The organism is Bradyrhizobium sp. AUGA SZCCT0169 (genome assembly GCF_018130085.1).
Taxonomy (GTDB): Bacteria; Pseudomonadota; Alphaproteobacteria; order Rhizobiales; family Xanthobacteraceae; genus Bradyrhizobium.
Window position 1 is genome coordinate 1 of the sequence record NZ_JAFCMC010000002.1, and the last position, 57671, is coordinate 57671.

51 protein-coding genes and 1 tRNA gene (1 of these 52 running past the window's edge) are annotated in these 57671 nt (G+C 61.9%); 19 read left to right on the forward strand and 33 right to left on the reverse strand.

Features of this window, described 5'->3' with window-relative positions:
- Positions 1-125: 125 nt before the first annotated feature.
- Both JQ609_RS01980 and JQ609_RS01985 read right to left on the reverse strand, forming a co-directional pair.
- On the reverse strand, positions 126-866 hold the full coding sequence (locus JQ609_RS01980) for a bifunctional 2-polyprenyl-6-hydroxyphenol methylase/3-demethylubiquinol 3-O-methyltransferase UbiG (protein WP_212271833.1): 741 nt from the start codon (positions 864-866) through the stop codon (positions 126-128).
- Between the two features lie 95 nt (positions 867-961).
- On the reverse strand, positions 962-1813 hold the full coding sequence (locus JQ609_RS01985) for a class I SAM-dependent methyltransferase (protein ID WP_249127563.1): 852 nt from the start codon (positions 1811-1813) through the stop codon (positions 962-964).
- Positions 1814-2588: 775 nt separating this feature from the next.
- Here JQ609_RS01985 and JQ609_RS01990 point away from each other — a divergent pair.
- The 3 genes from JQ609_RS01990 to JQ609_RS02000 all read left to right on the forward strand — a co-directional run bounded on the left by JQ609_RS01990 (position 2589) and on the right by JQ609_RS02000 (position 8832).
- Complete coding sequence (locus tag JQ609_RS01990; protein ID WP_212271834.1) at positions 2589-4571, forward strand: hypothetical protein; 1983 nt, start codon at positions 2589-2591, stop codon at positions 4569-4571.
- 183 nt (positions 4572-4754) lie between these two features.
- The gene (locus JQ609_RS01995; protein ID WP_409411160.1) at positions 4755-7418 is read left to right on the forward strand and encodes a type I secretion system permease/ATPase; all 2664 of its coding nucleotides are present in this window, start codon (positions 4755-4757) and stop codon (positions 7416-7418) included.
- A complete protein-coding gene (locus JQ609_RS02000; protein ID WP_212271835.1) occupies positions 7405-8832 on the forward strand; it encodes an HlyD family type I secretion periplasmic adaptor subunit in 1428 nt (475 codons plus the stop codon). The genes JQ609_RS01995 and JQ609_RS02000 overlap by 14 nt, the downstream gene beginning before the upstream one ends.
- A gap of 134 nt (positions 8833-8966) precedes the next feature.
- On the opposite strand, the gene JQ609_RS02005 is transcribed toward JQ609_RS02000, so the two are convergent.
- From JQ609_RS02005 to JQ609_RS02050, 10 genes are all read right to left on the reverse strand, one after another.
- Complete coding sequence (locus JQ609_RS02005; protein WP_212271836.1) at positions 8967-11714, reverse strand: hypothetical protein; 2748 nt, start codon at positions 11712-11714, stop codon at positions 8967-8969.
- A 109-nt stretch (positions 11715-11823) separates the two neighbouring features.
- Positions 11824-12441 carry a DsrE family protein gene (locus tag JQ609_RS02010; RefSeq protein WP_212271837.1) on the reverse strand — a complete coding sequence of 206 codons (618 nt, stop codon included), beginning with the start codon at positions 12439-12441 and terminating at the stop codon, positions 11824-11826.
- Between the two features lie 661 nt (positions 12442-13102).
- Positions 13103-14161 (reverse strand): TAXI family TRAP transporter solute-binding subunit, encoded by a 1059-nt coding sequence (locus tag JQ609_RS02015; RefSeq protein ID WP_409411156.1) that lies wholly within the window; start codon positions 14159-14161, stop codon positions 13103-13105.
- Positions 14162-14424: 263 nt separating this feature from the next.
- Complete coding sequence (locus JQ609_RS02020) at positions 14425-16089, reverse strand: thiamine pyrophosphate-dependent enzyme (RefSeq protein ID WP_212271838.1); 1665 nt, start codon at positions 16087-16089, stop codon at positions 14425-14427.
- 29 nt (positions 16090-16118) lie between these two features.
- Entirely contained in the window at positions 16119-17006 is an 888-nt protein-coding gene (locus JQ609_RS02025) for a branched-chain amino acid aminotransferase (RefSeq protein ID WP_212271839.1), read from the reverse strand.
- 24 nt (positions 17007-17030) lie between these two features.
- Positions 17031-17909: an acyl-CoA acyltransferase gene (locus JQ609_RS02030; protein ID WP_212271840.1), complete on the reverse strand. Its 879-nt coding sequence runs from the start codon at positions 17907-17909 to the stop codon at positions 17031-17033.
- 101 nt (positions 17910-18010) lie between these two features.
- Positions 18011-19099, reverse strand: a complete 1089-nt coding sequence (locus tag JQ609_RS02035) for a homoserine O-succinyltransferase (protein ID WP_312014788.1) — start codon at positions 19097-19099, stop codon at positions 18011-18013.
- Entirely contained in the window at positions 19100-20374 is a 1275-nt protein-coding gene (locus JQ609_RS02040; protein ID WP_212271841.1) for an O-acetylhomoserine aminocarboxypropyltransferase/cysteine synthase family protein, read from the reverse strand.
- A gap of 83 nt (positions 20375-20457) precedes the next feature.
- Positions 20458-21411 carry an amino acid--[acyl-carrier-protein] ligase gene (locus JQ609_RS02045; protein ID WP_212271842.1) on the reverse strand — a complete coding sequence of 318 codons (954 nt, stop codon included), beginning with the start codon at positions 21409-21411 and terminating at the stop codon, positions 20458-20460.
- Positions 21412-21438: 27 nt separating this feature from the next.
- Positions 21439-22665: an acyl-CoA dehydrogenase family protein gene (locus JQ609_RS02050; RefSeq protein ID WP_212271843.1), complete on the reverse strand. Its 1227-nt coding sequence runs from the start codon at positions 22663-22665 to the stop codon at positions 21439-21441.
- A gap of 243 nt (positions 22666-22908) precedes the next feature.
- Between JQ609_RS02050 and JQ609_RS02055 the strand changes: the two genes are divergently transcribed.
- From JQ609_RS02055 to JQ609_RS02075, 5 genes are all read left to right on the forward strand, one after another.
- Positions 22909-23178 (forward strand): acyl carrier protein, encoded by a 270-nt coding sequence (locus JQ609_RS02055; RefSeq protein WP_192738752.1) that lies wholly within the window; start codon positions 22909-22911, stop codon positions 23176-23178.
- A 164-nt stretch (positions 23179-23342) separates the two neighbouring features.
- A complete protein-coding gene (locus JQ609_RS02060; RefSeq protein WP_212271844.1) occupies positions 23343-25160 on the forward strand; it encodes a long-chain-acyl-CoA synthetase in 1818 nt (605 codons plus the stop codon).
- Between the two features lie 41 nt (positions 25161-25201).
- Entirely contained in the window at positions 25202-25447 is a 246-nt protein-coding gene (locus tag JQ609_RS02065) for an acyl carrier protein (protein ID WP_212263824.1), read from the forward strand.
- Complete coding sequence (locus JQ609_RS02070) at positions 25434-26819, forward strand: class I adenylate-forming enzyme family protein (protein ID WP_212271845.1); 1386 nt, start codon at positions 25434-25436, stop codon at positions 26817-26819. Before JQ609_RS02065 ends, JQ609_RS02070 begins: the two co-directional genes overlap by 14 nt.
- On the forward strand, positions 26812-27540 hold the full coding sequence (locus JQ609_RS02075; protein WP_212271846.1) for an SDR family NAD(P)-dependent oxidoreductase: 729 nt from the start codon (positions 26812-26814) through the stop codon (positions 27538-27540). Before JQ609_RS02070 ends, JQ609_RS02075 begins: the two co-directional genes overlap by 8 nt.
- A gap of 126 nt (positions 27541-27666) precedes the next feature.
- On the opposite strand, the gene JQ609_RS02080 is transcribed toward JQ609_RS02075, so the two are convergent.
- Positions 27667-28014: a hypothetical protein gene (locus tag JQ609_RS02080; RefSeq protein ID WP_212215073.1), complete on the reverse strand. Its 348-nt coding sequence runs from the start codon at positions 28012-28014 to the stop codon at positions 27667-27669.
- A 257-nt stretch (positions 28015-28271) separates the two neighbouring features.
- Between JQ609_RS02080 and JQ609_RS02085 the strand changes: the two genes are divergently transcribed.
- The gene (locus JQ609_RS02085) at positions 28272-28694 is read left to right on the forward strand and encodes a cupin domain-containing protein (protein WP_212215072.1); all 423 of its coding nucleotides are present in this window, start codon (positions 28272-28274) and stop codon (positions 28692-28694) included.
- A 105-nt stretch (positions 28695-28799) separates the two neighbouring features.
- Here JQ609_RS02085 and JQ609_RS02090 read toward each other — a convergent pair.
- The 5 genes from JQ609_RS02090 to JQ609_RS02110 all read right to left on the reverse strand — a co-directional run bounded on the left by JQ609_RS02090 (position 28800) and on the right by JQ609_RS02110 (position 32924).
- Positions 28800-28875 (reverse strand) — tRNA-Lys (locus JQ609_RS02090).
- 276 nt (positions 28876-29151) lie between these two features.
- Positions 29152-29745, reverse strand: coding sequence for a Spy/CpxP family protein refolding chaperone (locus JQ609_RS02095; protein ID WP_212215071.1), 594 nt, complete (start codon positions 29743-29745; stop codon positions 29152-29154).
- Between the two features lie 121 nt (positions 29746-29866).
- Entirely contained in the window at positions 29867-31192 is a 1326-nt protein-coding gene (locus JQ609_RS02100; protein ID WP_212271847.1) for a TRAP transporter large permease, read from the reverse strand.
- Positions 31189-31764, reverse strand: a complete 576-nt coding sequence (locus tag JQ609_RS02105) for a TRAP transporter small permease (protein WP_212271848.1) — start codon at positions 31762-31764, stop codon at positions 31189-31191. Before JQ609_RS02105 ends, JQ609_RS02100 begins: the two co-directional genes overlap by 4 nt.
- A gap of 158 nt (positions 31765-31922) precedes the next feature.
- Positions 31923-32924 (reverse strand): TRAP transporter substrate-binding protein, encoded by a 1002-nt coding sequence (locus JQ609_RS02110; RefSeq protein ID WP_212215058.1) that lies wholly within the window; start codon positions 32922-32924, stop codon positions 31923-31925.
- A gap of 977 nt (positions 32925-33901) precedes the next feature.
- Here JQ609_RS02110 and JQ609_RS02115 point away from each other — a divergent pair.
- Positions 33902-34843, forward strand: coding sequence for a hypothetical protein (locus JQ609_RS02115; protein ID WP_212271849.1), 942 nt, complete (start codon positions 33902-33904; stop codon positions 34841-34843).
- A gap of 35 nt (positions 34844-34878) precedes the next feature.
- Here JQ609_RS02115 and JQ609_RS02120 read toward each other — a convergent pair whose 3' ends face one another.
- Together JQ609_RS02120 and JQ609_RS02125 are read right to left on the reverse strand one after the other, a co-directional pair.
- Entirely contained in the window at positions 34879-35349 is a 471-nt protein-coding gene (locus tag JQ609_RS02120) for a hypothetical protein (RefSeq protein WP_212271850.1), read from the reverse strand.
- Between the two features lie 419 nt (positions 35350-35768).
- Complete coding sequence (locus tag JQ609_RS02125) at positions 35769-36362, reverse strand: hypothetical protein (RefSeq protein ID WP_212271851.1); 594 nt, start codon at positions 36360-36362, stop codon at positions 35769-35771.
- Between the two features lie 106 nt (positions 36363-36468).
- On the opposite strand from JQ609_RS02125, the gene JQ609_RS02130 reads away from it, so the two are divergent.
- Together JQ609_RS02130 and JQ609_RS02135 are read left to right on the forward strand one after the other, a co-directional pair.
- Positions 36469-36660 (forward strand): hypothetical protein, encoded by a 192-nt coding sequence (locus JQ609_RS02130; RefSeq protein ID WP_192738773.1) that lies wholly within the window; start codon positions 36469-36471, stop codon positions 36658-36660.
- Positions 36661-36938: 278 nt separating this feature from the next.
- Entirely contained in the window at positions 36939-37322 is a 384-nt protein-coding gene (locus JQ609_RS02135) for a hypothetical protein (RefSeq protein ID WP_212271852.1), read from the forward strand.
- A gap of 182 nt (positions 37323-37504) precedes the next feature.
- Here the strand turns inward: JQ609_RS02135 and JQ609_RS02140 are convergent, their stop codons facing one another.
- From JQ609_RS02140 to JQ609_RS02155, 4 genes are all read right to left on the reverse strand, one after another.
- Entirely contained in the window at positions 37505-38593 is a 1089-nt protein-coding gene (locus JQ609_RS02140; protein WP_212271853.1) for a mandelate racemase/muconate lactonizing enzyme family protein, read from the reverse strand.
- Positions 38594-38704: 111 nt separating this feature from the next.
- The gene (locus JQ609_RS02145; protein WP_212271854.1) at positions 38705-39250 is read right to left on the reverse strand and encodes a phasin family protein; all 546 of its coding nucleotides are present in this window, start codon (positions 39248-39250) and stop codon (positions 38705-38707) included.
- 261 nt (positions 39251-39511) lie between these two features.
- A complete protein-coding gene (locus JQ609_RS02150; RefSeq protein ID WP_212271855.1) occupies positions 39512-39901 on the reverse strand; it encodes a hypothetical protein in 390 nt (129 codons plus the stop codon).
- Between the two features lie 3 nt (positions 39902-39904).
- Positions 39905-40615 carry a hypothetical protein gene (locus JQ609_RS02155; protein WP_212271856.1) on the reverse strand — a complete coding sequence of 237 codons (711 nt, stop codon included), beginning with the start codon at positions 40613-40615 and terminating at the stop codon, positions 39905-39907.
- Positions 40616-40931: 316 nt separating this feature from the next.
- Here JQ609_RS02155 and JQ609_RS02160 point away from each other — a divergent pair, with 316 nt between their 5' ends.
- Positions 40932-41195 (forward strand): cyclase, encoded by a 264-nt coding sequence (locus JQ609_RS02160; RefSeq protein WP_212207054.1) that lies wholly within the window; start codon positions 40932-40934, stop codon positions 41193-41195.
- A gap of 160 nt (positions 41196-41355) precedes the next feature.
- Positions 41356-41859 carry a hypothetical protein gene (locus JQ609_RS02165; protein ID WP_212271857.1) on the forward strand — a complete coding sequence of 168 codons (504 nt, stop codon included), beginning with the start codon at positions 41356-41358 and terminating at the stop codon, positions 41857-41859.
- A gap of 1 nt (position 41860) precedes the next feature.
- Here the strand turns inward: JQ609_RS02165 and JQ609_RS02170 are convergent, their stop codons facing one another.
- Positions 41861-42853 (reverse strand): LLM class flavin-dependent oxidoreductase, encoded by a 993-nt coding sequence (locus tag JQ609_RS02170; RefSeq protein WP_212271858.1) that lies wholly within the window; start codon positions 42851-42853, stop codon positions 41861-41863.
- 375 nt (positions 42854-43228) lie between these two features.
- Here JQ609_RS02170 and JQ609_RS02175 point away from each other — a divergent pair, with 375 nt between their 5' ends.
- Positions 43229-43678, forward strand: a complete 450-nt coding sequence (locus JQ609_RS02175; protein WP_212207051.1) for an ester cyclase — start codon at positions 43229-43231, stop codon at positions 43676-43678.
- 126 nt (positions 43679-43804) lie between these two features.
- Positions 43805-44782: an alpha/beta hydrolase gene (locus JQ609_RS02180; protein ID WP_212271859.1), complete on the forward strand. Its 978-nt coding sequence runs from the start codon at positions 43805-43807 to the stop codon at positions 44780-44782.
- A gap of 121 nt (positions 44783-44903) precedes the next feature.
- Here JQ609_RS02180 and glgA read toward each other — a convergent pair whose 3' ends face one another.
- The 5 genes from glgA to JQ609_RS02200 all read right to left on the reverse strand — a co-directional run bounded on the left by glgA (position 44904) and on the right by JQ609_RS02200 (position 50277).
- A complete protein-coding gene (gene glgA, locus JQ609_RS02185; RefSeq protein WP_212271860.1) occupies positions 44904-46355 on the reverse strand; it encodes a glycogen synthase GlgA in 1452 nt (483 codons plus the stop codon).
- Positions 46352-47611 (reverse strand): glucose-1-phosphate adenylyltransferase, encoded by a 1260-nt coding sequence (glgC, locus tag JQ609_RS02190; protein ID WP_212271861.1) that lies wholly within the window; start codon positions 47609-47611, stop codon positions 46352-46354. Before glgC ends, glgA begins: the two co-directional genes overlap by 4 nt.
- 265 nt (positions 47612-47876) lie before the next feature.
- Positions 47877-48854 (reverse strand): ABC transporter substrate-binding protein, encoded by a 978-nt coding sequence (locus tag JQ609_RS02195; protein ID WP_212207047.1) that lies wholly within the window; start codon positions 48852-48854, stop codon positions 47877-47879.
- 110 nt (positions 48855-48964) lie between these two features.
- Positions 48965-49099, reverse strand: coding sequence for a hypothetical protein (locus tag JQ609_RS35450; protein ID WP_283813818.1), 135 nt, complete (start codon positions 49097-49099; stop codon positions 48965-48967).
- A 269-nt stretch (positions 49100-49368) separates the two neighbouring features.
- A complete protein-coding gene (locus JQ609_RS02200) occupies positions 49369-50277 on the reverse strand; it encodes an NAD(P)-dependent oxidoreductase (RefSeq protein ID WP_283813819.1) in 909 nt (302 codons plus the stop codon).
- 203 nt (positions 50278-50480) lie between these two features.
- Between JQ609_RS02200 and JQ609_RS02205 the strand changes: the two genes are divergently transcribed.
- The gene (locus tag JQ609_RS02205) at positions 50481-53834 is read left to right on the forward strand and encodes an AAA family ATPase (RefSeq protein WP_212271863.1); all 3354 of its coding nucleotides are present in this window, start codon (positions 50481-50483) and stop codon (positions 53832-53834) included.
- A 134-nt stretch (positions 53835-53968) separates the two neighbouring features.
- Complete coding sequence (locus JQ609_RS02210; RefSeq protein WP_212271864.1) at positions 53969-54247, forward strand: hypothetical protein; 279 nt, start codon at positions 53969-53971, stop codon at positions 54245-54247.
- Positions 54248-54474: 227 nt separating this feature from the next.
- Here the strand turns inward: JQ609_RS02210 and JQ609_RS02215 are convergent, their stop codons facing one another.
- Positions 54475-54708: a hypothetical protein gene (locus JQ609_RS02215; RefSeq protein ID WP_212207043.1), complete on the reverse strand. Its 234-nt coding sequence runs from the start codon at positions 54706-54708 to the stop codon at positions 54475-54477.
- Positions 54678-55832, reverse strand: coding sequence for a hypothetical protein (locus tag JQ609_RS02220; RefSeq protein ID WP_212271865.1), 1155 nt, complete (start codon positions 55830-55832; stop codon positions 54678-54680). The genes JQ609_RS02215 and JQ609_RS02220 overlap by 31 nt, the downstream gene beginning before the upstream one ends.
- A 257-nt stretch (positions 55833-56089) precedes the next feature.
- Here JQ609_RS02220 and JQ609_RS02225 point away from each other — a divergent pair, with 257 nt between their 5' ends.
- Positions 56090-56356, forward strand: coding sequence for a hypothetical protein (locus tag JQ609_RS02225; RefSeq protein WP_212271866.1), 267 nt, complete (start codon positions 56090-56092; stop codon positions 56354-56356).
- Between the two features lie 49 nt (positions 56357-56405).
- Here the strand turns inward: JQ609_RS02225 and JQ609_RS02230 are convergent, their stop codons facing one another.
- Positions 56406-57671 carry the 3' portion of a sulfatase-like hydrolase/transferase gene (locus JQ609_RS02230; RefSeq protein WP_212271867.1) on the reverse strand. Its footprint extends 402 nt past the window's final position, so only the last 1266 of its 1668 coding nucleotides appear in the window; the start codon falls outside the window, past its right edge; its stop codon occupies positions 56406-56408.

The window sequence follows — 57671 nt, forward strand, 5'->3', positions numbered from 1 at the left end:
GTCTGCAAAGCTGCCGCGCGAACTGTCGACGCGGTCTGCGCCGCAATCGGCTGCGCACTCGATGCCTTCACCTCAGAAGAATGTGCCAACTACCTCAAAAACTCAGGCTATCGAACCTAATGCCATCACGCTTTAGTGAGGACCATCAGTGAGGCCCCGCCGAGCACGTGCACAGACAGGTCCTCTCCGGCAACCGTCCGTACAATGCGTCGCGCGGCGTTAGCGAGGATGGATTTCGTGGTTCGCCATTCGGGATGGATATCGAGGAAATCTTCCATCCTGGTGTACTGGCTGTCGATGATCTCAAAACCGGTATCCCGCAGCGTCGCCAGGGCCGTTGCCTGATCAAAGTAATGCAGGTGACCAGCTTGTTTTCGTCGCTGAAGGGGGATGCCGCGCAAGAGGCCGAGGACACTAATATCGAGGGGAATATGAAACACATAGTATTTCGAACGCCCTCTGAGCTTTCGCAGAAAGCCCATATAGTCATCGATGTGCTCGAAGACATCGATGCACAGGAGACAATCGTAGCTTTCCTTGGTTTGCAGGAAGTCGCCGCAGTGAAAGCTTAGGTTGTCTCTCTCGCGCTGTTTGGCGGCGCTTATGGCATAGGGCGCGATATCGTAGCCAACGGCGGTTGAGTCGCGGAAGATATTGTGCCGAAGAAGGGCATTTAGAACGCCTCCCGTGCCGCAGCCGATGTCGACGATTTCCCGGCAAGTGACGTTGTTGGCGCCCACGATCTTGGCGATCTTCGCGGCCTTGCCAGCGGCATCTTCGTCATGCCAACCCGGATAGGCCTCGGCATAGCCTTTTCCGGTGTAGAGGTCGCTTGACATGAGCTCGCCCCCCCTGACATTCGCCATTGTTCCCTCCTTTGATTAGCGGAAAAGGTGCGGGTCAGGTCGAAGGACAAGGCCCCGGACGTCGCGGCCGCGCCCCGCGCCCGTAGTCCGGCCCACTACTTGGTAGCGACTGCAGTGATGCCCATCAGGAAGCGGGCCAGGTAACTGTGCCGCAACCGACCCGGACCCTGCTGCAGAGTCCGTTCGATGCCGCGCAGCAGTTGGTAGGGGGGCGTGGCGAGCCGATATCCGGAGACCACCAGGGGGAATTCGACCGAGCGGAAGCCGGATTTGAGCATCAGGCCACGCAGTGAGCCGTAGTCATATTCCCGCATATGCATGCCCCTCGCCACCTCGTCGAAGAACACTGAAATGTCGTGCGGCCCGGTGACGCTGCTCGGGGTCTTGCACACATAGTGCCCGCCAGGCTTGAGCACCCGGTGGATCTCCCGGAGCTGGGCCTCGGCGTCCTCGACATGCAGATGCTCCATGAGCTGGTCCGAGTGCGCCAAACCGACGGAGTTGTCAGCGAGCGGGATTTCGACCCCATCCGTCTTCAGGAAGCGAAAGTTGGCCGGCGCGGCGGCGAAATCCACCAGGGCGTCCGTGACATCGAGGCCCAGCACCTCGCGGGCGAATCCGGACAGCGCGAAAGGCAGCAGGGCGTCGCCGCAGCCGATCTCCAGGTACACGTCGTCCCGCCGGACCCGGGGCTTGAGGAGTCTGACCTGTTTCACGATCCGGTCCGCGCGCGAGTCCACGGCGGTTTTTTGCGGATGGTCCGGCAGGCTGTCGAACAGCTCCGAATAGACTTCGGTATAGAGCCGGGAGCGCTCGTCGCGGCCGGCGAACCGTAGCCGATCCGCGAGCCTGCGTTCGAGTTCGTAGTGCACGCTCAGGCGTTCGGGCGACCGTGTGTCCTTCCGGCGCCGCTGGATCGCCGCATAGTCAGGCTTCAGGTTCGTCAACACACGCGCCCCATTCGATGCGGCCGCTTCTTTTGCCTAGTGTGAGACCGTGGCGACCGATTCGCGCGGACCCTCCGCAGCACGGGCGCGGGACTCGCCCACGATCATCTCCACGAGCAAGTGTGTCGTGGATCCGAGGTTATCTCAATAACCCTTACGAGCTACCCCCGGACGAGGAATTTGATCAGTCCGGGAATGGCTGCGTCATCCAGCTCAGTTGAGCTTGCAAGACTGCTCGCTCCAAAACGAGCGGCAAGCGATGGCGCATTGTCTTGTCGATGTTGACCGACACGGCCAGCCGGAGCGCGTGCTTAACCGTGACTGCGCAGACGGGTGGATGCTAGGCGGCAGATCTGGCGAGAGGTATCGCGCAGTCCGGATCTCGCGTTACCGACTTCAGCGTGAACGACCACGCGTCAAATTGATACCACGAGCGTTCCTCTCGGCTTATTCCGTCGCTTCCGATTCGCGTAATGCTGACAACCAAGCAATTCGCCGGAAAAATCGCGCGTATGCCTTGAACCAGCCCGATATGCCCACGTATTGGGCCGACATACATGGGTATAAATCATATTTTGAAAGTTTTTTCGCCATTTTTGCTTATTAACCAACCAGCCAGCAGTCGGGGGGGCAAAATCCCACTGCTTTGAAATATCCTCGCGGTTCGAGGCTGAAATGCTTTGAAATCTGTTCGTGGCGCCACGCTGCGAGCAGGCGGTATGTCGCGCGCCCCACCTTGCGCGGCAGTGGAATATCCTCGCGGTTCGAGGCTGCAATGCTTTCAAATCTGTTCGCGGCGCGCTGCTGCGAGCATGCGGTATGTCGCGCGCCCACCATGCGCGGCAGTGGAATTCCCGACTTCAACTTTCGCCAGCAATGGAGAATCATAGTGACTGCGCTGACCGATACCATCTATCAAAACACACGCGGCAATAGCGAAGCATACCCGGAAGGCGTCCCCACATACTATTCGTGGTATGGTGGCAAGGTTGGTGGGGAGAGCTCCGCTCCCGCCGGTTTCTCTGCTGTCACGGGATGGGGACAAATTTATCCCGAGGCCGGTGCGTCGACCGCTGCCAATGCGAGCGCAGATGTTCAGATAGCGCATTTCGAGACGTGGGTGCATCTCACAACTGGTGGCTGGGTCAAGGTGCAGGATCAGGCGACGGACTCCATCGATGGAGCCCAGTATCTCGCTGACTTCTCCGGAAACTCCAACATTCCCTGGACCGAGACAACCTTGCCGGACGGCAGCGTAAGCGTGAATGCGCCGGGAACTGGCTACAACGACCATTTCTGGCCGGGCGGAGAACGCGGAACTTATACGCCCGGAACGGTCGATGGTGTTTATGTTCAAGCGTACATGAAGACCGACAATCCAAACGCGAATCTCGTGGCCAACATCGGCGCTGATTGGTGGAGAGACGCCTCGGCTCCGTTCATCCTGCAGGATGGCGTGTTCGTAAATAATCCCGGAGTCGGGATGAACAATTGGGTCAACCTGACAACTGAGTGGCAGCCTCTCTATTTCACTTCGCTCAGCCCGACGCGCTTGCAGGCTGATCCGCCGCCCCCGCTGGTCACCTCAGCGCCGATTCCGACGCAGCCGAACACGCCCACGTCGCCAGTCACCCCGCCAAACATCGCTCCGACAGTGCTGCAGGCGTCCGCTTTACCGGGGACGGGAATCGAGCATGTCGGCGATACCATCACATTGACGCTCCGTTTCAGCGAGACCGTGAACGTCACCGGTACGCCTACGCTGTCGCTCAATGATGGCGCCAAGGCCGCCTATGTGGGCGGATCGGGCACGAATACGCTCACCTTCAAAACGACGGTCGCGACGACCCACACCGACACCTCGGCGCTTGCCATCACCGGCGTCAATATTCCGACCGGCTCGAGCATCAAGGATGCTGGTGGCTTGGCGGCGAACCTTTCGGGCGCGGTGAAGACATTCACCGGTCTCCAGGTCGATGTCGATCCGATTTCACCGACATCGCCGACTTCACCGACGAACCCGACATCACCGACGTCTCCATCCTCGGTCGCGCCGGTGCTCACCGTCGCGGATCCCACGCTCACGGTGGCCGGCAGGGGCGGCACGGTCGGCCTGGGGGTGAAGGTTTCAACGACCGATCCCAACGACAGCGTGACCGTGAACATCAGGGGATTGGCATCGTACGAGACGATCACCGACGGCCTCGGTCATACGTTCAGTGGCAGAAACATCACCTTGACCAAGGAGCAGGTGGACAGCGGACTGACGCTGCACAACTACTACCGAGGCTCGCGCGATCCGGTCGACACAATCACGCTGACCGCAACCGCCAAGGACCCGGTCACCGGCGCCGTTACGACATCCTCGACGAAGTGGATGACCCTGTCGGATGCTCCGTCTGCAACCACCACGACTGCGACCACGCCGACGACTGCGACCACGCCGACCACCACGACGCCGCAGACCCCCAGCATAATGGCGCCTGCGACTGCTACCACGAGCCCGGTCACCAGCACGCCGACGGCCTCCGCACCGCAGTCGATCACCGTGACCGCTGCCCCACCTGCGACCACCACGGCCACGGCGCCTGCGACCAGCACTGCCACGGCGTCCCAGGCAAACCAGAGCTTTGCGCTGCTGAACCAGTATATGGCCGCCAGCCCAGGCCGGGTCGATTCCGGTCAGATTGTGTCGGCCATATCGAATGGCACGACCCGGGGTCAGGAAACGTTCCTCACCAGACCACCAGCTTCATGATCGGCTTCCGCACCCGGGCGCTCGTCGCCCGGGTGCGCCACCATCGAAATTTGGGAATGCATGAGAAGGAACATCGGAAGCGGTCGGTAGCCGCGAAGGATTGAGTAGAACAACATGGCGATCCAGAATGGAAATGCCCACGCCGCAGATCTGGGGTTTCGAGCCCTGGCTCTGTTCCTGCGGATTCATGGCGTAGACGCTGCGCCCGACCAGCTCCGCGATCGATGCGGAAGCAACGCATTCGGCATCGGCGCAATGCTGCGCTGTGCGCGCGAGTTTGGCGTCAATCTCGGTTCGCGGACGACGCATTGGAAGCGACTTGCGGGCATCCAGCTGCCTGGAATCGCATCGCTGCATGACGGCGGATTTTTGCTTCTCGGAAAGGTCGACGACAGGGGTGCGCTTGTGCTGCATCCGACCTGGTCAAATCCCCGGGTGATGACGCGCGCGGAATTCGAAGAAATCTGGGACGGTCGTTTGATCCTGCCCGGACCTCAGACCGTCGCTAATCGGGTCCTTCATGCACTCGCCGGCATCAGCACCCGCGGCGTTGACCTTGCACGCCGTGCAGGGGACGTCCTGGTGCGTGCCCTCGGGCCTTTGATGCGTCCTGGCGATGCCTTGATGAAAGCCCGCGATTCCTTGATGCGCGGACGTTTCGCCGCTCGAGGCGATATTGCTTCCCCGCCGGTAAACACCGAACTCGCGGTGGCGAGTACCGAATCCGACAATGCCGATGAATCGGCGCTCATTGCGCTGACGATATTGCTGCGTAGCCATGGTATCGCGGCCGACCCGGGTCAAATCCGCCATCGGGTAGGCGCGGCGCGCGTAGGTGTTACCGAAATCCTGCGTTGTGCCAAGGATTTCGGGCTCAAGGCACGGGTACAGAGGACGAGCTGGAGTCGGCTTGCGGTTACCCCGCTGCCGGGAATCGCCGTGCTGCGCGACGGCGGATTTCTGATCCTCGGCAAAGTGATCGACGACAATCTCCTCGTTCAACGCCCGTTGTCGCCCCGACCCGAAACCATGACGCAGGCCGAACTGGAGGCCATCTGGGACGGCGAGATCATCCTGATGGCCCGGCGCGCGAGCCTGACGGACCTCTCCCGACGCTTCGACATCGGCTGGTTTGTCGGCGCAGTCCACAAGTATCGCAGCCTGCTCAGCGAGGTGCTGGTCGCCTCGTTCTTCATTCAGATCTTTGCCGTCGTCTCACCGCTGTTCTTCCAGGTGGTCATCGACAAGGTGCTCGTGCATCGAAGCATGAGCACGCTCGACGTGCTGATCATTGGCCTGGTCGCCCTCACCGTCTTCGAGGCCATTCTCGAAACGCTGCGCGTCTATCTGTTCGCGCACACGACAAACCGTATCGACGTCGAGCTCGGCGCCCGGCTGTTTCGTCACCTGATGGCGCTGCCGATCGCCTATTTCCAGACCCGCCGCGTCGGCGATTCGGTGGCACGTGTCCGCGAGCTCGAGAATATCCGCCAGTTCCTGACGAGCTCGGCGCTTACGTTGGTCATCGATCTGCTGTTCACGGTCGTTTTCCTTGCGGTAATGTTCTACTACTCGACGACGTTGACGCTGATCGTCCTGGCGTCCTTCCCGTTCTACATCGGGATCTCCGCGGGCGTTGCGCCGCTGTTTCGCCGGCGCCTCGATGAGAAGTTCAATCGAGGTTCCGAGAATCAGGCCTTCCTGGTCGAGAGCGTGACGGGCGTCGAAACCCTGAAGGCCATGGCCGTCGAACCGCAGATGCAACGCCGCTGGGAGGAGCAACTCGCCGGCTATGTGGCCGCAAGCTTCCGCGTGCTCAGCCTGAACAATACGGCGAGCCAGGCAGTCCAGATGATCAACAAGCTGGTCATCGCCGCAATCCTTTACTTCGGCGCCAGGCTGGTGATCGGCGGGGAGCTGACGGTCGGCGAGCTCGTCGCGTTCAACATGCTGGCCGCGCGCGTCAGCACGCCGGTGCTGCGGCTCGCACAGATCTGGCAGGATTTCCATCAGGCCCGGCTGTCGATCGATCGCCTCGGCGACATCCTCAACACCATACCTGAGCCGAGCTTCAATCCCGGCCGCGCCGCGCTGCCGGCGATTCGGGGCAAGGTCACATTCGAGCACGCGACCTTCCGCTACCGCATCGACGGCCCCGAGGTGCTGCACAACGTCTCCTTCAGCGTCGAACCCGGCCAGGTCGTCGGCATCGTGGGCTCCTCGGGCTCGGGCAAGAGCACCATCACCAAGCTGATCCAGCGCCTCTATGTGCCGGAGAGCGGACGCGTGCTGGTCGACGGCGTCGATCTCGCGATGGTCGATCTGAGCTGGCTGCGACGACAGATAGGCGTCGTGCTGCAGGAGAACGTGCTCTTCAACCGCTCGGTTCGCGAGAACATCGCGCTCGCCGATCCGTCCATGCCGATGGATCGGGTCATCGAGGCGGCATCGCTCGCCGGCGCTCACGACTTCATCCTTGAGCTGCCCGAGGGCTACGACACCGTGGTGGGCGAACGCGGCAGCAGTCTGTCCGGCGGGCAGCGCCAGCGCATCGCGATCGCGCGCGCACTTATCACCGATCCGCGCATCCTCATTTTCGACGAGGCGACAAGTGCGCTGGACTACGAAAGCGAGCGCGCCATCCAGCAGAACATGAAACAAATCTCTGCCGGACGGACCGTCTTCGTCATCGCGCACCGGCTCTCTACCGTGCGCAATGCGAACCGGATCATCACGATCGAGCATGGTCGGATTGTTGAGGACGGCAGCCATGATGAGCTGATCCGCACCAACGGTCGTTACGCGAACCTTCATTATTTGCAGGCTGGTATCCATGACGTCCGCTAACCGAAACGTCGTTGCATTTCCGAGAGCCGAAGTTCGCCGGCGCGAGAACGAAATTGCGTTCCTGCCGGCGGCTCTCGAAATCACCGAATCGCCCCCCTCGCCGATCGGGCGTGCGATCGGGGCGAGTATCATCGCACTCTTCTGCGTCGCGCTGGCTTGGGCGTCGCTCGGCAGCGTCGATATCGTCGCCAGCGCGACAGGCAAGATCGTGCCGGGTGGGCGCACAAAGCTGATCCAGCCGTTCGAAACGGGCGTTGTCCGCGCCATCCAGGTGCGCGACGGACAGCGCGTCAAGGCCGGCGACGTCCTGATCGAGCTCGACCCGACGATGACGGAAGCCGACCAGGAGCGCCAAAAGAGCGATCTCCTTGCGGCCGAGCTCGAAGTCGCGCGGCTGCGCGCGGCGCTGGCGGCGGATCCTCTCGCCGCCTTCCGGCCGCCGCAGAACGCAAGCGCTGCCGAGGTCGAAATGCATCGCCAGTTCCTGATCAGCCAGCGCGCCGAACAGAACGCCAAGCTCGCGGAGATCGAGCGCCAGTTGGGTCAGAAGGAAGCGGAACGGGCCACCACGTCGGCGAGCGCAGCGAAGCTGCAGGCGACGATACCCGTGCTGCAGGAACGCGTCGACATCCGCAAAGGCCTCGTCGAGAAGGCATTGGCCTCGAAGGTCATCTACCTTTCGGAGTACCAGGACCTGGTCGGCCTTCAGCAGGACCTCGTCTTGCAGCAAAGTCGACTGCTCGAAACCGACGCGGCCACCGCACTGCTGAAGGAAACCAAGGAAAGGACCGCAGCGGAGTATCGTCGCACGACCTATGACGCACTCGCGAAGGCCGAGCAGAAGGCTGCGAACGCCGCGCAGGAGGTGGTCAAGGCGGATCGACGTACGAAACTACAGCGCCTGACCGCACCGGTCGACGGTATCGTGCAGCAGCTTGCCGTTCATACGGTGGGAGGCGTGGTGACCCCGGCGCAGGCGCTGGCTGTGGTGGTTCCGAGCGACAGCCAGCTCGAAATCGAGGCCATGCTCTCCAATCGCGACATCGGCTTTGTTCATCCAGGACTGAAGGCCGAGATCAAGGTCGACACCTTCAACTTCACGCGTTATGGGCTCCTTCATGGCGACGTGATCAGCGTGTCGTCGGATGCCATCACGCGCGACAGGCCGCAGAGCGGTTCGAGTGACCGGGGATCGGGTACAGCGCAGAGCAGCAGTGAGCCGAAAGGTCAGGAACTGGAATATGCCGCGCGCATTTCGCTCGACCGTCCGGAGATGCAGGTGGAGGACAAGCTCGTCAAGCTCGGCCCCGGAATGGCGGTGACGGTCGAAATCAAGACTGGCACGCGCAGGATCATCAGCTACCTTCTGTCGCCACTAGCGCGATACAAGCAGGAGTCGCTGCGAGAGCGGTAGACAAAACACCATCGATAAGCCTTGCGGGCAACAATTGCCCGTAAGGCGCTGCCCGCTTTTGAACCAAGTACGTGCCGGGAGATGCCGGCCGGGGAGACGGTTGCGCGGCTGGCGACGGTCGATTGGCGTATGCGCTAGCGACGCAGCGCCTCCAGCCGCGCTTTCGCCTCCTGGATTCCTGCGGCGTCGGCCCTTGCATAAAGGCCCTGCGCCTTGCTCGCATCGCCGCGCGTGCCCTGAGTTTTCCATTTCGCAAGGATCAATGGGTCGTAGGTTTCTGCCAGCGCGAAGCTCGCCTGGGCGCTGCCCATCTCGACGGCGCGCTCGAGTACAAGCCGCGCCGCGCCTATATCGCCCTGCCGGAGCAGCGCGGCCGCGCGCGCAACCAACCCTGTCGCCACCGCGGCTTGCTCGGGATCGAGCTGAGCATCGCCACGCGCGGGCGCCGCTGGTGCCCGCTCGGCACGCGCCGTCACAAGATCCTGCTGCAGCCACGCGGGCCGCTCGCGCTCCTGTGCCGATTTGCGATGCAACGACGCGCCGTTTGCAGCCGCCTCTCTGACTTCCGCCGCTTCGTCTCCAGCTTTGCGGGCCTGCGCCCTGTACGCATAGATCGCGCTCCGCGTCATCGAGAGGTCTGCTGGCAAATCGGCCGTTTGGTGCTCTTTTTGCATCGATCGCCTCGACTCCGCGGCACTGGCTACCGTCCCCTGCTTCCGCCGCGAAGCCTCCTCGCCTGCCTTTGCCGCCAGCGCGGTCTGGGTCTCGATATCGCGGCGCGCTGCCGCGATATCCTGCTCCAGCCGCGCGGACCGCTCGCGCTCCTGTTGCAGGGCCTTTTGCAGCTCCGCCACACCGCTCTCGGCCGCCGCTTTCAGCCGGGAAGCTTCCGCGCCTGCTTTCGCCGCCAGCGCGGTCTGGGCTTCGACCTCGCGCCGCGCCGCTGCAAGTTCCTGCTCCAGCCGCACGGATCGCTCACGCTCCTGTTGCCGGGACTTCTGCAGCTCCGCCGCACCGCTCTCCCCAGCCGCTTTCAGCCGGGAAGTTTCCTCACCCGCCTTCGTCGCCAGTGCGGTCTGGGTCTCGACCTCGCGCCGCGCCGCTACAAGCTCCTGCTCCAGCCGCGTGGATCGCTCACGCTCCTGTTGCCGGGCCTTCTGCAGTTCCGCCGCGCCGCTCTCCCCAGCCGCTTTCAGCCGGGAAGTTTCCTCACCCGCCTTCGTCGCCAGTGCGGACTGGGTCTCGACCTCGCGCCGCGCCGCTGCAAGTTCCTGCTCCAGCCGCGCGGATCGCTCACGCTCCTGTTGCCGGGCCTTCTGCAGCTCCGCCGCGCCGCTCTCCCTTTCCTGTTTCAGCCGGGAAGTTTCCTCGCTTGCCTTCGTCGCCAGCGCGGTCTGGGTCTCGACATCACGCCGCGCCGCTGCAAGCTCCTGCTCCAGCCGCGTGGATCGCTCTCGCTCCTGTTGTCGGGCCTTCTGCAGCTCCGCCGCGCCGCTCTCCCTTTCCTGTTTCAGCCGGAACGCTTCCTCACCCGCTTTCGCCGCCAGCGCCGCCTGGGCCTCGACGTCACGTCGGGCCACCGCCAGATCCTGCTCCAGACGTGAGAACCGCTCGCGCTCGTCCGGAGCGGCCTTGCCGGTCGACGGCGCGCCGTTTGCAGCTGCTTGCCTGAGTTCCGCCGCTTCGTCTCCAGCTTTGCGGGCCTGCGCCTCGTATGCATAGATCGCGCTCCGCGTCAGGGAGAGGTCTTGTGCCAGCGCGTCGGCCCTTGCGCGCGACTGCTTCAGTTCGGCAGCTCCCGCTTCCGCCGCCTGCTTCCGCCGCAAAACCTCCTCGCTAGCCTTTGCCGCCAGCGCGGCCTGGGTCTCAACATCACCCCGCGATGCCGCAAGGTCCCGCTCCAGCCGGGCGGACCGCTCGCGCTCCTGGTGCAGGGACTTCTGCAGCTCCGCCGCGCCGCTCTCCTCCGCTGCTTTCAGCCGGGAAGTTTCCTCACCCGCTTTCGTCGCCAGCGCGGTCTGAGTCTCGACCTCATGCCGCACCGTCGCCAGATCCTGCTCCAGCCGTGCGGACCGCTCGCGTTCCTGTTGCAGGGACTTCTGCAGCTCCGCAGCGATGCTCTCCCCCGCCTGTTTCGACCGGGACGCTTCCTCGCCTGCCTTTGCAGCCAGTGCGGTCTGGGTCCCGACATCGCGTCGCGCCGCCGCGAGGTCCTGCTCCAGCCGCTCCGCCAGCTCGCGCGCCTGTTGCAGGGAGTTCTGCAACTCCGCCGCACCGCCTGGCGCAGCCTGCCTCATGCGCGCGGTTTCTTCGACCGCTTTGGCCGCTAGCGCGCTCTGGGTTTCGACGTCCCTTCGCGCTGCCGCAAGACTCTGCTCCAGCCACTCGGCCCGATCGCGCCCCTGCTCGAGACGTTGCAGCAACTCGATATCGCGCCTTGCATTGGTGAGTTCGCGCGACAGGGACTCCGCCCAGTGAAGTTCCTGTTCCGGAGACTGCCTTGTGTCGCCGATCGTCGCTTGGACAACCTGCACCGATCTGTCGTTGCCGGCTCGGCTCGGCGGCAAGGCAACTGACAAGGCAACTGAATCGCCATCACCTTCCGTTCCAACAGAATCGAGATTGCGGGCAACCGTCACGTGCTGCGCATCCGCCAACGGTTGCTCTCGATCGGAGCAAGCCTGCGTTTCCGACGCCCAAGTGATTGCGAGCATGGCGGCGGCCATCCACAGCGGCGCGGATCGTCCGGGCGCAGGCAGCTGCCTCCCTGTCCTTTGCATTGTCTTCTGCGCAAACGGCGTCGTGTCCGAATTGTTGCGCGACGCGCTAGCGATATCGGAGACGGTATTTGATCCGTCACTGAGAATAACCGTGCGGCCCATCTGCAATCACCCGTCGCTTGGCGATGCGACCTGTTCAGGTCGCGCTATTATGCGCTCCGCCGCCACGCAAATCCTATGATTCGCATGGCGGACCCCCACCCCTTTCGGGTTAGGGTTTTACATAGGACCAGCCCTTCTCCTGCAGTTCCATCACGCGCACGACGCCTGACTTCACCACCTCTGCCTGACGAACAATCGGGATGCTCTTGTTCTCGGCTTTGTGCATTCGTTCCTGAGTATTGCCGCAGGCCTTGAACGATACCTCCGGCGTGCTCAGCGCCATCTCCTCGATACGGGCCTTTACCGGCGAGGTGTCATCGCGCAGCATATGCAGGCCGGGCCCGAACGTGACCACTTCGATCTTCACCTTCTCGCCGGCATCCTTGTAGTATTGCGCGACGTTGGTGGCGTTGTTGAGCGCGAGATTCATGGCGGCGGGGTCGTTCGTGTTCACCTGCAAAATCAAACGGTGCGCTTTGGAGTCGGCAAGCCGAGCGTTGGCGGCGAGAGGGGATCGTGCGGCAAGAGAGGATCGTGCCTTCTTTTGTTTGGTTGCTTTGTTATGTGTGGTGGCCTTTGCCGCAATGCGCTGATGGTGCGTAGCGGGCTCCGTCGTTGTCGGCACCCAGTACCGTCCGCCTTGCTCCGCCGCAGCGAATGGCGCGGCGAACAGTACCGTTGCGGCTGCCATGGCGATTACCCGCGCAATATATCGAAACATGCTCATGAGGCCTCTCCTATCAATACACGTCATTGGACTGCTCATCCGTTGGGTTTCGTGGCTGGATGTGGCCACCTGCACACTGTGGCCATCTTCGCACGCACCGCCTCCAACCCGCCTAGCGAGAACACTGCATCCAGAGCAGTCCCCATCCGGGATGTAAGGTGAATACTGAGGCTCCCGCTGTCTGGAAGGGACTGCAGCAGCCGAACAACGTCTCCCCCGAACGCGACTCCGACTCCGGACGTCGGCACGGCTGCCGCGATCTGCAGCCCCTGACCGTCGTTGACGCGATAGGAAATCGCATAATCGTTGCCGCGACCGGGAACGCCGGGCCCGGCGACCACCAGTTCGCTCCGCCCGCCGCGGCAGCGAATCGAAAGCTTGACTCCGGATTCGCCGGCAGCATCGCGTGACGATGTTGTGGCGGTAGCGACCGGTGAATAATCGACGGGTGAGATCGTCACGCTAATGATCCAGTTGTTTCCCTGGTTCGCCTGACGAGGTGCGGTGGTCCGCGGCGCCCTCTCGGGGCACTCCAGACCTGCTGCGCGTTCCGCCGGGGAACAATCGTGAAGCTGCGCTGTCGGATGATCTTGTGCCCCTTGCGCCAACGCATTGCCGCTTGCGAGCGTGATTCCAGCCACGAACAGACCGGCCGCGCGTCTCATTGCGATGCATGCGCAGCACGCGGCCCACGATCGAGCCATGCCTGCGCCGCAGGGAAGCGCGCAAGACCAGGAACGGTAGCCGCGAGATTGATCGATTTCCACTTCTGGTCGAAGCCCGGCTGCTGCAACTTTTCAATCCGCGAGAACAGATGGTCCACGAAGCGCGCCAGCCGCTCGTAGCGGTTCGATTTGGTTGGAAAATTGAAGGCGACGAGCGCGGTCGGCACCGCAATCGTCGTTACGCGTTCGCCCGGCTTGATCAGATTTGGGTATTCTGCGGCATCGAGCGCAGCGGGAAGATAATAGTCCTCGAACTTGCGGTCATAGGGGACAGGCAGGAACTTGAACCCTGACTCCCAACGGCCGCGCACGAAAGCATCCACCGGCTTCGAGGTAATGAAGACGACCGCGGCCATCTCGCCCTTGCGCATCTGCTCGAGCGCGATCTGATGCGGGATGAAGGTCTTTTCCACGTCGAGGCCAAGACGACTGAAGATCAATGGTCCCGAATAGGCCGCAGCGGTGCCTTGGGTATTGAAGTTCACCTTCTTGCCGACGAGATCGTTCAGGCTCTGAATCTCGGGACGAACGAAGACATGAAGTTCGGACGGAAACAGGTTCAGCACATAGGCCAGCCGCTGCTGAATATCGGGCACCTGGCTCTTGTATTCCTCAAGTACGTCGGAGTTGATGATGGCGGCATCGATGCCGCGCAAATAAAGCAGTGAGTTCACGTTTTCCGTGGCTCCGCGCGTCACGATCGGAAGAACGTGCAGTTTGTCACCATCATCCACGACGCGGGCGACTTCGGCCGCCAGTCGGATGGGTGCGCCCTCGAGAAGACCTCCGGCGAGGCCAACCGTCCAGGCGTTCATCGTCACTTGCGGCTTCTGCGGCGCTGCCTCACGTCGCAATTGCCGAGCGGCAGGTTGCGTCTGTGCATCCACGTCGGACGGTTGAACGATCATGAGCAGCGGGGCCAGCGCCGCCCGCACAAGCAGCTTGCGCAGCGCAGCCTTTGCGTTCCGCGCCCCAACTGCAATCACCTGTCCCATGGTGATATCCTTTCTAATCCGTCAGCAGTTTTATGCACTTCGCCCATGCATCTTATTCCCTGCATGAAGGAACCACACCTACCCCTTCGGACTAAGCCGCGGAGCCCTCATCACGTGAACAGATGGAACGGTACGAATTCCCCCTCGCGATTCCTGTTTTCACTACGCAGCTGATATCCGTAGGTAACCCTTCAGAGGTACACCTAGCGGGGAACGATCGGCATCATTAGCCGCTCGCGGCCTGAGGACCGTAGATAAGCAGCCTACCGGCGCTCCGATGCATCAGCGCGCGCAGCGGCGAGGGATCGATCGAGTGTTTGGCGCACATCAGATCGAACTTCGAGCACTACGGGGCCCTTGGCCGACATTGCTTCCGCGACGACCTCGGCTACCTGCGCCGCGTTCGTGATCGTGTAGCCCTGCGCGCCGAATGCGCGGGCAAGGGCCGCAAAGTCGGGGTTGGACAGGTCCGTACCGCAAGGACGCTGCGGAAACGCTTTCTCCTGATACGAGCGGATGGTGCCGTACGATTGGTTGTTGGAGATCACAATCTTGATATTGAGCCGGCGGGCAACGGCTGTTGCCAGCTCATTCCCGGTCATCAGGAAGCCGCCGTCTCCGCAGAACGCGATCACCTGATTGTTCGGATAACGAAGGCTCGCGCTCAATGCAGAAGGAACACCACTGCCCATCGCGCCGCAGGCGGAGCCAAGCAGGCGGGCCGACGGCTGGAAGCGGAATATGCGGTGCACCCAGGCGGCGAAGTTGCCGGAGTCGGTCGTCACGATACCATCTGCCGGGAAGCGTTTGGCGATGGCCGCAACAGCATGCCCGAAGACATCGGCGCTGGGGATGCCCGGCTCGGGCCATGCGTGCACCGCCTCTCGCGTTTTCGCCACGGCTTCAATCCACCCACCGCGCTCGCGCGACACGACCGGTACGTCGAGCCAGGCTTTCAAGAACGGATGCGCCGACGCGACGATTGGAAGATCCGTATGGAAGTGGGTCCCGATCGCATTCGGATCGGGATAGACGTGAACCAGAGGCTGAGACGGCGGCGATTGTCGCGGAAACCGAAAGCCCATGGAAGACAGGTCGCCGAGCCGTGTTCCGATCGCAACGATCAGATCCGCTTGCTCAAAGAGCGCAACATGCGCTGGCGACGTGAAGAAGCCAAGCTGTCCAATCCAGAGCCGGTGATCGTTCGGAAACAGATCCTGCATCTTGTTGGTGGCCGCGACCGGTACATTCCAGCGCTCGCTCAGCGCGAACAAGTCCTTACGAAATTCCGCCGTTCGACACTCTCCTCCGACCAGCAGGATCGGTCGCTCCGCCTTGCCAAGCAGGACGGTCGCCTGCTCCACGGCGGCTCGACTGGGCTCGGCTCGCGCGACGCCGTGAACCCTGGCGGAGAGCGGACCCGCCTCCATCTCGAGAACGTCTTCGGGAAGCTCGATCACCACCGGCCCGGGCGTGCCGCCAAGCGCCACGGAAAATGCGCGCGCCAGCATCTCGGGCACCTGGGCCGCCGAATCGATTCTGGTGGACCACTTGATAAGGCCACCGAACGCCCGCCCGGTGTCGATCTCCTGCACTGCGTCGCGATTCAGCTCAGACGTACCGACCTGACCAACGAGCAATACGAGGGGTATGGCCTCCTGGGAAGCTACATGCAGACCAAGCACCGCGTTGGATGCGCCCGGCCCGCGGCTTACCATCACCACGCCGGCCCGGCCGGTAAGCTTGGCGTCGGCAACTGCGGCAAGACTGGCGCTTCCCTCGTGGCGGCAAGTCACGAGATCGATCTCGTCGCGTTCGTACAGAGCGTCAAGGAGCGCAAGAAAGCTTTCGCCGGGTACGCTAAATGCCCGGTCGACGCCGTGCGCGATCAGAGAATCGACGAGTAGATCGGCAACTCGAAAAGCCATGCGACTTGATCTCGGTTGAAAGGTCATCATCACGCCGCAAGCTTTACCGCGTGCGCAAATTCCCAGTACAGTTTCCGTGCACGCGTATAGAACGGCCCGGGCGTAAGCTGCCGGTCGTCAATCCGAATTACGGGCGCAACCTTGGCAAAATTGCCGGACGAGAAGATCTCGTCCGCGGCAAGGAAATCGGCATAGCGCAGCGTGGCCTCCACCACGGTGACGCCCGAACCGCGCAGGAGTTCGATCACCCGCTGCCGGGTGATGCCGTTCAGGAAGGTGCCGTTCGCCGCCGGCGTGTAGACTACACCGTCTTTCGCCATGAACACGTTGGCATTGCCGAACTCCGCGACGTTGCCCAGCATGTCCAGCATCAGGCAGTTCTGGAAGCCGCGAGAGGCGGCCTCGATCAGCGCGCGCGAACAGTTCGGGTAGAGACAGGCGGCCTTGGCATCGACCGGCGCGCATTCGGCGGTCGGTCTGCGGAACGGCGACAGCGTGATCGCGTTGCCGACCGGCTTCGGTAGCGGCGCTTCGTAGATGCAAAGACACCAGTCCATCGTTTCCGGATCGAACAGCACGCCGCCGCCCACGCCATTCTGCGGCCAATACATCGGGCGGACGTAGAGTTCGGCATTGGGCGGGAAGCGCTTGATGCCTTCGCGCGCCAGACCCATCCACGTGTCGAGATCGACGATCGGCTTGAGCCCGAAGTTGAGCGCGGATTGATTGACGCGGGCGCAATGGCGGTCGAGATCGGGCGTAACGCCTTCGAAGGCGCGTGCGCCATCGAACACGGTCGAGCCGAGCCAAAGCCCATGGGTGCGTGGCCCCATGATCGGCACATTGCCCTCGTGCCACTGGCCTTGGTAGAATGTCCATGTCTGCGAATGGCTGACGGACTTGCTGTTGGGAATCATGACGGCTCTCCATTGGCAGCAGAGTTACGGTCCATAGATCACCAGCTCGGTATCCGACAGATCGGCAAGCCGGGGGCACCGCGGACCCTTGAAGTATTTGCGGCCGCGCTCTCCCCTGTAGAAGCCGACCAGATCCTTCATGCGGCCGTTGGCGTCGAGGGCGACCAGGATCCGGCCGCGCCGGAGCAGGAAGCGGCCGATGGCGCCGGCGCAGGCGACATAGTCGGCCACATCGGGGCAATAGATCAGCCGCATCGCTGGCAGGGGGATCCCGCGTTTGCGCATCGGCTGCAGGACGAAGGGGTAGCCGCGGCCGTCGCCCGCGCGGCACACCAGGCTTAGGCAGCCGTACGAGGCGTGCCGCGCAAGCAGCGCGACGTCGGCGTCGGACAATCCGTCGACCGCATGTGCGTCCTTCTGAACGACTTCGACGCGCATGCTCTTCGGACGCGACAGCGCCGGAAAGGAGAAGAACAAGCCGCCGCAATAGGGACGGAATCCCTGGGCCTCAATGGTCCGCCAGGTCGAGAAGGCCGGACTGATGTTGACGTAGGTGACGCGCTTGTGGCGCTGCGCGACGCTGGTCAGCATCGGCGCGTAGTTGCGGAAGGCAGGTTCCACATACCAGCTGGAGAGGTTGCAGCGGATCGAGGTTCCGCCGTCATCGTCCCGCTCAGTGTAGATCAGCAGCAGAACGCCGACGGGCATCCCTTCATGGTCGAGCATGTACCCGAAGCGGGGGAAACCATCGGGTACCTCCCGCACGGAAGCGCGCCGGAGCCCGTCCATCCAGTAGTCGCGCGAACGGCGGGCAAAGCCACGCGTCAGAAGATCGGCGATGGCAACAAGATCGGCCGGTCCTATCTCGCGGCATCGGATCACGGTCCGAACTCCATCATGCAATCCGCTCCCGCTTCTTCGTGGGCAGGTCGGCGAGCGAGAGCCCGGCTAGCAGATCGCGGCCGTTGCTCCGGTTCTCCCTGTTGCCCGCACGCACCCATGATCTACGCCGCGGCAGGCCTGGGCCTCGTTCGATAACTTCCGTTGAAGGCAAACGGCTTTGAGCGTCCTGCTCGCTGCGAGGCCATGTACAGCAGCCAGTTGCGGTAAATGCGCCTGGCCGGCTGATGCCAGGCGTTTCTCAGATCCTTCGCCAGTTGGTCGACCGGGAAATCGGCGAAAAGCTCCGGACTTCTGTCGGAAAGGGCTTTCCGCCGGAAGGCCGTCAGAATCTCTTCCGCCTCCGAAGCGAAATAGCCGCTCGGTATCGTCGGACAGACCTCGCTCTCGCTCCGGAGGAAACGACCCATGTCCCTTCTGAACTCAGCCAACAGGCTATGGGTGTCGTACTCCGGATGGCCCTGGAAATTGACGAAGAGACTCTTTCTCTGTTGCTTGACGAAGCAGTCGACGCCGGCCTCTGCCGACTTGGTGAGAACGGAATATCCGCAGCTCTCGACAGCCCTCTCCTGCACCTCGTTCCACCGGGCGTGCGGCGTTCTGAAGGTCGCCGGAACATTGCGCATCAAGGGATGATCTCTCGTCTTCGTTTGAGCGAAGACGCCGATGCATTTCGCAGGCAGCTTGTGGCGCTCCACACCATCCAGGTGCAGGACGGCACCATGGACGGCCAGACAGGAAAACACCGAAGAGACGGTGCTCTCCCTGGCCCAGTCGATGATTTGGACGAAGGTGGACCAGTATGGTTCTTCCGGCAGGCTGGCGGCTCTTGGTTCGGCGCCGGTCACGATCACTCCGTCCAGGCTCCTGTTCAGCAGATCGTCGGTACCACGGTAGTAGCGACGCACGTAATCGCGCCCCCAGTCCGAACGGGGCGTCGTCTCCATCGTGTAGAAATGCAGCCTGACCAGGAGCTCTCCGGCCGCCGCGCCGAGCAGGTCGAACAGCTGGCGCTCGGTGGACATCAAGGCGGCATCCGACATGTTGTTGATCAGCCCGATGTCGAGGCATTCCTTCCGGTTTCCGGGGGACTCAGCGCCGCTTCCGTTCCGCGCTCTTGAGAAAAGGTGGTGTTCGTACGAGTCTATATTTACAAGGACGGGCATCTGAATGCCTTCATGGTTGACCTGCACTCAATCTGCGGCACGGAGCGCCTGATCGAGGTCGGCGATGATGTCGTCGGCGTGCTCGATCCCAACGCTCAGCCTGATCATCTCGGGCCGCACGCCGGCCCGTTCCTGCTCTTCGGGCGACATCTGCCGGTGGGTGGTCGATGCCGGGTGGCAGGCAAGCGATTTCGCGTCCCCGATGTTGACCAGCCGCTTGAACAGTTTCAGCGCATCGTAGAACCGCTTGCCGGCCTCGAACCCTCCAGCCACGCCGAAGGTCAGCAGCGAACACGCGCGGCCGCCCAAATATTTCTGCGTCAGCGCGTGATAGGGACTATCGTCAAAGCCTGCGTAGTTGACCCATCCGACGCGGCGGTCGTCGCGCAGAAACCGCGCGACCTTCTCGCCATTCTCGACGTGCCGCTCGATCCGCACCGCGACGCTCTCGATGCCCTGGAGCAGCAGGAAGGCGTTAAAGGGTGCCAGGATGGAGCCGGTGGTCCGCTGCGAGACGGCGCGGCAGCGGGCGATGTAGGCGGCGGCCCCGTAGCGCTCGGTGAAGACCATCCCGTGGTAGGATTTCTCCGGCTCGTTCAGCATGGGAAAGCGCCGGCGATGCTTCGCCCATGGGAACCTGCCGCTATCGACGATGATTCCGCCGAGCGTGGTGCCGTGCCCGCCCATGAACTTCGTCAGCGACTCGACCACGATGTCCGCACCGTATTCGATCGGCCTGAGCAGGATCGGGGTGGGAACCGTGTTGTCGACGATCAGCGGCACGCCATGCCTGTGGGCGACCTCGGCGATCGCTTCGATGTCGCAAACGTTTCCGGCCGGATTTCCCACGCTCTCGCAGAACACCGCACGCGTATCGTCGTCGATCAGTTTCTCCATGCTCGCCGGACTGTCGTCTTCCGAGAACCGGACCGTGATGCCCTGCCTCGGCAGGATGTGCGCGAACAGCGTATGCGTGGTGCCGTAGAGCTGCGGGACCGAGACGATGTTGCTGCCCATATCCGCGATGTTGACCACCGCATAGTTCACCGCGGCCTGGCCACACGCCACGCTCATCGCCTCGACGCCTCCTTCCAGGGCGGCAACCCGCTTCTCCAACACCGCGTTGGTCGGATTGCCGATCCGGGTGTAGCGAAAGCCGTCCACTTCGAGGTTGAAGAGCGCGGCGCCATGGTCGGCGCTGTCGAAGGCATACGAGGCGGTCTGATAGATCGGCACAGCGACGGCTTTGGTGGTCGGATCGTTGTCGAAGCCGCCGTGTACGGCGAGGGTCTCTCTTTTCATAGAGGTTGGCCCTTCGGCTCTTCTGTCGCGGGCTACCTCGGGAGTTCGTTGGTGCATTTCAGTTCCTCGAATGCCGACGTCGGCTACCGGTCGTGCCGCGGGAAGCCGAGCAGATCCCGCACCGCGGTCGGCCACCTTGCGACGGACTTGCCGTGGGTATGGAACATGGCCACGGCGAGACGATCCATTCCGAAGGCCACGCAACCAGTATGGGCCGGCTCACCGGTCGCGTCCGTAATGCCCCAGGTGGTGCCGAAGTGATCGCGGTGATAGTTGAAGCTCATGCATGCAGTCGGTTGCTCCTCGGAGCGCAGAGGCACCAGCAACTCGAATTTCAGCGACTGCTGCTTTTGGCTCACCGCCATCATCTGGCCGACCCGGCCGAAGAACGGATCGCTGGCATAGTCGACCCTGAAGGTCAGTCCGAGATCGCGGGCGATCTCCTGAGCGCGCACCATCCAACGCTCGCGGAACGCCGAGACGTGGTCGGGGCTGCCGATGCAGACGTATTCGCGCATCCTGAACGACTGCAGCCGGTCGAGATGGCGCGAGGGTTCGCGACGGAAGCAATCTGCGGCCACGTCGAAGCATAAGCCGCCCGCCGGCAGGGGGCCCCGGCTCGCCGCGATCGGATAGACCGGATAGCAGGCGGCCGGTGACAGCACGAGGTCGGCCGGTGAAAGTGACATGGTCCAGTCGCCGCCAGCATCGAAACGGCTGACCGCCGCGTCGATCTCACTGTCCGTGCCGTGCAGGCCGCAGACACAGCCGAGCAGGTTCGGAAAGCTCTTCAGATAACCCGACTTCTCAAGCTGCGTGCGGCTCATGACGGGAGGAAAGCGCATCACCTCGGTGTCCGGTTCGCGGTGCCGCGTGATCAGCGCCGCGAGCCGCTCCACGACGTCTTCATAGAGCGCAGTGCGGGCGTAGACACCCGGAGAGCCCATCTTGTGGAACAGCACGTCGGCAAGATGGTCCAGCGGATCAGCCTCAGCCTGAGTGGGTTCCGCCGGTGCAGCAAACATGGCTACGTTCATATCAACCCCATTTCTTCGAGAAAAAAATCAATCGCGCAGTGACGCCGGGACAGCGCTCATCAGAGTGGCGCTCCCCATGCTGGCAAGGATGCGATCGTTGTTGATCATGATCGGAGCCGACAGCACGTCGCGGAGATGGCGGCCGACACTGACATCGGTGTCGTTGCGATAGCCGGACAGGCCGCACGCGCGCATCGCATGCATGACGACCGTGACCGCGAGTTCCGAGGCCTCCACCTTGAGAAGGTTGATCGAGGACTGGAAGTCGATGGATGAAAGCGCGCGCTCGTCTTGTTCGCGAGCCGCAAAGGAGTCGAGGTTCGCGGCGATGATGGCGCGCAGTTTCGTCAGAGTCATCTTGGCGGCGGTAAAATGCGGCGCGCCGGGAGGCAGGTTGCCGCCGGCCCCGCGGGCGGCCTTGCGGATGAAGAGCTGCGCCCGGTCCACCGCCGCAGCCGCGATTCCCGCCCAGACCGACGACCAGCATAGGTGCGCGACGGGCGTCATGGTCTGCGCATGGACCTTTTCGTATGCCACGGGGAATATCTGTTCCGCGGAGCCCTTGAAGCTCAGCTTGAAGCCGGCGCTGCAGGTGCCACGCATGCCGAGCGTCTCCCATGCGAGAGTTTGCTCCAGCGTGTAGTCGTCACGTGTGATGGCCAACAGTACCTGATCGGATCCGGTGGCGTCGTCGGAGCGGCGGGCGATGGTTACGATGCCGTCCGCCTCGGCGCCGTAGGAAATCACCGTCGCGTCGCGCACCAGCGAGATCTCGGCGCCCTCGCGCTCCACCGCAGCCGAGCTGAAGCGTATGTTTCCACCGTTCTGGCCTTCCGTGGTCGAAGACGCCAGGAGCATTTGTTCGGCCGCCACGCGGCGCATGAGCCGTTCGTGCCAGCTGCTGCCCGCGCCGTGACGGACCAGACAGGCGATCTTGGTCTGATGCATCGCGAAGATCATCCCGGCCGAAGCGCAGGCGCGTCCGAGCGCGTAGCACATGTCGGCCACCTCGGAAATCGACGCGCCGTCGCCGCCGAACTCGATCGGGATCTGGGCGCCTAGAAGTCTTTCCGCGCGCGCCGCGTCGATCGCCTTCAGCGGGAAGCGTGCCTCGCGGTCGACCGCTTCGGCCTCCGACGCCGCAGCCTCCGCGACGGCGGCAGCCCGCTGCTGGAACGAGGCGCGATCGGGAGAGAATGGTACTCGGCTGCTTTCCCGGGCGAGGCTGCGGAACTGGACTTCCTGCACATTCATGGCCCAACGGCTCCCATTTGTTTGATGGTCGGAGACCCGAACCGGGTCGAGATGAATTCCGCGCGAGTTCGACGGCGGCAATCTAACCGACCGCAGTTGCGGAGTCGGCGGCGCAAAGGTGGATGTTACCGAGAACGTGCTCCCAAGCGGGGTACCCCCGAAGTGGAGCTACTGACCTGAGCTGCAGTCAGGTATCGTCACGTCCATCATGATCTGCCCCGTCACGCGATGAGTGGAGCTGAAATGCAAGACTTTGCCGCAAACGTCCAAGAGCGTGTTCTTTCCGTCGTCAGGAACGTTCTCGCGCAGAACGCTATCATCGCGGATGTCCACCCGGAATCCCGGCTGGTGGATATCGGACTGGACTCGATGGATATGGTCGCGCTGATGCTCAAGGTCGAAGCCGAGTTCGATCTCACCCTTCCCCAGCCCGAGATCACGCCCGAGAATTTCCAATCGGTGAAGACGCTGGAGGTTATGATCCTCAACCAACTCGGACCCGCAACGGGATAAGGGAGTTGGACAGAGATGCGTCTTGTGCGATCGAGCGAAACCTCATCGACAGTGATCGCAAGATCGCGCGCGGTCCGGTGCGCCTCGTCGCTCCTTCCGCCGCAGCTCTACCGCCTCGCGACCTGGTCGGCGCGAACAACGATCGAAATCATCTGGGTCAGATCATGAAAGCAGGCGCAGCTCAGCGGGCGACTGAAAGCGGTGACTCGCGACACAGACCGTCTGCCACCAAAGCCTGGCTGAAGGCCATCGAACTGACCTCGCGGATCGAGGCCGAGCCGCAACGGCTGTTCGCCGACGTCGTGGAAGAATGGGCGAAACGGCAACCCGAACGCCCTGCACTGCTCTCCGACCGCCAATCCTTCACCTACGGGGAACTCAGCGCCCGGATCAGCCAATATGCGCGTTGGGCGCGGAGCCTGGGCGTCCGCGCCGGCGACACCGTCTGTCTGCTGATGCCGAACCGGCCGGAGTACGTTGCCTGCTGGCTCGGCATCAGCAGCGTTGGCGGTACGGTGGCGCTAATCAACACCCGGCTGGTCGGCCGGTCCCTTGCCCACTGCATCGACGTTGCCCGTGCCGACCACATCGTTCTTGCCGCCGATTGCATGAATGCGTTCGAAGCCGCACGTCCGCACCTTGATCGCGTGCCCCAGATCTGGAGACTGGGTCCCGGCAGCGCTGGCGCCGATCTGGATGCGGCGCTCGCCGGCACGGATCCACGCCCGCTATCCTCCGTCGAGCGCGGCGACGTCACGATCAATGAACGCGCCCTGCTGATCTACACCTCCGGCACCACGGGATTGCCAAAGGCGGTAAACGTCAGTCATCGCCGCATCCTCAGTTGGGGAGGATGGTTTGCCGGGCTGACAGACGCTTCCATCCACGACCGCCTTTACGATTGCCTGCCGCTCCATCATTCGGTGGGCGGTGTCGTCGCGCCTTGCAGTATGCTTCGCGCCGGCGGTTCAGTCGTGATCGCCGAGAAGTTCTCCGCGGAAGACTTCTGGGACGACATCATGTATTTCGACTGCACCGTCTTCCAGTATATCGGTGAACTCTGCCGCTACCTTCTGAACGCACCGGCGTCCGGGCTAGAGGTCGGACACGGGCTGCGGCTGGCCGTCGGCAATGGATTGCGCGGCGACATCTGGGAGGCGTTCGCGAAGCGGTTCGCGATTCCGCAGGTCCTGGAATTCTACGCCGCGACGGAAGGTAATTTTTCGCTATTCAACTTCGAAGGAAAACCCGGCGCGATCGGCCGTATCCCGCCGCTGCTGGCGCATCGCTTTCCCGCCTCGATCGTGAAGGTCGATGCCGACAGCGGCAGCCCGGTCCGCGGCGACGACGGGCTCTGCATCGCCTGCACCCACGGCGAGGTCGGCGAGGCAATCGGGCGCATCGGCACCGCAGATCGGGGCGGCGGACCTTTCGAAGGCTATACGGAGCCGGCCGAGACCGAGAAGAAGATTCTCCGCGACGTGTTTGCCGAAGGCGATGCCTGGTTCCGGACCGGCGATCTGATGCTTCGGGATCAGCAGGGCTACTTCTATTTCGTCGACCGGGTCGGCGACACCTTCCGTTGGAAGGGCGAGAACGTCGCGACCAGCGAGGTGAACGACGCGATCATGGACTGCCCCGGCGTTGTTGACGCCTCAACCTACGGGGCCGCGGTCCCCGGCGCCGACGGACGCGCCGGCATGGCGGCTTTGGTCGTGGACCAGCATTTCGATCTTGGGATCTTCGCGGAACAGCTGTCGCGCCGGCTCCCGGTCTATGCCCTTCCGGTCTTCGTCAGGTTCTGCGCGGAGCTCGACGCCACCGAGACCTTCAAGAGGAACAAGCAGCGGTTGATCCGCGAGGGATTCGATCCTTCGGTCGTGAACGACCGGCTGTTCCTGCGCGATCCGGCGACCGGCGCCTATCGTTCGATCGACCGGGCCGTCTACGCGCGCGTCGTGGAGGGCGGAATCAGGTTTTAGCATCGGCTCGAAGAGCCGCTTTTTGAAGAGGTGAGGTGTTCATGTCGGTAAAGTTGAGGATTTTCTCGGCGATGCAGCAGATCGCTGAAGAGCAAAAGGTCACCCTTCCGCCGCTCCGGGATGATCTGGCGCTGCAGGACACCGGGTTCGATTCTCTGGCGTTCGCGATCCTGGTCGCGCGGCTGGAGGACGATCTCGGCATCGATCCGTTCACCATCGCGGAGGACGCCGCCTTCCCGTCGACCGTCGGCGAGTTCATCAGAGCATACGAGAATGTCCCAGCCTGACGTCCTAGCACTGCGCGAATATCTCGGCCCGGAGCTGAAGGGCCGCACGATTTCCGATGCCCGGCACGTCATATCGCTGACCGACATTCTCGGGCACAGCTGTCTGATCGGCAGATATCGCGAGCTGTCCGGCCGCTCGGTGATGCTTGCGACGTCGGGACAGCTGCAGTCTGCGCTCGCGATGATCGAGCTCGACGGCATCGCCCGCCGCATGCTTCTGTGCCCGCCCGACCTCGATCCGGATCACATCGAGGCCTTGCTTGCGGATGCCGAGATCGACGCCATCGTGACCGACAGGCCGCTGCACCGATGCGATGACGGCGCGTACCTGGTCGTCGGCGCCGGTCTGCCTGAACGGCCGGGTGCGGGATGGAAGACCGAACGCGCGACCGAGTGGCTGATGCTGACCTCCGGCACATCCGGGCCGCCCAAGATCGTCGGCCATACGCTCGACGGGCTGGCCGGCGCAATCATCGCCGACGGAGCTGCGCGCTATCAGAACGCGACCTGGGCGACGTTCTACGACATCCGTCGCTACGGCGGCCTGCAGATCTTCCTCCGTGCGGTGATCGGCGGCGGATCGATGGTGCTGTCGGAGCCCAGGGAAGCCATCGTCGATCACGTGGCACGGCTGCGCGCGGGCGGCGTCACCCATATTTCCGGGACACCGTCGCACTGGCGCAAGCTCCTGATGAGCAGCGCGGTCGCGGACTTCTCGCCACGCTATGTCCGCCTGTCCGGCGAAATCGCCGACCAGGCGGTGCTCGACGGCCTCGCCCGGACGTTTCCGCAGGCATCGATCGGCCATGCCTATGCCTCGACCGAGGCCGGCGTTGGTTTCGCGGTCAACGACGGGCGCGAGGGTTTTCCTGCCGACCTGATCGGACGGAACCGCGACGGCGTCGAGATGAAGGTCGTCGACGGTTCGCTTCGGATCCGCTCTCACCGCACGGCACGCTCCTATGTCGGCACCGGCGCGCCGCAGCTCACCGACGCCGAGGGCTTCGTCGACACCGGTGACCTGGTCGAACTGCGCGACGAGCGCTACTATTTTGTCGGCCGGCGCACCGGCATCATCAACATCGGCGGGCTGAAGGTCCATCCCGAGGAGGTCGAGACCGTGATCAATCGACACGAGTGCGTGCGAATGTCGCGCGCCCGGTCGCGCAGGAGCCCGATCACTGGCGCCATCGTGGTCGCCGACATCGTCCTCGCCGACGGCACCGACGCTGGTCGCCACGAGACGATCCGTACGGAGATTCTCAGCCGGTGCAACGACGCGCTGGCAGCATACAAGGTGCCTGCGGTGATCCGCTTCGTCGAGCGGCTCGACCTGACGGCAGCCGGCAAACTGACGCGCGCCGATGCATAACGTCCTCGTCACTGGCGGCAGTCGCGGCATCGGGCTTGCGATTGCACGCAGGCTTGCCGCATCCGGCGACTACAATGTGGTCGCGGTCGCGCGCCGCCAGAGCGAGGAGCTGGGACAGGCCATCCGCGAGGCGGGAGCGGACCGACTGCACTTCAGGGCGTTCGACCTCGGCCAGACCGACAAGATTCCCGCCTTCGTGAAGGAGCTGCGCGACGCCTTCGGCGCGATCTACGGTCTCGTCAACAATGCCGGGATCAGCAGCGAAGGGCTGCTGGCCAACACGCGCAATTCGGAGATCGAGGCGTTGATCCGTCTGAACGTGCTGTCGCCGATCGTTCTGACCAAATACGTGGTGCGCCATATGATGGCCGACGGCGCCGGGCGCATCGTCAACATCTCCTCCATCATCGCCTCTACCGGCTACAACGGCTTGTCCGTCTACGGCGCGTCCAAGGCAGCGGCCGGCGGATTCACCCGTTCGCTGTCCCGCGAGGTCGGCAAGCTCGGCATCACCGTGAACGCGATCGCGCCCGGCTTCGTCGACACCGAACTGACCAAATCCCTGGACGACGACGGCCGCCGGCGGATCGCCGGCCGCAGCGCGTTGCGCCGCCTGCCCGAGGCCGACGACATCGCTTCCATGGTCGAGTATCTCCTGGGCGAAGGCGGCCGGAACATCACCGGCACTGTGCTGACGGTGGACGCCGGCAACACCGCCTAGAGCATTATCGGTTCTGATTGAATCAGAACCGAAGCTCTAGACTCTTGTTTTGACGCGTTTTCTTCACGCGAACCGGTATCCACTTCGCTCGAAAACGCTCTAGACGTCGCCGGCCCTCACGTCCGCCTACCCTGACATGCCGGGGAAGCAGCGGCTGAAAACCTCCCGAACAGCGATCAGACTGCCAAGCTGGCTCTCCAGCTCCTGCACGCGCTTTTCGCCGGCTATCATCTGCGACTCGTATTCCTTGATCATGGACGCGTCCCTGGCATCCCGGGTCAGATATTCCTCGTAGTCCGTGCCCGCGGCAAAGGAAGCCAGATCGCGGGCCGCATCTACTCGCCCGCGCAACGCGTCCCTCTCCTTCTGAACTGACGCAACCGCAGCGCTAATCGCGGCCGAAATCGAACCGAACCGTTCGCTATCGGTCCGAGCATCGCGCTCGGCGGAACGAACCTTGAAACCTCGAAGCATAGCCAGCCTCCTTGTCGCACCAGCTTCGTCGCATCATCGACCCTTTTCGCCGGGCGCCAGCTCGCATTCTAGCTTCATCTCGAGTTTCGACACGGCGCCTGAGCTGCCTCTTTGGAGGTAACCCGCGTTGAGCGACCACTCTTCGTTCTTTTTGGGGTAATCTAATCCATCCGCCTCGCGAGAATTGGCAATCTGCAACTCGCGTGGCCGGGACGCTGTTGAGCCGTGCCTACTTATTCAATCCGCTGAGGTGATCGATGCCGCTTGCGCTTATTGAAACCGGCCATTTGAACGTGGATCTCAAGCCGTCGCCGATCGAGCCATCCTGGATCCTTGAAGGCAATCCGGAAGCCCGCTCGCATGTGCTGTCGACCAGCGCGGACGGCGCTGCCACAACCGTGATCTGGTCCTGCACCGAGGGCAAATTCAACTGGTACTACGATGTCGACGAGACCATCGTGATCCAGGAAGGATCGATCGTGCTTGAGAGCAAGGGCATGCCACCGAAACGTTACGGCGTCGGTGACGTGATCGTTTTCCACAACGGTGCCCACGCCAAATGGCATGTCGAGGGCTATGTGAAGAAGGTCGCCGTCTTCCGCCAGACCAGTCCGTTCCCGCTCGGTCTGGCCGTTCGCGCCATCAACAAGCTGAAGCGGACGCTCGCCCCCGTCCATTGACTTCCTGACTGCTGATCCGCCATGCGGAGCATTCAGATATTGCTCGGCCGCGACCGCGCAAACGGTTCGCGGGCTGCGGCTATCTGGCCAAGTTCTTGAAGGGCTTGGTGGGCGCACCAGGGCTCGAACCTGGGACCCGATGATTAAGAGTCATCTGCTCTACCAACTGAGCTATGCGCCCGGACTTGGTCCGGAAAAGCCCATGCAAGAGGGCGTCGTTTAGCAAAGCGATTCCCCGATGTCCAGCAAACTGGAGCGAGTTTTCCCGGCCTTTGGCGCGGGCCCGGAAAGGCAAAAAGCCGCTGGATTTCAGCGGCTTCCGCCCCTAGAGCCTTTTCCGTTCCGATGGAATCGGAACGGGGCTCTAGATTCTTGTTTTGACGCGTTTTCTTGACGCGAACCGGTGTCCACTTCGCTGGAAAACGCTCTAGCCGGGCCGAACTCGGCAAACCTGTGCTCAGAGCCGCTCCGGGCCCCCTCGGTCCGGCCCGTCATCCCGGTCGTAGCGGTTGCGGTTGTAGCCGCGATCCCGGCCGCCATCGTCGCGATCCCGCTCAAAACGCTCCATGCGGCGTTCCCGCCAGCCCTCGCCACGGCCATGAAACCGGTCCATTCCGGTCAGCACGGCCAGGCGGCGCTTCTGGCCGTCATCCAGCGTCTTGTACAGTGGATCGGCCGCATCAGCGATTTTCTTCATGGCGGCCGCCGAAGTCGCCATGTTGTCGGCGCGCTCGCGCAGGCGCGCCACCGGATCATCCGGCTTCTGCGGACTCGAATCGTCCCGCCGCGCATCCATTCGCGCATTGGCCCGATCGATCCGCAGTTTGGCGAATTCCCGCACCGCGGTTTCCACCGCTGGCCATAGCTTTTCCTGGTCGGCGGTCAGCTTGAGCCCGGCATGCACGGCGGCGATCCGCGCGTCGGCAAACGCCGCCCGGTCTTCCGGGTTCATCCGCATATGCCCGTAGCCCCAATGACGGTGCTGGGCATAGACCGCCGTCGAACCGGCGATGGCGAGCACCGCGACCGCGGCGATGGTGAACTTCCTCATGCTGACCTCCGTTGAAAGGTTGCATGAAGATGAGCCGGCCGCTGCCGGCAATCAACTTAACGATAGGCAAGAGTGCCTTCCCTTACCAAGATGTAATGTCGCGCCGCCAAACCTTCCTCAACTAAAGCATCCCGAGCGTCCGCGGCAGCCAGAGCGACAATTCCGGGATGTAGGTGACGAGGCCGAGGAAAACCAGGAGCGTGACCAGCCATGGCAGCACCGCGATCGACAATTCGGTAATGCCCATCTTGGCGATGCCGGAGGCCACGTAGAGATTGAGACCCACCGGTGGATGGCACATGCCGATTTCCATGTTGACCACGATCATGATGCCGAAATGCACCGGATGGATGCCGAGCTTGACCGCGATCGGATAGAGGATCGGCGCCATGATCAACACGATCGAAGACGGCTCCATCACGTTGCCGGCCAAGAGCAGCAGCAGGTTCACCACCAGCAGGAAGGTGATCCAGGTGATGCCACTGTTCGTGATCCAGTTCGACATCGCCTGCGGGATCTGCTCGCTCGTCATCAGGAACGAGAACAGCACCGCGTTGGTGACGATGTAGAGGATCATCGCGCTCATGTTGGCGGAGACGAGCAGGACTTTTGGCACGTCCTTCCACCTCAGGTCCTTGTAGATGAACATCTCGATCAGGAAGGCATAAACCGCGCTCATCGCCGCGGCTTCGGTCGGCGTGAACCAGCCGAGATAGATGCCGCCGAGAACCACGACTATCAGGGAGACGCCCCAGAACGAGTCCACGAACGCCTTGAACGCCTCGCCCCACGAAGCCTTCTCGACCCGCGGAATGTTGTTCTTCCACGCGCGATACCACGTCGTCCCCGACAGCATGATCGCCAGGATCACGCCCGGCACCATGCCGGCCATGAACAACTGCCCGACCGAGGCAGAGGCGACTTTCTCGCCATTCGGGCCAAAGTAAACCGCCCCGCTCGTCGCCACCGCATAGATCACCATGATGATCGACGGCGGAATCAGATTGCCGAGCGCGCCGCCGGTGACGATGACGCCGGCGGCAAAGCGCTTGGGATAGCCGACCGACAGCATCGCCGGCAGCATGATCGAGCCGATGGCGACGACGGTTGCGGGCGAAGACCCCGACACCGCCGAGAACAGCGCGGCTGCCATGGTGGCGGCGATGCCGAGCCCTCCGGGCCAATGGCCGATCATCGTTCTGGCAAAAGCGATCATGCGTCTGGCGACGCCGCCATGGGTCAGAAAGTTGCCGGCCAGGATGAAGAACGGGATCGCCATGATCTCGAACTTCTCGATGCCGGTGAAAAGCTTCAGCGCCACGGACTCGATCGGCACCGAGGTCATGAAGAACAGGAACGTCAGCACGGTCAGGCCGAGCGCGATCGAGATCGGCATACCCGTCAGCATCAGGGCGACGAGCAGCCCGAAGATCATCAGCGTGATCATCGGGCGATCCCCCCAGCGCCGACACCGGGCGCATCGATCTCCACACCCTCGACCTGGGTTTCGTCGTGATGCGGCAGATGCCCGGTATGCCAGAAATTATTGGCCACCTGCAGGAAGCGGAAGCACATCAAATAGGAGCCGAGCGGAACGCAGAGATAGGTGATCCAGCTCGGAATCTCCATGTCGGCCGTCACCTGGTCGGTGTGGTAGAGCCCCCAGACAAATTTCGCACCCATGGAGCCAACGACGAACGTAAACAGCGCACCGCACAGCAGACTGAATATGACGGTGACTTTGCGCTTATTCGGACCGAGCTTGTTGACCAGCACGTCGACGCCGACATGGATGCCGGTGCGCACGCCATAGGCGGCACCGAACTTCGCCATCCACACGAACATGATGATGCAGAGCTCCTGCGCCCATGCGAGGTTGATGGGAAACAGGTACGGGTAGAGAAGAGGAATGCCGACCAGATAGCGATGCATCACCGCGATGAAGATGATCACCGTGGCGGCCGCGATCAGGAATGTGATCAGCAGTTCCTCGAGCCGGTCGAGGATGCGTAGAAGCATCTATATCCCCCAATTATCGAACCCCGGGCATCCACGTCTTGCTAGCGCGCGTCAGCAAGGAAAGACGTGGATGGCCGGGACAAGCCCGGCCATGACGGAGAACGATCCATTCGCCCCTGCCAGGAGCCTGGAAGCTCCCGGCATCTCAAATCGTCGTCTTAGTTGGTCGCGCCCCTGGTCTCCTTCAGGAACTCGTCGATCAGCCCTTGGCCGACGCGGCCGGCGACATCCTTGTAGATCGACTCCATCGCCTTGCGCATCGCAGCGTCCTGCTCCGGCGTCAGCGTGACGATCTCCGCCTTGCCGCTCTTCTTGATGTCGGCGAGCGCTTCGTCGTTTTCCTTCTGCGACTGGCCGTTGCCGTAAGCGGTGGCTTCCTTCATGGCCTTGTCGAGCTGGCCACGAACATCATCCGGCAGGCCGTCCCAGAACTTCTTGTTCACCACCACGATATAGCCGATGTAGCCGTGATTGGTGACGGTGATATGCTTCTGCACCTCGTGCATCTTCTGGGTGTAGATGTTCGACCAGGAGTTTTCCTGGCCGTCGACGACGCCGGTCTGCAGCGCCTGATAGACTTCAGAGAACGCCATCACCTGCGGGATCACGCCCAGCGCACGCATCTGTGCCTCGATCACTTTCGACGACTGGATGCGGAATTTGAGGCCCTTGTAGTCGGCCGGCGTGATCAGCTTCTTGTTGGCGCTCATCTGCTTGAAGCCGTTGTCCCAGTAGGCGAGACCGGTCATTCCCTTGGCATCGAGCAGCTTCAGCAGCTTTGCGCCGAGCGGACCGTCGGTGACCTTGCGCAGCGTCTTCAGGTCGGGGAGGATGTACGGCAGATCGAACACCTCGAATTCCTTGACGCCGATCGGCCCGAACTTGGCGCTTGATGGCGCCAGCATCTGCACCGCGCCGAGCTGCAGCGCCTCCAGCTCTTCCTTGTCCTTGTAGAGCTGCGAATTCGGGTAGACCTCGACCTTGACCTTGCCGCCCGTGTACTTCTCGGCCAGTTCCTTGAATTTCTCCGACGCCAGCCCCTTCGGCGTGTTCGGCGCCACGACATGGCTGAGCTTGATGACGATCGGCGACTGCGCAGAAGCCGGACCCACCAGGGCCAAAGCTGCAATCGATGCCGCAGCCAAAATCAATCTCTTCATGTTTCCTCCCACGTATTTTTTGCGGAGCGCGAACACCCGGCTCCGAAGCTTGTATGCCACCGAACCAATACAGAGAAGCCGGGCGAAACGCCATTGCCCGTTAGCAGGGTCCGGTTAGCAGGGTCCGGTCTTCAAGGTTTGCTGCATCGCAAAATGCGACATCCTGTCCAATTACGGTGGTTGGCCAAGGGGGCGGCTTTCGCAGGGGCATGGTTCCGCACCCTCGCGACGCGATGCGCCCGAGCTATGCTTGAAATCGTTCGCCCTCTTAATCAAAGGGCGCAGGGAATGCCGGATGCGCGCTGCACCCGCGGTCTCATGTGCGATTGTGCTAAAGGAGCTGCACATGAGCATACAGGGCAGCGGAGAACATCCGACATTCCCTGCGCAATGGCTTTACGGCTTATGACGCGCTCTCCCCGGTGAGACGGCCTCTATTGCCACCGTCACCCCTCGGAAGCGTTGGCTTCTTCAGAGCTTGACGCCGTTACGGGCGCCAGGACCACACGCTTTCGCCGTACGCTTCAGCCGCGACCGTCAATCGCAACATCAGCGTCCACCGCGACCCGCCCCTCGTTGTGACGATGGCCAACGCCCTCTGAGTGGGACGGGATGAGTGAGAATGTGCCGGTGATTTGGGTCGAAGGGAAGAGAGATATTTTTGATTTACAGAAATTTTTGGCTTGACATGATTTCTATAAATCAGAACTGATTTGCCCGTCGTGTTGTTTTGTCGCAGCCCGGTCGCAAGATTGCGCTTGCGCGCGAGGCGACGCAGTTGGCGTTTTGCAATTGGGCCGGAAGAGAATTGCGACAGTCGCGTAGGGCGGGTTCGCTTTAACCCGCCATCTCGCAATCAAAGCGGCGGGTTAAAGAGAACCCGGCCCTACGAAGGTCCCGCGCGCGCTACGCTTTCTGCGGCGAGATTCAGGGGAGCCATCATTGCGGCGACGCTTTTCCTCATGGGAGTGAATGACATGTCAAACCACGCAATCAGTTTCGAGAGCACCGGGATCGGTGTTGCGCCCGAGGGCTGGACGGCGCCCCTTACAGGATCAGGTGATCCGAAATGGACGGTCGAGAGCGATGACACGGCAACGTCAAAATCGAAGGTGCTCAAGCAATCCGGCCGGGCCACCTATCCGCTGCTACTGAAGAACGACACCAGCATCAAGGACGGTTTTGTCGAGATAAAATTCAAGGCCATCGCGGGATCGCAGGATCGCGCCGCCGGCATTGTGTGGCGGGCGAAGGACGCGAACAATTACTACGTGACCCGGGCCAATGCGCTTGAGGACAATGTCGTTCTCTACAAAACCGTCAACGGTGTTCGAAGCCCACTCGACATTGTCGGCCGCAAGGGAGGCTACGGCTCTAACGTCAAGGTTCCGGCCGACACCTGGCATAGCTTGCGCATCGACTTCAGAGGCTCGCGCTTCAGCGTGTCTTTCAACGGCAAGCAATTGTTGGAGGTCGAGGTCCTATCAGATTTTATTCCGCAGTCCGGCATCCCCTCAACGTGGCGCGACATCGATAACGATGGGCTAGATTCCAGTCTACCGAAGTGCGGGCGAAGGCGTTTAGTCGCCGTTCGCCCGCGCACGGCACGACTGATGCGGTTAACCCATCAACGACGATACGTTTCGCAAGGCGGTGTTGATACTGGTTCTCCTGGCCGGCGTGTCACTGATCGCTTCGGCGTCGGGGCTGATGCCGGTCTCCCAAAGTCGAAACTGAGCGAGACCTTCCGTGGACGATCAAACGATACTTCACCTCCATCCGGAAACGACAAGGCGATCGATCCGAAGTCGGTCACGGCTGGGCCCGCCGCTGGACTGATGGGAATAGATGCGTCCGTGCCGGACGTCAGCGAACGTGATCCGTCAAAATCGGTAACTGGCGTCGAACTTCCAGTATAGGGAAAAACGCGGATCCCCCGTTAAGGCCCTCGCCTCTAGTTGCCGAACAGCGCCACGCGCGACGTGTCGTCACCACCAAAGGCCATGATCCGGCCTTCTTCGTGCTCTCGCGGCTCCAGCCGCTGTTTGGCGCGGGCGGCCTCGCGCTTTAATTTGCGTTCGGCGTAGCGCTTGCGGCGTTCACGCGCGTCGGCTTCGGCCTTCTTCGCGTCCGGCTTCTCAACGCGTTTTTCCGGTTGCGCTGCCTGCACCGGCTCGGGTGCCGAGTCCACCACTGCAACCTGTTGCGATGTCTGTTGCGGCGGCTGCGGCGGCTGGGCCGCCTCTGCCGTGGTAGGCAGAATGACCCTGACGGGGGACGGCAGTTCCGCGGTCGTCCGTGCCTGGTAGCCGGAGTGGTCCTTGAGCGCCGAGTTAGCCATCAGGAGTCCGCTGCCAAAGCCAACTCCCAGGATGACAAAAGTAGTTCCCACCCCTGCGAAAAAAATGCGCGCGCTCGATGCCATGACCGTGTCTCCGAGAATGCACGTCAACACAGTGATCGCAAGATATGTTCCGGGTCGGGAAAAATAGGTAGCCGGCGTTTGCCTGGCCGCCGCAATCCCTACTCACGCGCGCGCTTGAGGTTTGCGCCTCGTTTGAGAGTGCTGATGCAGTGTCCGAAAAAACGTGTCGTTGCGATGATTAGCAGCGCTGCCGAACATTATAAAAAGCCCTGCCGAGCGAGTGCTCGGCAGGGCTCACGCAGAGAAGTCGACGGACGGCAAGCGGGGACCTTGGTGGCCCATCGAAGGTCTGCGAGCGTGTTACCGTCGGCACTAACGTCCCGGATTACCACTTGTTCCCGGCAAGATACTCAAGTGTCGCCTTAGTCGCCGTCCGCCTTTGAACCTGATAGCGATCATCGATGGTTCGCGAATGTAGGCTATGCCGACAGCCGTCGCTCCAACGGCCCGCAGTGGGTGCGCTCAATTTTGCCTGACGGGCTGAAACGAAAGTGCGCCCGCACCAGACTGGCTTTGTTGTTCCGATAATCAACCCAAATGCCGTCTTCCGTCACCGTGAGATCGTCGAGGGTAAAGGCAGTCGGGAGCTGGTTTTGCAGTTTGCCGGACCAGTAAGCCGACAACGGCTCTCGCCCGGTCAGGCGCACACCCTCGCAATCGCATTCAAGTATTGCGCGCTCCTCGTAAAGATCGAGCAACGCGTTGAGGTCGCGTGATCGACATGCGTCGAGCCAGTCAATAACAACGGCCAGCGGATCGAAATCATCAGGGGCACGCGACATAACGGTCCCATCATAAACAGTCTGCCGCCCCCGGCGCTGAATAGGCAGTTCATTATGAATGCACCTTGAACGGCCCAAGCCTCCCACCCCGAAAAATACGGTGGCGCCCCACTCCTCATGCGAAGGCTTCACCAGGCTGCGAAGGTCAGTCGTGTTTGTGCGTGCGCGCATGCAGGAGAAGCGATGGCTGGCCAGTGCCGCTCGGCCAAAGGCGGACTGCGCCCAACGCAAGGCTTGTTCCCCAGGGAACAGCGCGGGACGGCAGACGGGGGCATGGTCCGGCTCACCGATGAAACGGAGCGATGATCGCCCCGGTCGGACACGACGGAGCAAACCGATGACCAGCAATACCGGACTTCTGAACGACACCGAGCTTGCGACCGCTTCGGGTGGCGTCACTTCCCTGATTGGCACCAGCACCATTGCGCATCCGCACATTCCCCGGAATCACGACCTGCTGACGCCACAGCAGATCGCGAAGCTGCTTTCGTTCAACGGCGGCTTCAGCCCCCCGATCCCCCGCAGCTGATTTCGGCAAGCCGAGCGCTGAGTTGCCTGATCTCGCCTCCCCTGACCAGGGAGGCGAGGTCTTCGCCGCGGCCTGAGCCCGGCTTCGCTGCTGCAGCATGGCGGGCTGACAGTCCGGCAACGGCCAGGCCACGGTCAATTCTGCCATCGCCCTGGCCTAGGTCAGTGCCGGTCGCAATGACGTCGTGCTGCGACCGTTGGTCCGCGAAATCAAGTTTGACCGCCGCGTCGCCGTGGAACAGACTGTGCGTCTTGGTCACTTTTAAATGGGAGGCGGACTTGAAGAAATTCGTTACGGCGGCAGCCATTTCGTTCTTTGCCCTTGGATCGTCATTGGCGTTGGCTCAGACCGCGCCGCCAATGATCGCAAAAGACTCCAGCAAGACCGGCGCGACTCCGCCCAATGCAGGCGCCAGTGCGTCCATTGCGGTTGATCCAAAAGCCAAGAAACCGACTCCTATGTCAGGCCCTGATTACCAGCACAAAGCAGGCGCCGCTCCGCCCAACGCGGGCGCCAGTGCGTCCGTCGCGGTTGATCCAAAAGCCAAGAAGCCGGTTCCCATGTCAGGCCCTGATTACCAGCACAAAGCAGGCGCCGCTCCGCCCAACGCAGGCGCCAGTGCGCCGATCGCGTCCGCGCCCGCGGCCAAAGGGAAGAAGTAGAACCAGAGCGGTTTTTGTGCGTCTGAAGGCCCCGTCCCCACGGGGCCTTCTTCGTTTGCCGTGAGGTGCTCGCTGCGGCGCCAGTCCAGCTTTCCGGCGGCCAGAACGGACATCCGTTTGCTGGGCGTGGACCGGCGAACTGGGCCGCGAAATGTCTTTTCTCTGGTGCAAGCGTCGTTGGCCTATGACGCGACGTGCGCCAGTCCGCTCCAGTCGAAGGTGATGCCATGGCCTGGCCGCGCCGGCGCCAGTGCCATGCCCTGTTCGAGGACGAGCGGTTGCTCGATGTAGCGGTCGAGCCCGAAACCGTGGGCCTCGAGATAGGAGCGGTTTGAGCAGGCTGCGAGCAGGTGGACGGTAATGTCGTGTGCGCCGTGGCTGGTCACCGGAAGATTGAACGCTTCGGCGAGCCGCGCGATCTCCATAAAGACTGTGACGCCACCGCAATTGGTGACATCGGGCTCGGGATACGACACCGCACCGGCCGCGATATAGTTCTTGAACTCCCACAGCGAGCGCAGGTTTTCGCCCGCCGCGATCGGCACGCCGCCGGCGGCCATGATGCGGGCGTGACCGGCAACATCATCGGGAATGATCGGCTCCTCAAGCCAGGTCAGGTCGCAGGATTGCAGGGCGCGCGCGGCGCGGATCGCCTCCTCGACCGTCCATTTCATGTTGGCATCCGCCATCAGCGGAAAGCCGTCTCCAAGATGCTTGCGCATCGCCTGCACGCGCGTGACATCGGAGGCGAGATCGGGCCGGCCGACCTTCATCTTGATGGCGCGAAAGCCCTTGGCGAGATTGTCGTCAGTTTGCCGCAGCAGCGCCTCCACGGAAAGATCGAGGTCGATGCCGCCGGCGTAACAGGGTACGCGCGCGTCGAAGCCGCCGAGCAGACGAAACAGCGGCACGTTGGCGCGGCGCGCCTTGAGGTCCCACAGCGCGATATCGAGCGCGGAGAGCGCGAGCACGGGCGGCCCGCCGCGGCCGCCATAGTGCAATGCCCACCAGACATGATGCCAGATCGCTTCCGTGTCATCAGCTTCGCGGCCCTCGATCAGTCCGGGAATTTCCCGCCGGAGCGTATCGGCAATCGCGCCGCCATTGCGGCCGACCGTGTAGGTATAGCCGACACCTTCGGCCCCGTCGGAATCGCGGACACGGCACGTGATCAATTCGAAGGCGTTGATTTGGCCGTGCGTGCTGTCGGAGAGGCTAACGGTCAGCGGGATCCGATAGAGCCCGGTGTCGATCATCCTGATAAGCGCCATGGTCCGCCCTTTTTGGTATCCTAGGCTGACGCCGTTAGCAGGGCAATTGCTTCAACAATTTACATCGGATGGGTGCTCTCCGGAAGGAACGGTCGTGATCGGCGGCCTGGTTCACCTTGGTCGCATGCTCCCCCAAGGTGTGAATGTCTGCCTGGCAAGTTCGCGGTAGAGCTCGCAAATCTTTTGCGTCTCGGCAACAAACGTCAAATAGGCCTGCCTTGCAAATTCGGTCTGAATCTCAATTGCCTTGTCGAACGACCGCGCGCCGATGAGCTTCTCGACGAGCAACCCGCTCTCCTGAAGCGACATCCTGGTGTAGTCCCGGTACGCATTCGCGATGGTTTGAATACTGACTGGGTTCTCTTGAATACTGACTGGGTCCTCGTTCGCAGGAAGAACTGCGATAATCGAGGGCACATCCGCCTGTTCAACTTCGCCGATGACGGCCGCAGGCGCGGCTGTGTCGTCCGTGGAAACCTCAGGTAACGCCATCGCCATGGAAACCTCAGGTGACGCCACCATTGGGCCGATCTGAGCTTCATTCTGCGGATCAAGATTCGGACTTGGCTGTTGTCCTGACTTCCGGCTCTGCTGGTCCGTCTTCCGGCTGCGCTGGCGGGGCTTACCGCCGGATTTGCCCTGGTGCGTCGTCGACATTGTTGAACTCCACTAAATTCCGCTGTCGAAATCAGACCAGACATCAAGACTTCGCCATGTTTGCGATGGAATCGCGGTTCTGGCTTGTCCCTTGGGCGGCTTTGGTGTGGTAGCGGAAAATTTGAACGGAACGCGGAACGCGGGACGCTTGCGCGGAGCAAGGTTCCTTGTCAGGCATCGAGGAGGACGGCCGCTCTTGGCGCAAACGGGCATGCTGGAAGCTCGACGTCCGGCAGCTTCTATCAGCGGACGTCACCGGGCTCATTCCGCTTCCTTCATCCAGCGCACAATCCCGGGCCAATACTCCTCAAGCGTGCGCCTCCCCATGAACAGACTTAGATGGCCGCACGGAGCGATCGCGTGGCGCAGAGATTGCGCCGGCGTTCCGACCAGTCGTTGCACTGCAAGCAATTGTTCCGGGGCGACCACGTCGTCGGCGCTTCCGGCCAGAAGATACATCGGAAGCAGCAGCCGCGAGAGGTCGATCTCCTTTCCCAGGGCGACGAAGTTTCCGCTGGCGAGCGCGTTGCATTTGTACAGTTTCTCGACAACTTCGAGATAGTATTTTCCGGGAACGTCGATCGTCCAGGAATTCCAGTTCTTGAAGATGGCTTCTAATCGGGTGAATTCCGGCGAGCCGATCGGGTGCACACTCTACAGAGCGTTTCTGATATCGTTCGGGTCAGTCTCGTTCCCCCAGAACGGCGCGACCTTGCGGCCGATAACGAGACCATCGCCTGACTTGACCAGGCTCTCAAACACGAACCGCGGGGTCGCCTCGGCGATAACAGACAAACCGGATTGCTGCGCGGCAATATCAATCGGCGCGCCGGCCATCACAAGCTTGCGTACCTTGGCCGGGAAGCGCCCCGCATAGACCAGGGATAACCAGCCGCCCTGGCAAAGCCCCACGAGATCGACCAGACCGCCGAGATGATCGACAAGGACATTGAGATCGGCAAGATATTCGTCGATCCCGAGAAATCGCATGTCAGCGCTGGCAGAGCGCCAATCGGCCATGAACAGACGTTCAATTCCGGCGCCATGAAGGGCATCAACGAGACTGTGGCCGGCTGCGAGGTCGGCGATCGCGGCTCCATGCAGCGCGAGCGGTGGGCACAGCAGGGCGGGAACGCCGCTTCCCCCCACAGTAAAGTCACGCAGCCGGACGCTGTGCAGATCCAGCGCGATCGTGCTTGGCGTGGCTCCTTCCGGCTCCTTCGCAGGACCGGCGCCGTCAGCATCGGCGGAGAATCCAAGAAGCTGCGCCGCGACGGACGAGGCGGTTTCAGCGGCCGATGCAGCGACGATCGCAGGCCAGAAGAACGCCGCATAAGGGAATTGATCGCCTGGATACCGATCCATTTGAAAGATTTCCGGTGCGCCCCCACGCGACAACCTAGCACTTTTCGCTGGGCCATCGAGCCGGGAAATGGCGCGACCGGGTTCACGTTGCAAGCCATCAAGAACGCGTCACGAATGCCACGATCGCGAGGAGTTCATCTCACCGCTTGAACAAAGAAAAAGACCGGTGGGCATTACGCCGAAATTGCCTTGCGATCGTACGCCCGCAATTGCGGTGCAGCAGGCCATTCATTAGACGCCAGGTACAAAAAAGCTTACGGTCTTGACCGGCGATCGGCGCTGCCGTTCGCTGCAAAACAACATGCGGGAGGGACCGATGGCTTCGATGATTATCCATCACAGAGTCCGTGACTACGCAGCATGGCGTCCGGGCTATGACGCCCACGAATCGAGCCGAACCGCGGCTGGAGTCACTAACTGCCGCGTCTACCGCAACACGGAAGACGCTAACGACCTTGTCATCGTAGGCAACGTATCGGACCTGGCCAAGGCGCGCGCCTGGACGGCAAGCGATGATTTGAAGGCTGCGATGCAAAAGGCCGGTGTGGAGGGTGCGCCGACAATTCATTTCATCGACTGATCCTTGATCGGCTGATACTCTCGATAAGGCGACATCGGCGGGCGGTTAACCCTGTCGGCAAACATTCTGCGCGTGGGTGAGGTTCCTGCGCGGACCGCCGCCAGATTGCCCCATTAGATCGGAGAATTTGCACCGGCACCATTATGGCTGGAGAAGCATCATGTTGAGAATGGTGTTGTTGGGCCTCCTCATCCCATTGGGGATAGGAGCACTTGCCGCCATGGAACTCAGAACTCCGCCGCGTACTGCAACAGCGGTCGTTCAGCCCCTTGCCGAAACAACCGTCGACATTTCCGATTCACATGGTGCGTTGGCGAAGGCCGATAAGCTCGAAGTTAACTATGCGAAAACCGAGACGCCAGCGCAGCCTGCTCTGGTCAACGAACCCATTCCTCCTTCGCCGCCTGCGGAAGCCACCATTGTACGGCCTTCGGAGGCCCCGAAGATTAACCGCCACCGGCACGATCCCAAAGCAAAGAAGGTCACCACCGCTGCCCTTCCCAAGCCGAAGCCAAAGAGCATCGATATCAGGCGAACTACCGATATCAGGCGAACTGCCAATTCCGAGCGTTCCAAAGCCGCCGCCAGCGAGCCCCTGCACTGTCGGCTGAGCGCATTTGGTGGCTTGCGCAAGGCCTTGAATACAGCCGGCTGCGAAATCTAGTTCAGCGAGCCGCGATCCCCGCGGCGGCGGCGATCAGTTCGAAGGAACGCAGCCGTTTGGCGTGATCGTAGACATCGGACACGATCATGAGTTCGTCGGCTCCGGTTTCCCCAACCAGCGCATCGATGCCGGCGCGAACCGTCTCGGGCGAGCCGATGATGGAGCGTGCGAGCATGCCCATCGCCTGCTTCTTTTCCGCCGGCGACCAATAGCTCTCGATGTCGTCGATCGGAGGTTGGCTGAGGCCGCGCGCGCCGCGGAAGATGTTGGTGAACGACATCTGCTGCGTCGTCGCCAGCCGGCGCGCTTCGTCATCGCTGTCGGCGGCGATGATGTTGACGCCGACCATCGCGTAGGGACGGTCGAGTTGCTCGGACGGTTTGAAGCGGCTGCGGTAGATCTGCAGCGCCGGGATCAGGAGCTCGGGTGCAAAGTGCGAGGCGAAGGCATAGGGAAGCCCGAGTTCACCCGCCAGCATCGCGCCGAAATTGCTCGATCCCAGAATCCACAGCGGCACTTCCGTGCCAGCCGCCGGCACCGCCCGGATGCGTTGATTGGGACCCGCGGGCGCCAGGAAGGCCTGGACCTCCAGAACGTCCTGCGGGAAGTTTTCGGCGGCTTCAGGCGTGCGGCGCAAGGCGCGCAGCGTGAGCTGGTCGGTGCCGGGAGCGCGGCCCAGCCCAAGGTCGATGCGGCCGGGAAACAGCCGCGCCAGCGTGCCGAACTGCTCGGCGATGACGTAGGGCGCATGGTTCGGGAGCATGATGCCGCCCGCGCCGACCCGGATGGTCTTCGTTCCCGCTGCGATATGACCGATCACGACCGAGGTCGCGGCGCTCGCGATGCCGGCCATGTTGTGATGCTCCGCCACCCAGATGCGGCGATAGCCCCAGGCCTCGGCATGAACCGCGACATCGCGGGCATTATAGAGCGCGCCCCGCGCATCGGTCTCTTCGGTGACGCGGACGAGATCGAGGATAGACAGTGCGGCCATGAAAACTCCCGAACGAAACCACTTGAAATGACGCCGCCCGAGCTACGAGGCCGCATGCTTGCTAGTCCGAAACGGCAGGCTTCATCCGATTCTTAGCTCCCATATGGATACTGTCGCCGTGTGGGTCAATTGCTGAAATCGAATGGCGACCAACCGATAGCGCCGGGCGCGTCGCTGCGCCGACGACCGCTATGGCGCAAATGCCGTGGCAGCGAAATTCTTTCGTGTCGGGAAACGGGTGGTTGGAACATCGGTCGTGCAATAGGTCAGAGGACGATGACACGCGGCAAGAGTTTGAACGCGACTCTGACTCTGAAGGCCGCGGCGTACGTTTCACTTACGACCTGTGAGCACACAATGGAGAAGGAATTACGAATGTCGAAGGAAGAGGAAAATAAAGCTATTGTTGGCCGCTGGTTCAAGGAGTTCTGGGGCAACCCCTGGAATCCCGACATCGTCGACGAACTCGCTGCGCCTGACATGCTGTTGCAGTATTCGCTGCATGAACCGCGTCGGGGTCGCAAGGACGTGAAGGAATTCATGACTGGATTCCGCGATGCGTTTCCAGATCTCGGCTTTGGGGGCACTGCGGACTTGATCGCGGAAGGTGATTACGTCGTCGGTCGTTGGGAAGGCGGCGGAACACACACGGGGTCCGCTTTCGACGATTTCATCATCGGATCACTGCCGGCGGCTTCCGGCCGGAAAATGCGCTTCAGCGGAATAACGGTGCTCCGCGTCGAGAATGGCAAGATCGCAGAAGAGGTCGGCCTGGACGATGGCGTGACCGCGCTGCAGCAGCTCAATATCTTGCGCGCGGCCTGATCAATCGTGATGGCCGTCTCCGACAATGTCGGCAGCAGCCATCCGGAAACGAGTTGGACCGGGTCAGTCCCCGGTTCGGCTCGCTGCTGGGAAGCTGTGAGATCAAAAACAAGCAGGACAAGTTCCATGAGCATGAGTCGCAAGGAATTAACGTTCGCCTCCGGTCATGACACATGCGCTGCGTGGTTTTACCCCGCGGCGGCGGATGAAGGGTTGAGACCTGTTATCGTCATGGCCCACGGATTGACCGGCACACGCCGAGATCGGCTTGGTGCGTTCGCCGAAAGGTTTGCCGCCGCCGGTATCGCGGCACTCGTTTTCGATCATCGAGGCTTTGGCGACAGCACGGGTGAGCCGGACCTGTTCGAGCCGTCCCTTCAGTTGGAAGACTGGCGCGCTGCCATTGCGTTTGCTCGTTCGCTGCCCGATATCGATGCCGGACGCGTGGCGACGTTTGGCTCCTCGTTGGGCGGCGGCAACGCGCTCGCCGCGGCAGCGGAGGACCGCAGGGTGGCCGCGGTTATCAGCCAGGTCCCATATCTCGACAGGGATTCTCAGACTTACACCAAACCTCAGCATGTCGTAGAGGCAATGAAGGCTGCAGCGGCCGAAGGTCGTTATTTGGCTGCCGTTGGTCAGGCCCATGAGGCGGCAGTCATCAGCGCGCCCGGATCTGAGGTCGGTTGGCGCCGCGTTGTCGCAATCGGCGAGGAATCTCGATGGCGGAACCGCGTCTCCGCGGCCTGGCTGCTCGGTCCACCATATAGTCCCATCCGACATGCCGCCTCGCTTCACTGTCCCTGGCTGGTTTGCGTCGCTGCGGACGATCAGGTTGCCAAGCCGGGACCTGCAGTTGAGGCCGCGCGCCAAGCCCCGAAAGGTGAGCTCCGCATCTATCCAGGTGTCGATCACTTCGACATCTACGACGGGCCGGCTCACGAGGCAGTGGTCGCGGACGAGATCGAGTTTCTTCACCGCCACCTTCTAGGCCGAAGCCTCTGCGGAACAACCAAAGCAGCTTCGGAACTGGCGCGGGTCCATCTACCCACGTTGGCCTCGGGTGACAATCGAGTTGGCGAAGATATTGCGACAGCACGAAAGTAGCGTCGGCAAACTGCATGGCCGCGAACCAGGGCTCCTTTCGGCGGCTCTTGAGATGGGTCAATAGCAATCATCCCGGGAAGGACCGCTTCTGGCGCGAAGCGGCCGCTCAGCAAATGCGGTGCTATTGATTCCGGCGAGACGCGACGACATCGCGATACAGGGCGGCGTAGCGGCTCGCCCGCTTGCGCCATGATACATCCGTCGACAAGCCATTGTATTGCAACCTTCGCCAGGCTTGCTGGTCGTGCCAGAGGAGACTGGCTCGTTGCAGCGCGCCAGCGAGGGCTTCGGCCGTGACGGGCCCAAACTTCAAGCCGGTTGCAGCGCCACCGGCCTCACTTACGTCAATGACGGTATCCGCAAGGCCGCCGACCTGCGATACGATCGGGACAGCGCCATATCGCAGGGCGCAAAGCTGGGTCAGGCCGCATGGTTCGAAGCGTGACGGCACGACGAGGGCGTCGGCGCCGGCTTGAACGAGATGGGCGAGCGCTTCGTCGTAGCCGATCAGAACCGCGATCCGGCCCGGGTGCGCCGTTGCGGCGGTCTGATAAGCATGCTGGAGACCCGCCTCTCCGCTCCCGAGCAGGACGAGTTGCATTCCTTCACCGAGGATGGTCGGCAGGTTCTCGAGGAGGATATCCAGTCCCTTTTGCCAGGACAGCCGGCTCACCACGCCGAGCAGCAGGGCGTTTGGCGATGGATCAAGAGCAAACCGGCGCTGCAGGGCCAGTTTGTTCGCCGCACGGGAATCCAGCTCGGTCGCGCTGAAACGCGCGGCGATGTCGGGGTCGGTTTCCGGATTCCAGACCGACATATCGATGCCGTTGAGGATGCCGCTCAGAACCTGTGACCGTTCGCGCAGCAACCCACCGAGCCCCATACCTCCCTCATCTGTCTGAATCTCGCGCGCATAGGTCGGCGAAACCGTCGTGATGCGATCGGAGAATTGCAGGCCCGCCTTCAGGAAGCTGATCTCACCATAATATTCGACGCCGTGCATCGAGAAAGATTCCGGCGGCAAGCCGAACGCACCGAGCATATGATGCGGAAACTTGCCCTGGTAGGCCAGATTGTGGACCGTCATCACGGTGGCGGGCCGGCGCTGATGGGTAAGGTGCAAATAGGCAGGCGCGAGGCCGGCCTGCCAGTCATGAGCATGCACCACATCAGGCACGAACGACGGAATGGCGCCCTGGCCGATTTCGGCGGCCATCTTCGAAAGCGCGGCAAAACGCACGCCGTTATCAGGCCAGTCCTTGCCATCAGGGGTGACGTAGGGGTTGCCGGGCCGTGCAAAGAGATGCGGCGCGTCGAGCACGAGCAAATTGAGGTTGCCATGCACGCGACCGAGCAGGCGGGCCGGTCCGCCAAAAAATTCCGGCACATGGAGGAACTCCTCGGCGACCGTCAGCCCCTTGATGACATCGGGATATCCCGGCACCAGGGTCCGCGTTTCGATGCCATGCGCTTGGAGCGCAGCCGGGAGCGCGCCGACGACGTCGGCAAGACCTCCTGTCTTGACGATCGGATAGATTTCAGAGGCGACCGCGAGGACGCGAAGCTCGCTCATGCATCGAGCCTGTCGATCATCGGCTGCGTGATCAGCGTGATACCCTGCGCCGTGGTTCGAAACCGTTTCGCATCGAATTCGGGATCTTCGCCGACCACGAGACCTTCCGGGATGCCAACGCCTCGATCGATCACGACATTCTTCAATCGCGCATGCCGGCCGACGTTCACGTAAGGCATGACGACGGCATTTTCCATGTTTGCATAGGAATTGACATGCACGCCGGTGAACAGCAGCGAGCGGCGCAATGCGGCGCCGGAGATGATGCATCCTCCTGAGACCAGCGAAGTCACCGCCTGTCCGCGCCGGTCGTCCTCATCGTGAACGAATTTGGCGGGAGGCGTGATCTCGGCATGGGTCCAGATCGGCCATGCGCGGTCGAAAAGATCCAGCTCCGGGACGACGTCGGTGAGATCGATGTTGGCGGCCCAGTAAGCGTCGACGGTCCCGACATCCCGCCAATAAGCGCGCGGATCATCGCCGGACCTGACGCAGGAGGTAGAGAATTGGTGCGCCACCGCCCGGCCGTGCTTGACGAGGTAGGGAATCACGTCCTTGCCGAAATCGTGGCTCGAATTCGGGTCGTTGGCGTCACGCCGCAACTCGTCGAACAGGAATTTCGAATCGAATACATAGATCCCCATGCTGGCCAATGACGTGTCAGGCTTGCCGGGCATCGCCGGCGGATCGGCCGGCTTCTCGAGAAAGGATTTCACGATGCCCTCGTCGTCCACGTGTATGATCCCGAAGCCGCTCGACTCCGCGCGCGGCATCTCGAGACAACCGATGGTGACGTCGGCACGTTGCTCGACATGCTGCTTCAGCATGCGCTCATAGTCCATCTTGTAGATGTGATCTCCGGCGAGCAGCACGATGAATTTGGCATCGTGCGACTCGATGATGTCGATGTTCTGATAAACCGCGTCCGCCGTTCCGAGGTACCAGTTGGTCTCCGAGACGCGCTGGCTCGCCGGCAGGATATCGAAACTCTCGTTACGCTCCGGACGAAAGAAGTTCCAGCCCATTTGCAGGTGCCTGATCAGGCTGTGGGCCTTGTATTGGGTTGCAACCGCGATCCGGCGAATTCCGGAGTTCACCGCGTTGGAGAGGGCAAAATCGATGATCCGCGATTTTCCGCCGAAATAGACCGCGGGTTTGGCGCGCTTGTCGGTCAGCTCCAGGAGCCGGCTTCCACGACCGCCCGCAAGAACGAAGGCGAGCGCATGGCGTGAAAGCGGTTCGTTGACGATGGCCATTTTTGTCCTCCCTGTGAACCACAACGCATGCCCCCGACACCTTCTCTTGTCCGGAAGGCAGGGTCGAGGGCCATGGGACTGATAGTAGCGGGACGATTGGTTGATCGGAAAGTGGTATGTAAAACGGCCGAGTTCTGAAGTTTGTTCCTTCGACGGCAGTCGGAGGTTCGCCGTTCCACCGGGCCGAACGGTTGCTGCAGGCGCAAAGCGGGCATTCGACGATTGGGCGGCGTCGGCTAAGTGCCGATAATGGAAATTGTCCAATTCATTCGATGACCTTGTCCGTTCGGGCTAGAATGGTGTCGGGAATGGTTAGGCCAAGCGCCGCGGCCGTTTTTACATTTAGAGCAAATTCAAAGACAACAGGCTGTTCTACGGGAAGTTCTGCCGGGTTGGCTCCTTTGAAGATCTTGTCGACGTAATGCGCCACCTTGCGATAAACTGGCTTTAAATCGGGGCCGTAGCTCGCTAGTCCACCCAAATCAACAAAAGTGCTGAGTTGATAAAATGCCGGTAGTCTTGCTTTGGCGGCTAACGAAACAATCTTCGGCCGGGTTGGATCGGCAAGGACAAACAGAGCGTCGCAGTTTTCCTGCCGCATCCTGTCAAACGCCTGTTCGAGATCGTCAGGCGTGGGTGCCATCACTCGAACGACGGTAAGGTCAAACGTTTTCGCAGCAGCTTCCACCAACTCGTATTGCTGCGGGTGGGTCGGATTGGTAGACATTAGCACCGCAATACGCTTGGCGGACGGCAGTATGCTGTGGAGGAGTTCAACCGACTTGCCGACGGCGTCGCCAAACATATTGGCCATACCGGTAATGTTTCCTCCGGGATGAGCTAAGCTCTTGATGAAGCCTGAGCGAACCGGATCAGTGGCAGGGGCCATTACAATGGGAATGGTCGAGGTGGCGCGCTGGGCAGCAGCTATGGTTGGGGTTGCGACAGCAACAATAACATCCGGCCGGCGCGTAACCAGCTCGGTTACCAATGAAGGCAAGCGTTCAGCTTTCCCCTCTCCATTCCTACTATCGATGACAAGGTTCTTGTCCTCAATGTAGCCAAGCGCCCGCATCTCCGCGCGGAAAGCGTCAAATAGCGCACGGGCAGCGGGATGATCCAAAGTTTCCGGATGAAGGTATGCGATACGCCACACCTTGCCAGCCGGTTGCTGCGCAAGCGCTATGCCCGGCCACAAAGCAGCCGCACGCACAACCAAGGTGACGAACTCCCGGCGTCGCATGGCGCCTCCGAGGGACACGCACGATCCGATGCGCGGACCTTAACACGTCGCGAGCGGACGGACAGATACCCGGAACAACAATGTTCGTGGAAGCCGACGTCCGTTGTGGGTCAAAAACCGCCCCAGAGGAACGTCAGCTGCTGGCGCGCCCAGCGAGCATTCGAACCCATCAACAGAAGCTCGGCGCGCCGCGCGATAAAAAGAAAAAGGCCGGCGGGCATTACGCCGCCGACCTTATCTTGCAACTGCCGTCTCGGGAGGTCCGGTTCCGTTGCTTGCATTCCGTCGTGCTGGATTGGTAGCGCGACGCGTCGGCAGGCACCATTGCACGCAGGTATGGCTCGGCCGTCCCGAGGTAGCCTTCCGCTACACAGTTGGGATGGAGCCGGCTATCCCTTGGTTTAGGGCACATATCGTGCGACCGGACTGACATCGTCATTTCCGGCGGGGTCGCCTCGCCGCTGGTTCTGGAATAACCGCTCCCGGCGCCGAGCGGCCGTCCGGCGCTGACCCGTTACGGGCCGCCCGCCTTCAACACTTCGAACACCGCGGCCGTATCCTGATCGCCCAATCCCATCGCCATGGCCTGTGTGTAAACCGGCTGCGTCATTGCAAAGAGCGGCGTTTCGCAGCCGACCTCGCTGGCGAACTCCGCGATGATGGCCATGTCCTTTTTCCAGGTCGAGATTCGCATCGTTGCCGGTTCATAGAGACGGCTTGCCATCATCGGGGCCCGCATCTGAAACATCCGCGAACCGCCCGCGCCGGGGGCGATCATCTCGATCACCTGATTCAAATCGAGGCCGGCCCGTTCTGCGAGCAGCATCGCTTCCGCCGAGGCGACGTTGTGAATGGCGACCAGATGATTGGCGACGAACTTCATCCGGCTGCCATTGCCATATTCCCCGAGATCGGCACTTTGCTTGGCAAAGTCGGCAAACAGGCCGCCACAGCGCGCGATCGCGGCTTTATCGCCGCTCGCATAGACGACGAGGTCCCGGACCGCGGCCTGGGCGCCGGTGCCGCTGAGCGGACAGTCGAGCGCGATATGACCTGCAGGCTCGAGAATTTGCTTGAAGCGCACCTTGTCGGCGATGGTGAACGTACTGAGTTCGACAACGATGCGCTCACCTATCGCACACGCGGCGATTTCCGCAGCAACCGCATGGGCAGCCCCGGCGTTGGGCAGGCTCGTCATGATCGTCGAGGCGCGGGCGGCGACGGCGCTGGTGCCATCGACGATATCAACGCCGGCAAGCGCAAGCTCGCTCCTGCGCGCCGGCTCGGTGTCGAATCCGGCGACAGCCCAGCCGCGCGCGACGAGGTTGCGGGCGATGGCGCCCCCCATGATGCCCAGTCCAATGATACCCACTGTCCGATCTGTCACGTGACCTCCAGCCTGTTGACTCCTGAGAATAACCAACTCGCCCGACGATTCCCGGCCAACCGCGGCAAATCATATCATTGGCGTTGCTTCGCGGTCCGGCGCAAATCCGGACTTCCCCTCGGACGGCCGATTTCGCCAGTTGAGTGATGCCCGAAATACTGACTTGTTGCCAGTGGTGCTGGACGCTACCTTCGATTGCTCGATTTTTTCGATTATCCTATTTTATCCTGGAAGCTCACATGATCTGCCCGGGTTGCCAGCACGAAAACAGCGCGCAAGCGAAGTTCTGCGAGGAATGCGCTTTGGCCCTGGCTCCTGTCTGTACGAGCTGCGGCAACCAGCTTTCGCCCACGGCCAAGTTCTGCTCGCATTGCGGTCACCCCACGGGCCGGAGCGTGCCGACGTTTTTGTCTTCGCGCTCCCTGGCTCTGAGACCGCCGACCCCGCGCCACCTCGCCGAAAGAATCCTCACGGCCAGAGCCGAAGTCGAGGGCGAGCGCAAGCAGGTCAGCGTGCTGTTTGCCGATATCACGGGGTCATTGGAGCTGATATACGGCCGCGATCCCGAGAGTGCGCAGGCGATCCTCAATCCCGTGCTCGAGCAGATGATTGAAGCCGTCCACTACTATGAGGGGACGGTCAACAGGCTTTTGGGTGACGGGATCATGGCGATCTTCGGCGCGCCATTGGCGCACGAGGATCATGCCGTGCGCGCTTGCTACGCCGCGCTGATGATACAGGAATCTGCCGCCGAACTGGCGGACCGTGCCGAACAGCCGCTCAAAATTCGCGTCGGGATCAATTCCGGGGAAATTGTCGTCTGCGCTATCAGTAAAGATCTCGACATGGAATACACCGTCGTTGGCGAGACCGCGCATCTGGCGGCTCGCATGGAGCAGATGGCGCGGCCCGGCTCGATCCTGACGACAACGCAGACCATCCGCCTGGCGGAAGGATACATCACCGCGCGGTCTCTCGGCCCGATGACGATCAAAGGACTTGCCGAGCCCGAGGAAGTCTATGAACTCGTTGGCGCCGGCCCCGCGCGCACCCGTTTGCAGGCGGCAACCATTCGGGGCCTAACCCAGTTCGTTGGCCGCGAGACCGAACTGGATCAGCTCCGCCGTGCACAGCAGCCAGTGGCCACCGGGGCAGGCCAATTGGTCGCTGTTATCGGCGAGGCCGGCGTCGGCAAATCGCGTCTCCTTCATGAGTTCACTCACTCGCATCGGCTGCTTGGCTGGCTGGTGCTTGAGACCACAGCGATCTCGCTCGGACGAGGAACGAGCTACCTGCCCGTGGTCGCGCTTCTCAAGAGCTATTTTGCGATCCAGGATCGGGACGAGCAGCACGAAATACGCCGCAAGGTCGTCGAGAAAACAATCGCGCTCGACGAAGGGCTTGAACCGGCGCTTCCGGCGCTATTGGCGCTGCTCGACATACCCGTCGATGACGCCGGCTGGCTCACGCTCGATCCGGCTCAGCGCCGGCGTCGCTATCTTGATGCCGTAAGAGGCCTGATCCTGCAGGCAGCCCGCAAGCAGCCCGTTCTCCTGATCTTCGAGGACCTTCATTGGGTGGACAACGAGACGCAAGCATTGCTCGACGCCCTGGCGGGCGCTCTCGGCTCGGCCCGGCTGCTGCTGCTGGTCACCTATCGTCCCGGCTACCAGGATGTCTGGGGCTCCAGGCCAAACTACCGCCAGGTCAGGTTAAGCGCGCTGCCGACCCATGACACCCATGATCTGCTGGAGGTGCTGCTTGGCCGGGATCCCGAACTTGATCCGCTCAAGCAGCTTCTCATGGGGCGCGGCGGCAATCCGTTTTTTCTCGAGGAAACTGTCCGTGCCCTGGTGGAAACGCAGGCCTTGTCGGGAGAACGAGGTCATTATCGGCTGATGCGCCCGATCGGAAATATTCAGGTGCCACCCACGGTACAGGCCATCCTGGCGGCGCGCATCGATCGGCTTCTCCCCGGCGATAAAAATCTGCTGCAGATAGCTTCCGTCGTGGGCCGGGAGATTCCGCTGGCGGTGCTTCGACCCATGGCCGATTTTACCGAAGATGCACTTGAGCATGCGCTCGAACATTTGCAGACGGCCGAGTTTCTCTTTGAGACCGGACTCTACCCGGACGTCGAATACTCATTCACCCATGCGCTCACGCACGAAGTGACCTACAATGGGCTGCTGCGGGCGCGGCGGAGCTCGCTCCACGCGCGACTGGTCAATGCGATAGAGACCTTGTATCGGGATCGGCTCGGCGAACACATCGAGCGTCTGGCGCAGCATGCCGTTCGTGGTGAGTTGCTGGAGAAAGCTGTTCGATACCTCCGGCAGGCCGGACAGAAGGCGCTGTCGCGTTCGGCGCTCGAGAACGGACGGGTCTGGTTCGAACAGGCCCTCTCCATCCTCGAGAAAGTGCCCGAAACCAGGGAGAATATCGAACTTTCCATCGATATCCGGTTTGATCTGCGCAACTCGCTTCACCCGCTGGGCCACCTCGAGCGATGCCTGGATCACCTTCAGAAGGTGCAGGTGCAGGCCACGCAGCTCGGCGACAAGCGAAGGCTTGGTCAGGCCTCATCGTTCCTGTGTCAGTATTACCGCCTGATGGGGGAGCTCGATCCCGCCACCGAGGCCGGCGAACGCGCCATGGCGATCGCGGAAGAGCTCGACGAACTGCCGCTGCGGATGGTGGTGAGCGGACATTTTGCGGCCCTGTGTGCCGCCAGGGGAAATCACCGTCGCGCAGCAGAGATACTGGACGCGGCCGTTGAGCGCCTTCGCGGTGACATTGCCACCGAGATGATGGGCACCACGGGAGTTCTTGGCGTATTCATGCGCGGATATCTTGCGTGCTCGCTCGCCGAACTCGGCGAGTTCGAGCGCGCTGCGTTTTTCGCCAAGGAGGCCGTCGAAATCGCCGAAAGCGCGAACCAGGTCTACAGCCTTGCCTTTTCCTATTACTGCAAGGGCACCGTTCTGGCGCTGCAGGGCAACGTGGCGCAAAGCATCGCGGTGCTCGAGCAGGCCCTCAATCTCGGCCGCTCGTGGACGCTTCCCCTGGTGCTACCGCTCATCGGCCTAGCGCTCGGGCACGCTTACTGCCTGGCGGATCGCGCGGACGAGGCGATCGCGCTGCTGGAGGAAACCGAACGCGACGGAAACACCATGCATCGCCTCGGCGGCCACGCCATGATTCTGGTTCGCCTGGGCGAAGCCTATCTACAGGGCGCCCGCACGGCCGACGCAGAGCGAACCGCCCGGCGAGCGCTCCTGATTGCGCGCAAACAGGGAGAGTACGGTTATGAAGCCTACGCGCTTCGGCTGCTTGCCGAGCTTGGACTGAGTGACCCCTCCCCCCTCGACGAGAGCGAAACCAATTTTCACGAAGCCCTCCGAAAGGCCGAGGCGTTCGATCTGCGCCCCCTGGCGGCTCAATGTCACCTCGGGCTCGGAAAGCGCTACAGATCGGCCGGCCAGAGCGGAAGCGCCGAGCAGCACCTCAATGCGGCCGCAGCCCTGTTCCAGCAACTTGGCATGCAATTCTGGCTGGAGCAGACGCAGTCGCAGCTTGCTTCATTGTCCTAATCCAGGTCGAACAGAAGAGCCGGAAAAGGCAGACGCCATATCCAGCGCAAAACCCCCTTACGAGGGATTTGTTGATGGTTCGGTAATCTTCTGCATTCAAGATTCGGGCAGTTAGTTGCGTTGGAGTACTGACCTTGGAAAATTTTGATGAGCTGCGCGATCTCGCAGCGGACGTTCGCACATTCATTGAAAATTCAAGAGATCCAGCCGCCGCATTGAGGGATGTGGTCGCGGCCTATGATGTCGTTTTGGGTATCTTCCCCTCGGAAGAGGGAATGGGCCTGCACGTCGTCAAGGGCAGCAGTTTGCTCGACCGCCTCGCCACCCTTCAGTCGAATGCCCTCTATAGTCACACCGCTATTGCCGTGCATAGCCGGGAACAGGCGGTAAAGCTTCAAGCGCTGGTGGCTTAACGGCGCCCTCTGACATCGTTCAAACTGATTTTGACCTGCGCCGCATCGTAGCGATCCGGCGCTTGGCAGCCTTGGCTTCCGGGGCTGCAACTTCCAGGGCGGTGACCTCCAGTCCGCAAGCGCTGGCCAGCGCTCGCAGCTCAAGTTGAAGGGCCTCGAGCTCATGGCTGTCGAGGCCTCCATCGATTGCGAGCGCGGTGACGACCGGATCCCGGATCTCGGGAGACTTACTTCCTGGAGGCTTTCTTTTTCTTGGCAGCTCTCTTCTTGGCTCTTGCTTCCCTTGCAAGACGGTCCTTTTTTGCGGCCGCGGTCGCTTTCCACTTTTTCTCAAAATCCTTCACTCCCGCGACGAACTGACGAAGCATCGCCTTCCCTTCGGCGCTCTTCGGCGTGACCGCCACCCGAATATAGGTACGGCCTGTGGTGCTTATCTTCTTGTTGACTTGAATGTACGCCATCCGCTCTTGCCCCTTCCCGTTGTTTTCAGGCGGCCCCGATCCGAGGCGGCCCCTTGCCAAGTACTTCGAACGTTATCAGCGAATTGGGAGGCGTGGAAGATGCGCGGCGCGCTGTCGAGGTCTCGCATCATGTACCAGTCCGGCGAGGCCTCGTAGCTGTCTTCGATTTTGACCTTCAGGCCTCGCGCCAGCTGAACGAAGGTCCTCGCCATGTTGTGCTTTCCGACCATATCGAAAATGTTGGTCGAAGACGTAAACCGGCCGACGCCGATTTCCGTGATGCAGGGAATGCCGCGCACATCTTCCTTGAGATCCACGCTGAAAACGCCGGACGCCCTTGCATCAAGCAGCTTGATGGCCCGCACGCAGGTGTCCACGACTTTCGGTTCGAAGACCGTCTTTGCCAGCCCCGCCACCGAGGAGACCCGCGACGGCTGACTGCCCATGCCAAGATAGGAAAGCCGTTCGTAGGTCTTGATGAGCACCAGCTCGCCGTCCTTCCAGACGCTCTGGCAGCCGAAATCCCGCCCCGGCAAAAACTCCGACAGCAAGAACGCTGCGACCGGCACGCCGCGCATCTCCTTCCAGTATCTGATCCAGCTCCGTGCCTGCTCGGCGGTCTGGACCGGCAGTGCGCCGAGTGCGCCGGCCCCGCTTCGGACGCGGCACCATAATGGCCTGCCGCCCTTGAGCTGCTGGAAGATTTTGGTGACGTTGTTCAGGTCCCGCACCGGATAGGTTTCGGGAGCGTCGATGCCGTTCCGGCGCAACAGTGAAACGAGACGGTACTTGTCGCGGGAAACACCCAAAACGGCTTCGCTCGGCAGAAACAGATATTCGCCGAGCGTCTTCCGGGCGCGCGACAGGCTCTCAACATCGGAATCAACGGTTGGAATAATGAGATGCAGGCGTTCGGTCTTCATGATCCAGCGCAGCACCTCGCTCCATTCCGGGTGATCGGCGGGCGGAACGACGTAATTCCTGTCGGCGTCGGATTTCTTCAGGGCGAACTGGTCGTCGTTGCAGCCAACGATAAAGGAAGAGCCGGCGCCGGCCCGGATGCTGCGGACCAAATTGTTACTCGAACCGTTACCCGCGCTCGTAAACAGCAATCGCGCAGCCACCAACTTCTCCCGTATCGCCTAAATTATGATTTCGCCTGAAAGGAAGCTAACGATGAACCTCACGAGGGTATGCAACAAACCCTGCTGAAGCAACCAGGCATGGGCCGTATCCCACAGCGACAGGCATTCGCGAAGCTCGCAACGCGGCACGGTGGTCAAGCCTGTGAAACCGCACAGGAGGCATCATTGTTGGACCGCCTGATGGAACGCATTAGAGGGGACCGAAGTTGTCAATCAAACGTGCGGGAGAACCTCTCATGTCCTACCGAAGCAGGCGCGAACTCCGTATTGTTCTCTTCGGCCTCGCCTCCGCTGCGAGCCTGGCCGTCTCTCCGGTGATGGCCGGAAGTCAGTCATCGAACTCCTCATCCAACTGCTCAAACGGCCGCTGCAGCCGCGTCGACACGCTGGTGATTGAGGACGGCCGCGGCCGCAGCCGCGGATGGCAGCGTACCGAGGCCTGGGAGGAGCGGCGGAGCCGCTCGATCCGTGTCCGACCGCCGTACCGCTACCGCGACGACTGATGTCGAGACTGCAGTCTACACGGTGGCGCCCCTGCCCTGCGGGGAATATCTAGCGCTGGTATCGCACGGCTGGTGCAACGTCGATCACGCCCAGATCCACCAAGGTCCGGTGAAACCGTCGTTTCCGTTCCGACGATGATGCGAAGTAGGCGCCGCCGCACTGTTCAAGCAGGCTCGCGCGCGTCGCGAAGATCTCGTCCAGCGGCAGACCGGCATGCTGCAAGGCCACGGTGCCGAGAAAGGCGATATCCAGGTCCGGGCCGCGTCCACGCGGAATTCGATCAGGGAAGTGATTCAAGGTTTCCATCGCGTAGAACGTGCGGAACTGCCGCCTCGCGTCCGGGCCGAGCTTGAGTTTTTTCTCGATACGCCGCGTCATGACGGGCTGATGATCGCCATAGTGCACAATGAGTGTCGGACGCCTGGGAAAACGGGAGGAAAGCTCGGACTTGAGTTTATTCCAGGTCACGGCGGTCTCGACCAGCCGCGCGTAATACTCGGCATAATGTGCATCGGGAAGGCTCGCGGCGGCAAACGCCCGCTCGCCTTCATAGCGCCCGGGGGCAACCAGGTTTCGGTTGTGCGGGCCGTGATTGAAGTTGGTCAGCGCGTATAGAAAGCGAGGTGAGGCATCGTCGGCAATGCCGTTCATATGCGCATTGAGCGCGGCGTCCAGAAACAGCGCATCGGAATTCGTGGTTTCGAAACGATCGACGTCGAAGGGCGGTTCAAAATCATCCGTGAAGAGACGCTCGTTGATCCCTATTGAACGGTAGAACCTGTCATAGCTGAGAAAGCTGCGGCGGCAGCTCGAAGTCAGCATTGTTCTGTATCCGAGCGCCGAGAGCGTCCCTGGAAGACTGCTGTGGAAGCGGCCGGCCCCGCGCTTGAAGAGAAAATAGGCGTTCGAACCGAAGCTCGCGCTTGAAAGGCCCGTCAGCAGGCTGAATTCCGATTGCCACGATCCTCCGCCGAAAATATCCACGTTGAGGCTGCCATGGAGTCCGTCTTCCGGTGACAGAAACGATTCGACAATCGGCTCAACCGGGAGACCAAACAGGCGCGGATCGAAGATCGACTCGTGCTGGATCACGATGATGTCGGGATAGTCGAGGCTGCGCGCCGGTACGGCCGCCATCAGCGGCAGCGGGTCTTTGGCGATATCGCTCAGCGCGAGCCCGCCGGACGGCCGCCAGGAAAGCGGGTTGAGCAGCGAAGCGATGAAGCTGGAAAGAAAACAGCGGCGGAGCGCCGCATTGCGCTGGAAAGGTACCGGCCCGCCGCTTGCTTGGTAGGCTGCCACCAGGCCGATGCA

Coding starts and splice junctions, on each gene's coding strand:
- JQ609_RS02195 (WP_212207047.1), bottom strand. CDS start 48,854: ATGCGACGCCGGGAGTTCGTCACCTTGGTTGTGCGTGCGGCTGCTTTG.
- JQ609_RS02040 (WP_212271841.1), bottom strand. CDS start 20,374: ATGAAAAGAGAGACCCTCGCCGTACACGGCGGCTTCGACAACGATCCG.
- JQ609_RS02045 (WP_212271842.1), bottom strand. CDS start 21,411: ATGAACGTAGCCATGTTTGCTGCACCGGCGGAACCCACTCAGGCTGAG.
- JQ609_RS02205 (WP_212271863.1), top strand. CDS start 50,481: ATGATCTGCCCGGGTTGCCAGCACGAAAACAGCGCGCAAGCGAAGTTC.
- JQ609_RS02130 (WP_192738773.1), top strand. CDS start 36,469: ATGACCAGCAATACCGGACTTCTGAACGACACCGAGCTTGCGACCGCT.
- JQ609_RS02120 (WP_212271850.1), bottom strand. CDS start 35,349: ATGGCATCGAGCGCGCGCATTTTTTTCGCAGGGGTGGGAACTACTTTT.
- JQ609_RS02005 (WP_212271836.1), bottom strand. CDS start 11,714: ATGGGCCGCACGGTTATTCTCAGTGACGGATCAAATACCGTCTCCGAT.
- JQ609_RS02215 (WP_212207043.1), bottom strand. CDS start 54,708: ATGGCGTACATTCAAGTCAACAAGAAGATAAGCACCACAGGCCGTACC.
- JQ609_RS02060 (WP_212271844.1), top strand. CDS start 23,343: ATGAAAGCAGGCGCAGCTCAGCGGGCGACTGAAAGCGGTGACTCGCGA.
- JQ609_RS01990 (WP_212271834.1), top strand. CDS start 2,589: ATGCTTTCAAATCTGTTCGCGGCGCGCTGCTGCGAGCATGCGGTATGT.
- JQ609_RS02100 (WP_212271847.1), bottom strand. CDS start 31,192: ATGATCACGCTGATGATCTTCGGGCTGCTCGTCGCCCTGATGCTGACG.
- JQ609_RS02160 (WP_212207054.1), top strand. CDS start 40,932: ATGGCTTCGATGATTATCCATCACAGAGTCCGTGACTACGCAGCATGG.
- JQ609_RS01980 (WP_212271833.1), bottom strand. CDS start 866: ATGGCGAATGTCAGGGGGGGCGAGCTCATGTCAAGCGACCTCTACACC.
- JQ609_RS02175 (WP_212207051.1), top strand. CDS start 43,229: ATGTCGAAGGAAGAGGAAAATAAAGCTATTGTTGGCCGCTGGTTCAAG.
- JQ609_RS02165 (WP_212271857.1), top strand. CDS start 41,356: ATGTTGAGAATGGTGTTGTTGGGCCTCCTCATCCCATTGGGGATAGGA.
- JQ609_RS02080 (WP_212215073.1), bottom strand. CDS start 28,014: ATGCTTCGAGGTTTCAAGGTTCGTTCCGCCGAGCGCGATGCTCGGACC.
- JQ609_RS02115 (WP_212271849.1), top strand. CDS start 33,902: ATGTCAAACCACGCAATCAGTTTCGAGAGCACCGGGATCGGTGTTGCG.
- glgC (WP_212271861.1), bottom strand. CDS start 47,611: ATGGCCATCGTCAACGAACCGCTTTCACGCCATGCGCTCGCCTTCGTT.
- JQ609_RS02225 (WP_212271866.1), top strand. CDS start 56,090: ATGTCCTACCGAAGCAGGCGCGAACTCCGTATTGTTCTCTTCGGCCTC.
- JQ609_RS02025 (WP_212271839.1), bottom strand. CDS start 17,006: ATGATTCCCAACAGCAAGTCCGTCAGCCATTCGCAGACATGGACATTC.
- glgA (WP_212271860.1), bottom strand. CDS start 46,355: ATGAGCGAGCTTCGCGTCCTCGCGGTCGCCTCTGAAATCTATCCGATC.
- JQ609_RS02065 (WP_212263824.1), top strand. CDS start 25,202: ATGTCGGTAAAGTTGAGGATTTTCTCGGCGATGCAGCAGATCGCTGAA.
- JQ609_RS02020 (WP_212271838.1), bottom strand. CDS start 16,089: ATGGCTTTTCGAGTTGCCGATCTACTCGTCGATTCTCTGATCGCGCAC.
- JQ609_RS02110 (WP_212215058.1), bottom strand. CDS start 32,924: ATGAAGAGATTGATTTTGGCTGCGGCATCGATTGCAGCTTTGGCCCTG.
- JQ609_RS02145 (WP_212271854.1), bottom strand. CDS start 39,250: ATGTCGACGACGCACCAGGGCAAATCCGGCGGTAAGCCCCGCCAGCGC.
- JQ609_RS02170 (WP_212271858.1), bottom strand. CDS start 42,853: ATGGCCGCACTGTCTATCCTCGATCTCGTCCGCGTCACCGAAGAGACC.
- JQ609_RS02000 (WP_212271835.1), top strand. CDS start 7,405: ATGACGTCCGCTAACCGAAACGTCGTTGCATTTCCGAGAGCCGAAGTT.
- JQ609_RS02015 (WP_409411156.1), bottom strand. CDS start 14,161: ATGGGACAGGTGATTGCAGTTGGGGCGCGGAACGCAAAGGCTGCGCTG.
- JQ609_RS02075 (WP_212271846.1), top strand. CDS start 26,812: ATGCATAACGTCCTCGTCACTGGCGGCAGTCGCGGCATCGGGCTTGCG.
- JQ609_RS02010 (WP_212271837.1), bottom strand. CDS start 12,441: ATGAGCATGTTTCGATATATTGCGCGGGTAATCGCCATGGCAGCCGCA.
- JQ609_RS02155 (WP_212271856.1), bottom strand. CDS start 40,615: ATGGATCGGTATCCAGGCGATCAATTCCCTTATGCGGCGTTCTTCTGG.
- JQ609_RS02055 (WP_192738752.1), top strand. CDS start 22,909: ATGCAAGACTTTGCCGCAAACGTCCAAGAGCGTGTTCTTTCCGTCGTC.
- JQ609_RS02105 (WP_212271848.1), bottom strand. CDS start 31,764: ATGCTTCTACGCATCCTCGACCGGCTCGAGGAACTGCTGATCACATTC.
- JQ609_RS02070 (WP_212271845.1), top strand. CDS start 25,434: ATGTCCCAGCCTGACGTCCTAGCACTGCGCGAATATCTCGGCCCGGAG.
- JQ609_RS02050 (WP_212271843.1), bottom strand. CDS start 22,665: ATGAATGTGCAGGAAGTCCAGTTCCGCAGCCTCGCCCGGGAAAGCAGC.
- JQ609_RS02095 (WP_212215071.1), bottom strand. CDS start 29,745: ATGAGGAAGTTCACCATCGCCGCGGTCGCGGTGCTCGCCATCGCCGGT.
- JQ609_RS02140 (WP_212271853.1), bottom strand. CDS start 38,593: ATGGCGCTTATCAGGATGATCGACACCGGGCTCTATCGGATCCCGCTG.
- JQ609_RS02085 (WP_212215072.1), top strand. CDS start 28,272: ATGCCGCTTGCGCTTATTGAAACCGGCCATTTGAACGTGGATCTCAAG.
- JQ609_RS02180 (WP_212271859.1), top strand. CDS start 43,805: ATGAGCATGAGTCGCAAGGAATTAACGTTCGCCTCCGGTCATGACACA.